Here is a 55,448-nt window from a genome sequence, read left to right on the forward strand (position 1 = left end):
GCGGCCGCTCCTCGCGGCCTTGGCTCACGCCGCATGAGCGGCGGCGCGCGGTCGCGCTTGCCTGACTGCAACGAGAGGGTCTCGTTGCAGTGAGGTTGGAAGGCGCTGGTCCTGGGGACTTGATGCCAGCCGGCAAAAGAGACGGGCGGGGCCGTGAAGGCTCCGCCCGTTTTCGTGTCCTGCCGGCGCCGGTCAGCTGGCCGCTCGCGGGGTGTGCTGGTAGAGCCAGGTTTCGGTGATCGGCCGGTCGTCGAGGGTCAGATAAAGGCGCAGTTCCACCGGTTCGGTGCCCGCCACGGTGAGGTCGAAGTGGGCTCGCCAGCGGCCGAACAGGCCCGGCACCGCCTCGACAAAGATATGCCCGACCTCCCCGCGCGAGGCGGTGATGACCGCTTCGGGGATGACGCCCGCCGGCAACTCGGGCAGCGGCCCGCCCGCGAACTCGACGATCACCTTGGTCACCCCGGCCGGGCGCGGCTTGCCCGGCTCGCCGCCACGGCCGACGCGGGTGGCGACGGAGCGCGCCAGGCCGGCCGGGAAGAACGGCTCGTCCGCCACCCAGTGCAGGCGGTAGTCGAAGGCCAGTTCCTGCCCCGGCGCGGCCGCCGCCTCGGGCACCCAGAAGGCGCCGATGTTGTCGTGGATTTCGTCGTCGGTGGGGATTTCCAGCAGCTGCACGGCGCCGCGCCCCCAGTCGCCCAGGGGCTCCACCCACAGGGTCGGGCGCAGTTCATAGCGCACGCCGTCGAGGTAGTTTTCCGGGTTGCGGTCGCGCTGGGCGAGGCCGAAGCCGCGCGGGCTGGCATCAAGGAAGCTGGAGACGGTGGTATGGGCCGGGTTCTTCAGCGGCCGCCACAGGTATTCGCCGCCGCCGGTCCACAGCACCAGGCCGTCGCTGTCGTGGACCTCCGGCCGCCAGTCCACCTGCAGCGGGCGGTCGCCCTCGCCGTACCAGTACATGGAGGTGAGCGGGGCGATGCCCAGGCGCTCCACCGCCTCGCGCAGGAACAGGCGGGCCTGCACGTCCATGATCACCGCCTCGTCGCGGCGGGCGAGGAAGCGGAAGGCGCCGGTGATGCTCGGCCCGTCCAGCAGGGCGTGGATCTCCACCGCCTCGCCGGCCGCCGCCGGGCCGATGTAGAACTCGGTGAAGTCGGGGAATTCCTCGTCGCGGTCGGGCACCGCCGCATCCACCAGCACGCCGCGCGCCGACAGGCCATACTGGTTCAGCGCCCCGATGGCGCGGAAGTAGGAGGCGCCGAGGAAGGCCAGCCAGTCGTGGGTCTTCCAGCGCTCTTGCTGCCGGCTTTCCTGCAGGCGGAAGCCGGCAAAGCCGGCATCGGGCGGCAGCTGCCGCGCCACGCTGTCGGCCGGCATGGCGAAGTAGTCGGGGCTGTAGCGGATCTCCTGCGCCTGGCCGTCGGTCACCCGGTGCATCTTCACGGCCTTCTGGAAGAACTGGCCGAGGTGGAAGAAGGTCGCCGGATAGTCCCCCGGCCCGTCGGCATAGAGCGCCAGGTCGGGCCGGTAGCGGATCTGGCCGTGGGCGGCGTAGTCGATGGCCGCCGTCACCTCCGGCCGCGGCCGGTAGGGGGCGGCATAAGGGCGGGCGGCGGCGTCGCGGGCGCGGGCGATCAGGTCTTCGAAGCGGAAGGCGAACGGCGCGCCGAGGTGCAGGCCGCCGGCCTCGGCACCGGCCCCGGCTCCGGCGGCAGGCGCCCCCTGCGCCAGCAGGCGGCCGGGCAGGGCGGCGGCGAAGGCCATGCCGAGCGAACCGGCAACGACCGAACGGCGCGAAAGACGCGACGACATGGGCGGATGCTCCTCCTGAGGCTGTGGACGCTGTTCGAACGCCCGACCACGGCGGCGGATGCGTCCATGATTGCAGTGTCACGGCTGAGTCACCGCCTGGCGTCGGCGGAGGCCCGATCCCACACGAAAGCTTATTTTTTCCAATGGCCTGAGCGTTTCCGGATTGTTACTCTTCTGCACCCCGGGGCGTGCCGGGGATTGCGAGATCGAGGAAACGACCATGAAACGACGGGACTTCCTGACCGGCGCTGCGGTGTCCGGCGTCACGGCGGCGGCGGCTGTCGGCGGGCTGGCGGCGCCGGCCATCGCCCAGGACAAGCAGGAATGGAAGATGGTCACCACCTGGCCGAAGAATGCGCCGGGGGTGGGCGTCAACGCGCAGCGCTTCGCCGACGCGGTGACCGAGATGAGCGGCGGCCGCCTGACCGTGCGCCTGTTCTCCGCCGGCGAGCTGGTGCCGCCGTTCGAGTGCCTCGATGCCGTGCAGTCCGACGTCGCCCAGATGGCGCACGCCACGCCCTACTACTGGGTCGGCAAGAACCCGGCGCTGAACTACTTCTCCACCATCCCCTTCGGCCTGATGGCGTGGGAACTGTCCGGCTGGATCTACTTCGGCGGCGGCCAGGAGCTGTGGGACGAGATCTACGCCCCCTTCGGCGTCAAGGGCCTCTATGCCGGCAACTCCGGCTCCCAGGCGGGTGGCTGGTTCAACAAGGAAATCAACTCGGTCGAGGACCTGAAGGGCCTCAAGATGCGCATCGCCGGCCTGGGCGGCGAGGTGATGCGCCGGCTGGGCGTCGCCGTCACCCTGACGCCGCCGGGCGAGATCATGCCGGCGCTGATGTCGGGCGCGGTGGATGCGGCGGAATGGGTCAGCCCGTGGCTCGACATCGCCTTCGGCCTGCAGAAGGCGGCCAAGTTCTACTACATGCCGGCCTTCCACGAGCCCGGCCCGGCGCTGGAAGTGATGATCAACAAGGCCCGCTGGGACAGCCTGGCGCCCGACCTGCAGGCCATCGTCCGCCGCGCCGCCCAGGCCTCGGCGCAGGAAAGCCTGGCCGACTTCACCTACCACAACATCGACGTGTTCTCGCAGATCAAGGAAAAGTGGCCGGACGTGCAGATCCGCACCTTCAACGACGAGATCCTGCAGGCCCTGGCCACCACCACCCGCCAGGTGGTGGAGGACGTCGCCGCCCGCGACCCGCTGGCGAAGAAGGTCCACGACAGCTACATGGCCTACAACGCCAAGGCCTTCGCCTACCAGAAGAACGCCGACCTGGCGGTGCTGCAGATGCGCAAGTGGTTCTTCGAAGGCGCCTGATCCAGTCGGGTTCCGACCGGTGATGCAAGGGCCGTCCCCACGCCGGGGGCGGCCCTTTCTCTTTCTCTTTCGCCTCCCGCACCTGCCGTGCCGTCATGAAAAAGGCCCCGGAGCGGATGCTCCGGGGCCGTTTCCGTCAGGCTGCGCGGACCGGGATCAGCGGCGCTCGCCGAACAAGCGCAGCAGCATGATGAACAGGTTGATGAAGTCGAGGTAGAGGGTCAGGGCGCCCATCACCGACTTCTTGGCGGCGACCTCGTGGTGGTCGTCCTCCAGGTACATGTCCTTGATCTTCTGCGTGTCGTAGGCGGTCAGGCCGGCGAAGATCAGCACGCCGGCGGCCGAGATCACGAAGTCGAGCATGCTGCTCGCCAGGAAGATGTTCACGACCATGGCGATCAGCAGGCCGATCAGGCCCATCACCAGGAACGAGCCGAAGCCGGTCAGGTCGCGCTTGGTGGTGTAGCCATAGAGGCTGAGACCGGCAAAGGCGGCGGCGGTGATGAAGAACACCCGCACGATCGACGCATCGGTGTAGGTGAGGAAGATGGTCGACAGCCACACGCCGTTCAGCGCCGCATAGGCCCAGAAGGTGCCCTGCGCCGCCGTGGCCGACATCTTGTTGATGCGGAAGGACAGGAAGAACACGATGCCAAGGGTGGCGAACATGCTGATCCACACCAGCATGGACGGCGCGATGGTGCCGTTGGCGCCCTGCACGTAGAACAGCGGCGCCAGCACGCCGAACGACGACGTCGGGCTGGACAGCAGGGCGATGATGCCCGTCAGCGCGATGCCCGAGGCCATGTAGTTGTAGACCTTGAGCATGTAGGCCCGCAGGCCCTGGTCGATCTCGGCCTGGGTGGCCACGCCGGTCTGCGCGCCAAACCTGCGTTCATAATCAAGCGCCATGGGTCGTCCCTCTACGCAAAGACACACTGAGTTACGTCGTATATGGCGCCCCGACGTACGGGATCAACCATAAGCCGCGTCGATTTTCGTGGTATTTTCGTGGCAGCGCAAGGCGAACCGGCCGCCGCCGGTCAGGGCAGGCGGCCGGTGAAGGGGCGGCCGGTCAGCAGGCTGACCACATGCGCCGACAGCGCCAGCACCGCCACCAGCGACAGGGCCAGCACCAGCTTGGCCGGAAACCGCCACGGCCGGCCCGGCTCGTAGGGGCGGCGGTCGAGCACGATGGCGAGGCCGCACAGGCCGCCCGCCACCGCCAGGGCCACCAGCGTGGCCGTCAGGTCCAAGGCGTGCCGCCGCGTCAGCTGCCGAGGGACTGCAGCCGCTGCTCCACCTCGGCGCGGTCGGCGGAGCCTTCCGGCAGCAGGTCGCGCAGGCGCAGCCACAGGGTGCGGGCGGTGTCGGCATTGCCGGCGGCGGCTTCCTGCTCGCCCACCAGCTTGAGGGCGGCGGGGTCGTTGGGGTCCACCGCCAGGATGCGGCGCAGGGTGTCGTAGAAGGCGGCCGGCGGCTGCGCCAGCCCCTGCTCCTTGGCGGTCAGCGCCTGGGCATTGGCGAGGTTGCGCAGCGCCTCCGGGTTTTCCGGCTGCAGGCGCACGGCGTTGCCGTAGGCCTCGGCGGCATCCAGCGGCCGCTGCAGCACGAGGTAGGACTGGCCGAGGCGCATCCAGCCGGCGTAGTCGTCGGGGCTCTCGCGCAGGCGTTCGGCCAGGCCGTCGACCATGGTCTGCACCATCTCCCGCTCCTCGGCGGTGAAGCCGCCGCCGCCGGCCTGGGCGCGGCCGGCATCGGCCTCCGCCGCCGCCAGATCGCCGGCCGAGGGCGCCTGCGCCTGCCCCTGCGGGCGGGCGGCACCGGCACCGGGGGCGGGCGCCAGTTCGGGCATGTCGAGCGGATGCGACGGCGTCACCGAGCCGGCATCGACGCCGGACAGCGACGCCACCTCGGCGATGGAGTCGCGCACCATGGGTAGCCACGGCGCATCGGCCGGGCTGGTGTCCTGCAGGTCGCGCCAGATGGCGATGGCGCCGCGCACGTCGTCCTGCTGGTAGCGGTAGAGGCCGAGATAATAGCGCGAGCGGGCATCGTCGCGGTTGCCGCGCAGGCTGTTGCGGAAGGCGGTGGCGGCCGGCCGGGTGACCTCGCCGCGGCCCATGGCCACATGCGCCTCGCCCAGGGCCGCCCAGGTGTCGGAGTCGCCCTGGCGGCGCACCGCCTGCTCGAAGGCCTTCACGGCATCGGCATAGCGGCCGAGCGCGCTCCACGACCGGCCGAGCATGGCCCAGCCCTCGGGATTGTCGGGGTCGGCCTCCAGGCGGGCGGCCAGCTGCTGCGCCAGCTGCACCATCTCTTCCTGCTGCGCCATGCGGTGCTGCTCCACCTCCTGACGGGCGGAGTAGGGCTGGTCGGGCAGGCCGGGGGTGCCGAGGCCGAGGTACATGACGATGCCGCCCACCGGCACCAGCACCACGCTCAGCAGCGCCGCCAGCCGCGCCGCGCCGCTGACCGGCTGGCCGATCTGGCTGGCGCCCTTGCCGGCCTTCGCGGACTTGCCCTTGCCCTTGGCGGCCGGCACATCGGGGGCCATGGCGAGGATGCGGCGCTCGATCTCCAGCCGCGCCGCCACGGCCTGATCGTCGGTGAGCAGGCCGCGCTCGCGGTCGCGCTCCACCTCCGACAGCTGGTCCTTGTAGACGGCCAGGTCGTAGGTGACCTGATCCACCGGGCCCTTCGGCCGCCGCAGCAGCGGCAGCACCAGCAGGAGCAGGACGGCTGCCGTCAGCAGCGCGAGGGCGATCCAGAAAGCCATGACGTCTCGCGATCACTCAAGAGAGGAACAGGTACTGCGGGGCGGGGTCAGCCCCTGTCGGCGTCGCGCAGCAGGGCCTCCAGGCGCTGCCGCTCCTCCGCCGTCAGCTCGGCCGGCTTGCCGGCCCCGGCCGCCGGACCGGCCGCCGCGGCCACCGGCCCGGCGGCGGCGCGGTTGCGGTAGAAGGCCCAGCCGGCGAGCGCCGCCAGCAGGACGAAGATCACCGGGCCGAACCACAGCGCGTAGGTGGAGGCCTTGAACGGCGGCTCCAGCAGCACGTAGTCGCCGTAGCGGTCGACCATGTAGTCGAGGATGGCGCCGTCGCTGTCGCCCTGCACCAGCCGGTCGCGCACCAGCAGGCGCATGTCACGGGCCAGCTCGGCGTTGGATTCGTCGATATTCTCGTTCTGGCAGACGACGCAGCGCAGCTGCTTGGAGATGTCGCGGGCGCGGTTTTCCAGCACCGGGTCGGCCAGCATCTCGTCCGGCTGCACCGCCGCGGCCGGCAGCGCCAGGCCGAGGGACAGCGCCAGGCCGGCGGCGACGAGCAGGGAACGGCAGCGGGACAGGCTCACTTGCGCAGCTCCTCGATCAGCGGCTTCAGGGTCTTTTCGAACACCTCGGGCGTGAGCGGGCCGATGTGCTTGTAGCGGATGACCCCCTGCTTATCGACCACGAAGGTCTCGGGTGCACCGGTGACACCGAAGGCGATGGCGATGCGCGAATCGGGGTCGAGGCCGACGCGGGTGTAGGGGTCGCCGTAGCGCTGCAGCCAGCGCAGGCCGTCCATGGGGTCCTTTTCCCGCCAGTCGATGCCGTGGATGGGCACGTAGCCGGAGGCCTGCAGCTTCATCAGGTAGGGGTGTTCCACCTGACAGGCGACGCACCACGACCCGAAGATGTTGACCAGCGACACCTCGCCCTTCAGGTCGTCGCTGCGCAGGGGCATGCCGCGGCCGGGCAGCGGGTCGAGGGCGAACTCGGGCACCGGCCGGTCGATCAGCACGCTCGGCAGCTCCGCCGGGTTCTCGCCCAGCTGCTTGAGGAAGAAGCCGATGAGCACCAGGAACACCAGCGTCGGCGCGATGAAGATCAGCCGGCGGCCCCAGGTCATGCCCTGGGAGGGGGCGGCGGGCGGCGTGGTCTCGGTCGAGGTCTCGGACATGGCTCGTTCTCTTTCCTCACGCCCCGGCCGGGCGGGCGGCGGCACCGGCGGCGGCCTTGCTGCGGCGGGTGGGGGCGCCGACGCGGTGGCGGCGGTCGGTCAGCGACACGATGCCGCCCAGGCCCATCAGAAGGGCGCCGTACCACAGGAAGGGCACCAGCGGCTCGAAGTAGATGCGGGTGACGTAGCCGGGGCCGTTGCCGGCCGGATCCCCCACCACGGCATAGAGGTCAGCCCAGCCGTTGGTGTGGATGGCGGCTTCGGTGGTCGGCATGGGCGGGCTGGTGTACTGGCGCTTTTCCGGCGTCAGCAGGGCGATCTGGCGGCCGTCGCGGGTGACCAGGAAGCGGCCCTCGATGGCGTCGTAGTTGGGGCCGGAAACCTCGCGCGCGCCCTGGAAGGTGAAGTCCCAGCCGGCGACGGTGATGGTCTGGCCGGGCACCATCACCTGCACCCGCTCTTCCTTCCAGTAGGACGAGACGGTGACGCCCGCCACCACCAGCGCCACGCCGGCATGGGCCAGCGTCATGCCGAAGGCGGCACGCGGCAGGTTGACGAAGCGGCGGCCGCTTTCGCCCAGGGAGACACGGAACAGGCGGATGCGCTCGGCCAGTTCCACCAGGGTACCGACCAGCAGCCACGCCGCGAGGCCAAGGCCGAAGGCCACCATCACAGTATCGAAGCCGCCGCCGCCCAGCACCCAGGTGCCGGCGAAGACCACCAGCGACAGCACCGCCGCCAGCCACAGCCGCGACAGCGCTCCCTTCAGGTCGCCGCGCTTCCACGACATCATCGGGCCGATGGCCATGGTGATGATCAGCGGCACCATCAGCGGCACGAACACGGCGTTGAAGAACGGCGGGCCGACGGTGACCTTGCCCAGGTTCAGCGCATCGGCGAACACCGGATAGAGGGTGCCGAGCAGCACGGTCGCGGTGGCGGTCGCCATCAGCAGGTTGTTGAGCAGCAGCGAGCCTTCCCGCGACACCGGCGAGAACAGGCCGCCGCCCTTCAGCTCCGGCGCCCGCACGGCATAGAGCATGAGCGAGCCGCCCACCGACACCGCCAGCAGCAGCAGCACGAAGATGCCGCGCGTCGGGTCGGCTGCGAAGGCATGGACGCTGGTGATGATGCCCGAGCGCACCAGGAAGGTGCCGAGCAGGCTGAGGCCGAAGGTGATGATGGCAAGCAGGATGGTCCAGCTCTTCAGCGCGTCGCGCTTCTCCACCACGATGGCGGAATGCAGCAGCGCGGTGCCGGCCAGCCACGGCAGGAACGAGGCGTTCTCCACCGGGTCCCAGTACCACCAGCCGCCCCAGCCGAGTTCGTAGTAGGCCCACCACGAGCCGAGCGCGATGCCGAGCGTCAGGAACATCCACGCCAGCAGCGTCCACGGCCGCACCCAGCGGGCCCAGGCGGCATCCACCTTGCCCTCGATCAGCGCCGCCACGGCGAAGCTGAAGGCCATGGAGAAGCCCACATAGCCGAGGTAGAGCATGGGCGGGTGGAAGGCGAGGCCGGGGTCCTGCAGCAGCGGGTTGAGGCCCTGGCCGTTGATCGGCGCCGGGTCGAGGCGCAGGAACGGGTTCGACGTATAGAGGATGAACAGCAGGAAGCCGCCGGTGATCATGCCCTGCACCGCCAGCGTGCGGGCGCGCAGCGTCGGCGGCAGGTTGCGGCCGAAGGTGGCCACCGCCAGGGCATAGGTCACCAGAATGGTGATCCACAGCAGCAGCGACCCCTCGTGGTTGCCCCACACGCCGGAGATCTTGTAGAGCATCGGCTTGTCGGTGTGGCTGTTCTCCGCCACGTTGACCACCGAGAAGTCGCTGACGACGTAGGAATAGGTCAGCGCCGCGAACGACACGCCGACCAGCAGGAACATGGCCATGGCGGCGGGCCGGGCCAGATCCATCATCACGGCATCACCGCGATGGGCGCCGATGAGCGGCACCGTCGACTGCACCAGCGCCACCATGAACGCCAGCACGAGGGCGTAATGGCCGATTTCGGCGATCATCGCTGCCTGCCTTGCCTTCGTTTCAGAAACAGTTCACGTCCTGTCCCGGCACCCCACGGGGGGCGCCGCCGGCCGTCGTCAGTTGGCCGAGGTCGTCGTCGCCTTCACCGGCTCCACCCCGTCCACCGACCGGCCGAGCTTCTGCTTCCACTCGGGGTCCTGGCGGGCGAGGGCGTCGGCCACTTCCGGCGGCATGTAGTTCTCGTCATGCTTGGCCAGCACTTCGGTGGCAATGAACACGCCGTCGGGGTTGAGGCGGCCTTCCGCCACCACGCCCTGGCCCTCGCGGAACAGGTCGGGCAGGAGGCCGGTGAAGCTGACCGGGGTGGAGGCGGCGTAGTCGGTGACCTTGAAGCGGATGGTGTCGCCGGCCTTCTCCACCGTGCCTTCCTCCACCATGCCGCCGAGGCGGAAGCGCTGGTCGGCGGCCAGCGTCTTTTCCTGCAGGTCGGACGGGCTGTAGAAGAACACCAGGTTGTCCTGGAAGGCGGTCATCACCAGGGCGGCGGCGGCAAACAGCATGGTCATGCCGGCACCGACGAAGTAAAGGCGACGCTTCTTGCGGGTCATCGGGTCTCTCCTGCGGCGCCGGCGGGGGTGCCGGCCGGCGCATCGCTGATATCGCCGGGCGCGGGGGCCATGGGGGCCTCGGCGCCGGCGGAAGCGCCGCGGTCACGGCGCGGACGGCGGCCGCGGGCCGCCTGCAACTGGGCCAGGCGCTGCTCGCTCGACTTCAGCAGCCGCCAGGTCGACGCGAACACCAGGCCGAGCACGATGGCCGCCACCCCGTAGGAGGGCCAGACGAAGCCGGCGTAGCCGCCCATGTCGAAGAAGTCCTGCATCGTTGCGTTTCCGTTTCGGGTCGTCGGAAGCGCGGCTTCCCGCCAGGGGGCGCCGCACCGGCCTGCCTTGTCAGCCCTGCACCTGGCTCATGGAGATGGCGCGCACCTTGGCCTCGGCGATCTCGCCGCGCATGCGCAGCAGCACGACGGTGATGTAGTAGGCCTTGAAGGCGAAGGCCATCAGCAGCAGCGGCAGCAGCATGGAGCCGTCGATGGAAGGCCCGTCCATGCGGATGACGCTGGCGGGCTGGTGCAGGGTGTTCCACCAGTCCACCGAGAACTTGATGATCGGCACGTTCACCACCCCCACCAGGGCCAGCACCGCCGCCGCCTTGAAGCCGCGCTGCGGGTCGTCGAAGGCGTTCATCAGCGCCATGTGGCCGAGGTAGAGGAAGAACAGGATCAGCATGCTGGTCAGGCGAGCGTCCCACACCCACCAGGTGCCCCACATGGGCTTGCCCCACAGGGCGCCGGTCGCCAGCGAGATGAAGGTGAAGGCCGCCCCCACCGGGCTTGACGCCTTGGCGAACAGATCGGCCAGCGGGTGCTTCCAGATCAGCGCCACGGCGCTCGCCACCGCCATGGAGGTGTAGCAGAACAGCGCCATCCACGCCGACGGCACATGCACGTACATGATGCGGACGGTGGCGCCCTGCTGATAGTCGTCGGGCGAGCCGATCAGCGAGAAGTACAGCCCCGCCGCCAGCAGGATCGCCGTCAGCCCGGCGGCCCACGGAAGGATCGCGTTGGCGAGCTTGAGGAAGCGGTTGGGATTGGCGAAGCGATGCATCCTGGTCTCTATCGACTCGCGCCGCACCGGGCGCGTGAACCGGACGGCGGCGCCGCCCGTTCGCTCTCCGCAGGCTGCCGGGGGAAGTCCCCAGCGGCCGTCGGGTTCCTTGCACAGACTTTTACGATGCGGGACTGAACGTCACCTTAACAATCGTCAAGAATCCGCCGTGCCCGACCGAAAGCCTCCTTATTCCACCGCCTGCCGCAGCGCCGCCGCCGTTGCCCACGGGCACAGCGCCGCCGCCCCCAGCAGGAAGCCGCCGAGGATCAGCAGCTGGGCGCGCACCGGCAGGTCCATCACCGCCGCATCCACCGCCGACACCCCGAACACCAGAATGGGGATATAGAGCGGCAGCACCAGCAGCGACAGCAGCACGCCGCCGCGCCTGGCGCCCAGCACCAGGCCGGCACCCACCGCGCCGATCAGGCTCAAGGTGGGAGTGCCCAGCAGGAACGCAAGCATCAGCACGCCGAAGCCGGCGGCGTTCATGTTCAGCAGCACCGCCAGCACCGGCGCCGCCACCAGCAGCGGCAGGCCGGTGGTCAGCCAGTGGGCCGTCACCTTGCCCAGCACCAGCATGGGCAGCGGCACCGGGCCGCGGGTCATGAGGTCGAGGCTGCCGTCCTCGTAATCCACCTGGAACAGGCGGTCGAGCGACAGCATGGAGGCGAGCAGCGCCGTCACCCACAGCACGCCGGCGGCGATGCGTTCCAGGATGCCCGGCTCCGGCCCGACGCCGAAGGGGAACAGCACCACCGTCAGCACGAAGAAGGTGACCACCATCATGCTGTCGGAGCCCTGGCGGAGCGCCAGCCGCAAGTCGCGGCCGACGATGGCGAGGAAGCCGGTCATGGCCGCACCCCCGCCGTCCACGGCTCGCCCTCGGCGGTGGCCATTTCGGCATCGAAACCGGACCAGTCCATGGGCACGGCGAAATCATCCATCTGCAGCACCCTGGCACCGGGCAGGGCGACATCCGTGTGGGTCGACAGCACCACCATGCCGCCGCGCGCCCGGTGGGCGTCGAGCAGCCGTTCCACCACCGCAACGGTGGCGCGGTCGAGCGCCGTCGTCGGCTCGTCCAGCAGCCACAGGGGGGCCGGCGCCGCCAGCAGGCGGGCGAGGTTGACGCGCCGCTTCTGCCCCGCCGACAGCCAGCGGCCGGGTACTTCCAGCAGGTGGGGGATGGTGAAGGCCTCCAGCGCGGCGCGCACCGTCGCCTCCGACCCGTCGCCGTTCCACAGCCGCGACCAGAAGGCGACGTTCTCGCGCACCGACAGCACCGGCTTGATGGCGTCGTGGTGGCCGATGTAGCGGCTGCGGCCGCCGTGCGCCTCGGGGTCGTCGGCGAGCGGCACCCCGCCCCAGGTCAGCGTGCCGGCGGTCGGCCGCAGCAGGCCGGCCATCAGCCGCAGCAGGCTCGACTTGCCGCTGCCGTTGGGGCCGAGCAGCAGGATGGCCTCGCCCGGCGCCAGGGAGAAGTCGAGGTCGGCGAAGACGATACGCTCGCCGCGGATGCACACGAGGCCGCTGCCTGCGAACTCCGCCGCGTCGGTGTAGGCTTGGTCGGTCATGGGGCGGGAGGATAGGAGAGCCGGCGGCCGATGTCGCGGGGAAAAGTGCGGCGTTTTCACCGCCATCACCGCCCCGCCGGTCACAGCGAGCGGCCGGCGCGGAGGGGGGATCGGGCGCGCCGGCCGCCAGGCTGCGGTCTGTGGCCGGTCATGGGGCAAACCGGCCATGGGGTCCGGGGGAGGACCTGAAGCCGACTCTCGCCCGCAAATGTGGCCTCAATAAGGAGACCCCGTGGCAGGAAGGGGGTATTTCCCTGAACTCGCCGTCATGTGGCGTCCATGGTGGGCAGCGTCAGGCGGAAAACCGTGCCGCCGGGGCCGCTGGCATCCAGCACCAGATCCCCACCCAGGGCCTGGGCGATCTCCCGCGCGATGGGCAGGCCGAGGCCGGTGCCGCCGACCCGGGCGGAGCCGGAGAACGGCTGGAACAGGTTGTCGCGCGCCCGCGGCGGCAGGCCGGGCCCGTCGTCGGCCACCGTCACCGCCACCAGACGCCCGGTGGCGGCCCCTGCGCCGCCGGGGGCGGGCGCGGCGGCGCTCACGGTGATGTGACCGGCGCCAGCCTCGGCGGCGTTGCGGATCAGGTTCTCGAACACCCGCGGCAGCTGGCAGGCATCGGCCAGCACCGTCAGCCCGTCGGGCACCGCCACCGTCACCGTCGCCGGACCGGCGGCGGCCGCCGCCTCCGCCGCCGCCGTCACCACCGCCGCCAGGGCCACCGGCTCGTGCCGCACGTCGGGCGGGCCTTCCTTGGCGAAGCTGAGGGTGCGGCTGCACAGGTGGACGGCGCGGTCGAGGGCGCGGGCGATGCCGGCGGTGACGTGCTTGATCTCCGGGTCGGCGGCAGTGGCCTCCAGCCGGTCGCTTTCCAGCAGCGCCGCCGACAGCACCCCCTTGAGGTCGTGGCTGATCTTGCTCACCGCCGTGCCCACCGCCGCCAGCCGCGCCTGCTGGGCGAGGGCGGCGCGCAGGTCGGTCTGCATAGCGGCCAAGGCCCGTTCCGCCACCCCCACCTCGTCGCGGCGCCGACTCGGCCGCAGCACCCGCGCCGGGTCTTCCGGCGCCCGGCGGAAGGCGGCCATGGTGGCCGCCAGCCGCAGGATCGGCCGCACCAGCCACAGGTGCAGGGTGACGTAGACCAGCGTCGCCGTGACCAGCGAGATGATGAGGCTGAGGATCAGGATGCGCTTGCCGTAGGCCAGCATCTCCCGCCGCATGGGCGCCTCGTCCAGCGACACCGCCAGCACCACCTCGGGGTCTTTCGGGCTTTCGCCGATGACGCCGATCAGCCGGTTGTCTGTGCGCACCAGCGCCGCCAGCCCGTCGCCCAGCAGGGTGAGGAAGCCGGCCCCCTGGAGGTCGAACAGGATGTCCAGCTGCGGCGGGTCTTCCCCCAGCATCAGCTGCGGCCGGTTGGGGCGCCAGGCAGTCATGCCGCGGGCGCCGGCGTGGTGCAGCAGGCGCATCTGCAGCCGCTCGTCGACCATGCCGTCGGCCGTTGCCTCCAGCGCCAGCAGGGCGAGGTGCGCCTGGGCCAGCCGCTCGTTGAGGTATTCGTGGCGATAGCGGCCGATGGAGGGGGCGAAGATCATCACCTCCGCCAGCATGACGAACAGCACGGTCAGCACCAGCAGCCGCGCCGACAGGCTGCGGTGGACGGGGGGCGGGGCGGAGGTTTCAGGCACGGGCGGGCTCCCTGGTCGCAGCGCCACACTACCCCAGCCGGGCCAGCAGGCGCACCAGCCGCCGCGTCGCCGGCCCGAACAGGGCAGGGGCCAGGAAGGCGCCGGCCGCGCGCTTGCCGGTTTCCGCCAGGGTGGGGTAGGGCAGCACCAGGTCGGCCACCGCCGTCACCCGCAGCCCCTGCGCCAGCGCCAGCACCCACGGCGCCAGCAGCTCGCCCGCCTGGGGCCCGACGATGCCGCAGCCGAGCACCCGGCCGCGGCGGTCGGTGACCAGCTTGAGCAGCCCCTCCGTCCGCCGCTCGGCGCGGGCACGGTCGTTGCCGGCGAAGGGCTCGACCAGGACGCGGATGCGGTCGCCGTGGCGGTCCCGCGCCGCCGCCTCGGTCAGGCCCACCTGCGCCAGTTCCGGGTCGCCGTAGGTCACCCACGGCATGCGGTCGTGGCGGGCGCGGGCCGGCAGGCGGAACAGGGCGTTGCGCAGCACGATGCCGGCGTCGTGGCCGGCGCGGTGGGTGAAGTAGGGCGGCCCGGCGCAGTCGCCGACCGCATAAACCCGCCGGTTGGAGGTGCGCAGGCGGGCGTCGGTGGCGATGCCGCGGCGCGGGTCGTGGTCGATGCCGGCGGCGTCGAGGCCGAGCCCCGCCACCGTCGGCGACCGCCCCGCCGCCACCAGCAGGTGCGAGCCGGCCAGCCGGCGGCCGTCCTCCAGCACCAGCACCGGGCCGGGCTCCACCGCCACCGCGCGGGCGTGCTCGTGCAGGTCGAGGCCGTCGGCCACCAGGGCGGCCCGCACCACCGCCCGCAGGTCGGGATCATCCTTGGGCAGGATGGCGCCGCCGGTGGCCAGCGACACCGGTACCCCGAGGCCGAGGAAGGCCGATGCCATCTCCACCCCGATGGGACCGCCGCCGAGGATCACCAGCCGCTCCGGCGCCTCGCGCAGGGTGAACAGCGACTCGTTGGTCAGCACCGGCACCGCCGCCAGCCCCGGCAGGTCGGGCAGGGTGGGGCGGGAGCCGGTGGCGAGCACCGTGCGGCGCGGCCGCACCACCGTCTCGCCCACCTGCAGCCGGCGGGCGTCGAGGAAACGGGCCGGCGCCCGCAGCACGGTGCAGCCCAGCGACTCGAAGCGGGCCTGGCTGTCGTGCGGCGCGATGGCGGCGATCACGGCCTGCACATGCGCCATCACCGCCGGAAAATCCACCGCCACCGAGGTGCGCAGGCCGAAGCCGCCGGCCTGCCGCGCCGCCCGCGCCGCCCCGGCGGCGGCCAGCAGCGCCTTGGACGGCACGCAGCCGGCGTTGAGGCAGTCGCCGCCCATCTCGCCGCGCTCCACCAGCACGACGGAGGCGCCCATCTGCACCGCCCCGGCCGCCACCGACAGGCCGCCCGAGCCGGCACCGATGACGCAGAGGTCGGGGCAGAGGTCGGGGGTGAGCGGGCTGTCAGCGGTCATGGCGTGTCCTCCAGCGGCGCCACGCCACCGGCACCAGGGCCAGCAGCGCGAGGCCGAGCAGCGGCAGCAGGATCTCCGGCCGGCTCAGCAGCGACAGGTCCGGCCGGCCGCCGGCGGCGAACACGGCATCCAGGCCGTTGCCGACGCCGGCATAGACCACCGCCCCCGGAATGATGCCAAGAACGGTCGCCAGCACATAGGGCCGCAGCGGCACGCCCAGCAGCGCCGGCACCAGGTTCACCAGCCAGAACGGAAACAGCGGCACCAGCCGCAGCACCAGCAGGTAGGAAAAGGCATCGCGGCGGAAGCCGTCCTCCATGCAGGCGAGGGCAGGGCCGGCGCGGCGGCGCCACGGCTCGCGCAGCAGGCTGCCGGCCAGCAGGAAGACGACCACGGCGCCGGCGGTGGCGCCGGCCACTGCCAGGGCGGCGCCGGCCACGGTGCCGAACAGGAAGCCGCCGGCCAGGGTCAGCCACACGGCGCCGGGCAGCGAGGCGGCGACGGCGGCGGCATAGGCGAGCACGAACAGCGCCGCCGCCAGCCCCCGCCGCGCCGCCACCCACTGCTGCAGGGCGTCGCGGTGCTCCCGCAGGGTCTCGAACGACAGCAGATCGGCCGCCCCGCCCAGCCACAGCGCCCCCACCACGGCCACCGCGACGGCAGCCAGCAGCAGCCGGCGGCGGCGGGCGCGGCGGCGGCGGCGGGGCGACTCCGCAACGGGGGGCACGGCCGGCGGGGGGTCGCGGGGGCTGGTGGTCATGGTCCTTCCGGCCTATCATCCGGGCCGGGCGCCGTCCACTGACGTTGCCGTGAAGGCAGCGGCGGGCGCTTTCCGCCGCCTGCCGCACGCGCCGGGCCGCGCGGCTGTTGACTTCCGCTGGCGGATAAGGGTATACGGCCCCCTTCCTCGCGGAGACTCGCCGGTGCGGCCCGTGGAGGACCCAGTTCCGAGACGATGTCCAGGCGCCGCCCGCCCGTGAGGCCGCGCGCCGCCCGTAGATGGAGAGTAACCGTGAAGCGCACGTACCAGCCGAGCCGCCTTGTCCGCAAGCGCCGTCATGGCTTCCGGTCCCGCATGGCCACCGTGGGCGGCCGTCGCGTGATCAATTCCCGCCGTGCCAAGGGCCGCAAGCGCCTCAGCGCCTGAGTGCGGCGCGGGTAGTCCCGTGGGGGGCGCTCCCGCGCGGCTGAAGACCAGACGCGATTTCCTGCGCGTCGCCGGCACCCGCCGCAAGTGGGTGACGCCGGGCTTCATCCTGCAGATCGCGCCCCAGCCCGCCGCACCACAGGAAGCCGCTGGTCCGGCTTCCGCCCGCGACAGCGACACCGCCGGCCTGCGCGTCGGCTTCACCACCAGCCGCAAGGTCGGCAACGCGGTGAAGCGGAACCGGGCGCGGCGGCGTTTGCGCGCCGTCGCCGACCAGATCCTGCCGCAGTACGCCCAGCCCGGCTTCGACTACGTGCTGATCGGTCGCGCCGATGCGACGGTTTCGTTGCCGTTCGATCAGATGTTGCATGATCTGCGGTGGGCGCTTAAACGTCTGGGGGCCCTGCGCGGCCACGACGGCAACGGGAACAAGGTCGATGCCCCATGACCATCGCTAGCGGCATCCTGCGCGGACTGGTGCGCGGCTACCAGCTCGTGCTGTCCCCCCTGTTTCCGCCCGCCTGCAAGCATTCGCCCACCTGCTCCCACTACGCCATGGAGGCGCTGTCGGTGCATGGGCCGGTGAAGGGTACCGCCCTTGCCGTGTGGCGGGTGCTGCGCTGCAATCCCTTCTCCGCCGGCGGCTACGATCCGGTGCCGGGCACCGACCCGGAGCACGACGCCCGCCGCCGCACCGGCACCAGGACCGGCACCGCCCGCAGCGGCGGCTGCGGTTGCGGTGACGCTTCCCACCACCATCCTGTTCCCTGACCTACACGCCGGACGCGGACGCTTCGGTCGAACGGAAGAAACGGACCCATGCCTGAACAGCGCAACCTGATCCTGGCCATTGCCCTTTCGCTGGCGATCCTGCTGGGGTTCGAGTTCCTTTGGCCCAAGGCCGAGGTGCCGCCCGAACAGCAGCAGACGGCGCAGCAGGGCCAGCAGGCGCCGGGCCAGTCCGACGCGCCGCTGGCGCCCGAGACGCCGGCGCCGGGCGGGGTCGCTCCGTCCGTTCCGGGCGGCCCGGCCGACCGCTCCGCCGTGCTGGCGAGCGACGCCGGCCGCATCCGCATCGACACCCCGGCGCTGCGCGGCTCCATCAACCTGCAGGGCGGCCGCATTGACGACCTGACGCTGAAGAACTACGGCGTCTCCCCCGACGACAACAGCCCGCGCATCGATCTGCTGTCGCCGGCCGGCGCCGCCAACCCCTACTACGCCGAGTTCGGCTGGGTCGCCGCCGCCGGCGCCACCGCCCCCACCGGCCAGACCGTGTGGACCGCCGACACCGACGTGCTGCGCCCGAACCAGCCGGTCACCCTGACGTGGGAGAACGAGCAGGGCCTGCGCTTCACCCGCATCATCCGGGTGGACGAGCACTACATGTTCACGGTGGAGCAGTCGGTCACCAACGGCAGCGAGCAGCCGGTGACCCTGTTCCCCTACGGCCTGATCTCGCGCTCCGGCACGCCGGCGACGGAAGGCTTCTTCATCCTGCACGAAGGTCCGCTCGGCGTCTTCGGCGGCACCCTGAAGGAAGTCGACTACAAGGACCTGCGCGACGAGCAGACCATCGAGCGCACCACCACCGGCGGCTGGATCGGCATCACCGACAAGTACTGGCTGACGGCGCTCGCCTTCCAGCCCGACCTGGAGACCAAGGCCCGCTTCGCCTACCGCGGCCAGGGCGGCGAGCGCTATCAGGTGGACTACCTGGAGCCGGGCATGACCGTGGCGCCGGGTGAAAGCTCCACCGTCACCAACCACTTCTTCGCCGGCGCCAAGCAGGTGGACCTGCTCGACCGCTACGCTGAAGAGTTCAACATCACCAACTTCGACCTGGCCATCGACTTCGGCTGGTTCTACTTCCTGACCAAGCCGTTCTTCTACGTGCTGAACTGGCTGTACGCCCTGGTCGGCAACTTCGGCCTCGCCATCCTGGCCTTCACGGTCATCATCAAGGCGATCATGTTCCCGCTGGCCAACAAGTCCTACCGGGCCATGAGCAAGATGAAGAAGCTGCAGCCGGAAATGAAGAAGCTGCAGGAACGCTTCGCCGACGACCGCGTGCGCCTGAACCAGGAGATGATGGCCCTCTACAAGCGCGAGAAGGCCAACCCGGTCTCCGGCTGCCTGCCGATCCTGATCCAGGTACCGGTGTTCTTCGCGCTGTACAAGGTGCTGTTCGTCACCATCGAAATGCGCCACGCGCCGTTCTATGGCTGGATCCAGGATCTGTCGGCGCCCGACCCGACCACCATCTTCAACCTGTTCGGCCTCATCCCGTGGACGCCGCCCAGCTTCCTGATGATCGGCGTGCTGCCGCTCATCATGGGCATCACCATGTGGCTGCAGATGAAGCTCAACCCGGCGCCGCCGGACCCGATCCAGGCCAAGATCATGTCCTTCCTGCCGGTGATCTTCACCTTCATGCTGGCTGCCTTCCCGGCCGGTCTGGTGCTCTACTGGGCGTGGAACAACGTGCTGTCCATCGGCCAGCAGTGGATCATCATGAAACGCGCCGACGCCGTATGAGCAGGAAAGATCAGACCCCCGCCTTCACCGGCGAGGCCATGAGCGAAGAAGAGCGCGCCGCCTGGCTGGAAGCCGGGCGGTTGCTCTTCGCCCGCGAGGCCACCTTCATGCTCGGCGTGGCGGGGCTTGCCCAGCTGCCTGACACCGACCTGCCGGAAGTATGCTTCGCCGGCCGGTCCAACGTCGGCAAGTCGAGCCTCATCAACGCCCTCACCGGCCGCAACACGCTGGCCCGCACCTCGGTGACGCCGGGGCGGACGCAGGAACTGAACTTCTTCAACCTGGCCGACCGCCTCATCCTCGCCGACCTGCCGGGCTACGGCTTCGCCCAGGCGCCGAAGGACAAGGTGCAGGCCTGGACCCGCCTGACCATGGCATACCTGCGCGGCCGGCCGCAGCTGCGCCGGGTGCTGGTGCTGGTGGACAGCCGCCACGGCCTGAAGGACGTCGACCACGACGTCATGAAGATGCTCGATCAGGCGGCGGTGAACTATCAGGTCGTTCTGACCAAGATCGACAAGCTGAAGAAGGGCGAGGCGGAGCAGCGCCTGACCCAGGTGCAGGGCGAGCTGGCACGCCACGTCGCCGCCCACCCGGAAGTGATCCTCACCAGTTCGGAAAAGGGCATCGGCATCCCCGAACTGCGCGCCACCCTGGCCGCCCTCGGCCTGCCGCTCTGACCCCGGCGGGCCGGACGCCCACCCCCACGGCTCAGCCGAACCTCAGCCCCTACCAAGCTGCAATGAGGCCCCCTCATTGCAGCTTGGCAAGCGCGAACGCGCGCCGCCGCTTATGCGGCGAGAGCCAAGGCCGCGAGAAGCGGCCGCCCGGCGCCTGAGGGGTCCCCCACCAAGCTGCAATGAGGCCCCCTCATTGCAGCTTGGCAAGCGCGACCGCGCGCCGCCGCTTATGCGGCGTGAGCCAAGGCCGCGGTCAGCGGCCGCCCGGCGCTTGAGGGGCCTCACGCGATAATATAGCCGTCGGCCTCCTCGGCGGCGGCGGTGGCGAAGCCGAAATCGGCCGGGCGGCAGGCGTGGATGCGATAGAGCGGCTCGCCCTTGCTCACCCGGTCGCCGGGCTTGCGGAACAGGTCGATGCCCGAGCCCTTGTCGAAGGGGCAGCCGGCCAGACGGGCGATGGTGTTGATGCGGGCGCAGTCGATGGCGGCGACGGTGCCGTCGGCCGGCGCCTCCACCACCCTCACCAGATCACCCGGCACCACCAGCGCCGGGGCCGGCCCCTGGGCGGCCATGATGGCCTCCATCTTGGCCAGCGCCGCGCCGCTGTCGAGCAGCTCCCGCGCCCGGGCCTCGCCGCCGCCGCCGCGCACGCCGCCGTCGAACTCCAGCACCCGCCCGGCCAGCCGCAGCGACTTTTCCCGCAGGTCGGCGGGGGCGTCGGGGTCGTTGCGCAGCACCGCCATGACGTCGCGCGCCTCCAGCACCGGCCCGATGCCGCGGCCGATGGGCGCCCGGCCGTCGGTCAGCATGACGTCGATGACGAGGCCGAGGGCATCGCCGACGTATTCGAACATCTTGCGCAGGCGCACCGCCTCGGCATGGCTGCGCACCTTGGCCGAGGGGCCGGTGGGGATGTCGATGAGCAGGTGGGTGGACCCCGCCGCCGCCTTCTTCGACAGGATGGAGGCGACCATCTGTTCCTGGGTGTCGATGCCGAGCGGCCGCTCCACCGAAATGAGAATGTCGTCGGCCGGCGACAGGTTCATGTGGCCGCCCCACACCAGGCAGCCGCGTTCCGCCTCCACCACCGCCCGCATCTCGTCCAGCGACAGGTCGACGCGGGCCAGCACCTCCATGGTGTCGGCGGTGCCGGAGGGCGAGGTGATGGCGCGCGAGCTGGTCTTCGGCATGGGCAGGCCGTGGGCGGCGACGATGGGCACCACCAGCATGGTGGTGCGGTTGCCGGGAATGCCGCCGATGCAGTGCTTGTCCACCACCGTGTCGTAGGGCCACGCCAGCCGGTTGCCGGCATCGACCATGGCGCGGGTCAGGGCCAGCACTTCCTCCGTCGTCATGAAGCCGGCGGCGGCGACCAGGAAGGCGGCCAGTTCCATGCGGCTGTAGCGGTGGGCGGAAATGTCGTCGATGATGGCGCGGTACTGCTCCTCGCCCAGGATGCGGCCCTCGATCTTGCGCCGCACGGCGTCCAGGCTGCGCGGCGGGCCGGCGAACTCGATCTGCACGTCGGTGCCCTCGGGCAGGCCCATGCGCTCGAAGGCTTCCACCGACAGGCCCAGCTCGTCGGGCTGCACCAGGGCGCAACCGCCATCGGCCTCCACCACGTTGACGGTGGCGAGGATGCGCCGCCGGCCGCCGTGGACCTCGATCTTGGCCAGCGCCCGCAGGCCCTCCACCCGGGTGAGGGTGCAGGCGGCGCTGACGAAGGCGACGTTTTCCGAGCGGGTGTCCACCGGGACGCGGCGAAGCTTGAGCATTCGGCAAGGACTTTCAACGGGTTGATCCCGTTGATCATAGCACGGACGGCATACCCCGGATGATCATATCCGCCAGTTACCGCACCGACATCCCCGCCTTCTACGGCGACTGGTTCAGCCGCCGCCTGCAGGCCGGCAGCGTCCAGGTGCAGAACCCCTACAACGCCCGCCAGGTCTCCACCCTGGCGCTGACGCCCGAGGCGGTGGACGGCTTCGTGTTCTGGACCCGCAACGTGCAGCCCTTCCTGCCGGTGCTGGAGGAGGTGGCGGCGCGCGGCTTTCCCTTCATCGTGCAGCACACCGTGCTCGGCTATCCGCGCAGCCTCGACCGGGCGGTGGTGGCGCCGGAGCGGGCGGTGGCGGCGCTGCACCGGGTGGCGGAGCGGTTCGGCCCGGCGACGGTAGTGTGGCGCTACGACCCGGTGCTGTTCTCCGACCTGACGCCGCCGGCCTGGCACCAGGACGCTTTCGGCCGGCTGGCCGAGTCCCTGCGCGGCGCCACCGACGAGGCGGTGGTCAGCTTCACCCAGGTCTACCGCAAGACCGCCCGCAACATGGCGGCGGCGGCGGAGCGCCACGGCTTCGCCTGGACCGATCCCGACGACGACGCCAAGCGGGCGCTGCTGACCGCCCTGGCCGCGCAGGCGGAGGCGGCGGGCCTGCGCCTCGCCCTCTGCGGACAGCCGCACCTGCTGGTGCCGGCGGTGGCGGAAGCGGCCTGCGTCGATGCCGGCCGCCTCGCCCGCGTCGCCGGCCGGCCGCTGCGGGCCGCCGCCCGGCCGCACCGCAAGACCTGCGCCTGCGCCGAAAGCCGCGACATCGGCGCCTACGACAGTTGCCCGCACGGCTGCGCCTATTGCTATGCCGTCCGCGACCCGGAGGCCGCCCGCCGGCGCCACCGCGGCCACGACCCGGCGGCGCCCCTGCTGTAGGCCGGAAAAGCGTGAGGGGGAGGCCGATCTGTGTCGGCTCTCCCCCTCGACCGAAGCCCCATGTTCTACTTGCCTCAGCACCTCCGGGCCGCACGCCCGACAGGTTGCCGCACTGGCAGGGATATGGAAGCAAGCGCGATGCCAGATGCCGAAGCCGCGGAACGCCTGGATCGCACCCGGCGGCCGGGGGCGATGCTGCCGCATCCGTGGGCGCGGCAACGCCCATGTTTTAATCACGAACCATCGTCCGCCTTCTTTATGAGCAACGCGGGGCCTGCTGCAACCCTTTCGCAGCCGGCGCGTTGTGTCGGGTCCGGCGGCGGAACCGCGCGGGCGGCTTCGGCGTTCGTGGAGACGCAGGGGTGAACGGAGCCGGTCGCGGCCGGCCGTCGTCGCACCCGCCCCATCCCGCGCCGCCACGACGGAACCGATCTTGCCGCACACCGCGCCGCCGCAGACGCTGCCCGATCTCCCCGACCTGCTGGGTCAGGAGGGCGTGGCCTGGCGCGTGGAGCGCGCCGGCCGCGCCGCCTGCCTGATCGACGCCGCCGCCTACTACGGCACCCTGCGCCGGGCGCTGCTGTCGGCGCGGCGGCAGGTGCTCATCCTCGGCTGGGACGTGGACGGCCGCACCCGCCTGACCGGCGAGGACGAGCCGGAGGACGACGCCCCCCGCACCCTGCGCGACTTCCTGGCGTGGCTGGTGCAGCAGCGGCCGGACCTGCACATCCACATCCTGCTGTGGGACTACACCCTGCTCTACAGCCTGGACCGCGAGCCGCTGCCCAAGGTGTCGCTGGGCTGGACGACGCCCGACCGGGTCCACCTGCACCTGGACAACCGCATCCCCATCGCCGCCAGCCACCACGAGAAGATCGTCGTCATCGACGATGCGCTGGCCTTCTGCGGCGGCATGGACCTGTCGGTGCGGCGGTGGGACACGCCGGAGCACCGGCCCGACGACCCGCGCCGGCGTGATCCCGGCGGCTCCGCCTACGCGCCGGTGCACGACGTGCAGATGATGGTCACCGGCCCGGCCGCCGCCGCCCTGGGCGACCTCTGCCGCGAACGCTGGCGGCGGGCGCGGCGGCGGCGGCTGGCGGCGCCGGAGCCGGGGCCGGGACCGCTGTGGCCGGCGGGGTACGAGGCCGCCTTCCGCGACGGCCGCATCGCCGTCAGCCGCACCCGGCCGCATCGCCGGCAGCGGCGGCCGGTGTGCGAGATCCGCACGCTCTATCAGGCTGCCATTGCGCACGCGGAACGGTTTATCGTCATCGAGAACCAGTACCTCACCGCCGATGCCATCGCCGAGGCTCTGGCCGACCGCCTGCGCCGCAACCCGCGGCTGGAGGTGCTGCTGATCGGCCCGCGCACCGCCATGGACTGGCTGGAGGAAACCACCATGGGCGTCGGACGCGCCGCCTTCATGGCGCGGCTGGCCGCCAGCGGCGCCGGCGACCGGGTGCGGCTGCTGGCGCCGGTGGTGCGCGACGGCGACGGCCGCGACCACGACGTCAAGGTCCACAGCAAGCTGATGGTGGTCGACGACCGCCTGCTGACGGTGGGCAGCGCCAACCTCGCCAACCGCTCCATGGGGCTGGACAGCGAGACCAACCTGACCCTGACGGCCGACCGGCCCGACCATGCCGCCGCCATCACCACCCTGCGCCGCCGCCTGCTGGCGGAGCACGCCGGGGTGACGGTGGAAGACGTCGCCGCCGCCGAATCGGCCTCCGGCGGCCGCCTGTTCGCCGCCGTCGACCGGCTGGTGCGGCGCGATCCCTGCCGCGACCTGGTGCCGGTGGCGGCCGAGGCGGTGGAGGCCGACGGCAGCGTGGTGCTGCTGAACCGACTCGGCGATCCCGAGGAACCCCTGGATCTGGAGCGCGTCTTGGCCGAACAGGTGCCGCCGCCGCCCGACCACCCGCGGCGCCGCCGCCTGCGTCACCTGTGGACCGGCCTGGTGCTGGTGGCGGTGCTGGCGGCCGGCGTCGCCCTGTGGACCTTCACCCCCCTGCGCGAGGGCCTCAACCCCGATGTCTTCCTGCAATGGGCGGAACGCATGCGCGGCACGCCATGGACACCGCTGGCGGTGCTGGCGGCCTATGTGGTGCTGGGGCTGATCGCCTTTCCCATCACCGTGCTGATCACCGTCACCGCCATGGTGTTCGGGCCGTGGCTCGGGTTCCTCTATGCCGGCATCGGCGCCATCACGGCGGCGGTGGTCACCTTCTGGGTCGGCCATGTGCTGGGGCGCAAGCTGGTGCAGCGCTACGCCGGCCGTGGCGTCAACCGCATGAGCAAGGCGCTGGGCGACCGCGGCATCGTCGCCGTGGTGTTCCTGCGGGTGGCGCCTGTCGCCCCTTTCGTGCTCATCAACCTGGTGGCCGGGGCGAGCCATGTGCGCTTCCGCGACTACCTGACCGGCACCGTCATCGGCATGCTGCCCGGCATCGCCGTCATGACCCTGCTGGGGTCGAGCATCATGGACCTCATCCATTCGCCGTCGCCGGGGCGCATCGCGCTGCTGGTCGGCTGCCTCGCCCTGTGGCTGGCGGTCAGCATCGGCCTGCAGCGGCTGGTGGCGCGGCGGCGGCAGGCGTCGGGCGACGCCGACGGGGACGACGAGAGCTGATCCGCGCCATGCCGCTGCGCTTCGCCACCTACAACATCCATTCCTGCATCGGCAACGACCGCGCCTATGATCCCGCCCGCATCGTCGGCGTGCTGGCGGAGATCGACGCCGACGTGGTCGGCCTGCAGGAAGTGGCGGCGCGGCCGGAAATCGCCGGCATCCCCGACCAGTTCGCCTATCTGGCGGAACAGACCGGCATGACGGCGGTGGCCGGGCCCAACATCGTGCTGAAGGATTCCCGCTTCGGCAACGTGCTGCTGACCCGCCGGCCGCTGCTCGACAGCCATCTGGTCGACCTGTCGGTGGCACCTTACGAGCCGCGCGGCGCCGTGGTCGCCGACCTGGATGCCGGCGACGGCGACGGCAGCGGCGGCCGGCGCACCGTGCGGGTGGTGGTGGCGCACCTCGGCCTGCGGGTGTGGGAACGGGCGCGGCAGCATGCGCGGCTCGGAGAAATTGTCTCCGCACGGGGGGATGTTCCCGTGGTAATAATGGGCGACTTCAACAGTTGGTGGCCGGACCTGTCGGCCATGCGGCACCTGGGGCCGCCGCTCGGCTGGCGCCGCAGCCCGGCAAGTTTCCCCGCCCATCTGCCCTTTCTGGCCCTGGACCGGATCTGGGCAGTGCCGGATACCATCGTCGGCCGCGTGCGCGCCCACGCCAGCCGGCTCGCCCGCCAGGCCTCCGACCATCTGCCGGTGGTGGCCGACATCATGCTGCGGTCCGAGGCCGCCGCCGTGAGCAAGGAGACGACGCCATACCGCCCCCGCCAGAGGATGATCCGGTCATGACCGACCGCGACCACGCCTCCCCCGTCCTCGACCCGCAGCCGGCGTCCTCGGGCGCTGGCGATGACGCCGCCGCTGCGCGCGGCCGCCTGAAGGTGTTCCTCGGCGTCGCGCCCGGCGCCGCCACGGTGGCGACCGTGCTGGCGGCGCAGATGGACACCCTGCACCGGCTGCGCCGCGACGGCGCCCCCGACAGCCGGCGCCCGGTCATCGGCCTGCTCATCCCCGACGACGTCGCCGCCCTGCCGCCGGAGGTGGAGGACAGCGACATCGTGCTGGTGCGCTCGTCGCAGGCCGAAGACCTCATGCGCCTGACGCCGGACGTGGTGGTGGTGAAGGGCCTGCGCGGCAGCAACCGCCAGATCGCCCGGCTGGCGACGGGCGATTCGCAGCTGGACGACATCCTCGACCGCGGCATCGACGTCTATGCCGCCGTTTCCGCCGCCCACCTGGAAAGCGCCCGCGACCGCATCAGCGTGCTCGCCCTCATCCCGCCCGAGGACGTGCTGCCGGAAGCCTTCCTGGGCGAGGCCGACCAGATCGAGCTGATCGACGCCACCCCCCAGGACCTGGCCGACCGCTTCGAGGCCCACCAGCTGATGCTGGGGCCGGACGATTACGACACCCTGGCGCCGCTCTACGGCGTCGAATGCCTGTCGGTGCTGCGCGAGGTGGCCATCGGCGTCACCGCCCGCTACGTCCACCGCCAGTCGCTGGAACAGTGGTCGGAAAGCGTCGGCGGCACCGTCGAATCCATCCCCGGCGAGCCGGTTCTGCCGCCGCGCATCCTGGTGTTGCTGTCCGATGTCGGCCGCCCCGACCGGCTGGTCCACGACGGCCACCGCCTTGCCGACCGCAACGGCGCGGCGTGGTATGTCGGCTATGTCGATACCGCCTGGAACCACCGCCTGCCGCGCGCCCTGCAGCGGGAGGTGACCGAAGCCCTGCACCTGGCCGACCACCTGGGGGCGGAGGTGGTGTCGCTGACCGGCCCCGACCTGCTGGAGGAAGTGAGCGACTTCATCCGCACCCAGGGCATCACCGAGGTGGTGGTGGCCCGGCCGCCGGTGCGCGGGTTGCGGCGGCTGTGGCGGCGGCCCTTCGCCGACCAGCTGATGGAGCGCTTCCGCGCCCTTGGCGTCCACATCGTGCCGGGGCCGGACGTCAGCGTTGACGCCTTCGCCCTGCCGTGGCGCATCGACGAGGGGCGGCCGTGGTTCCACGAGTACCTGGCCGGCGCCGTCGCCGCCTGCATGGCGGCCGGGCTCATCAAGGTGCTCGACCCCCTGCTGCCGTCGGAAAGCCTGTCGATCATCATGCTGATGGCAGTGGTCTATGCCGCCACCGCCTACGGCTTCGCCTCCGCCCTGTTCACCTCGGTGCTGGGGCTGGCGATGTTCAACATGTTCTTCGTCGAGCCCAAGTTCGCCGTCACCCCCGACCAGCCGGAGCAGATCTTCCAGCTGGCCATCTTCCTGGTGCTGGCGGCCATCACCTCCAACCTGGCCGGGCGGCTGCACGATCAGGCCCAGGCGGCGCGGCGGCGGGAGCGGCACACCGGCGCCCTCTACCACCTGTCGCGCGAGGTCGCCGCCACCTCCGACCCGCATCAGGTGCTGGACGCCATCGCCCGCCAGCTGCGCGACCTGCTCTACGTCGAGGTGCAGATCCTGCTGCCGCGGCGCATGGTGGCCGATGCCGACCCCGGCCCGGCCGGATCGGACGCCGAGGCGGACGAGCTGTGCGTCGCCTGGCCGGAGGGCGGGGCCCTCGCCGATGCCGACTGGAAGATCGCCGCCTGGGTGCGCCGCTACGGCGAGGCCGCCGGCCGCGGCACCGCCGTGCACAGCAACGCCGGCCGCATGTTCCAGCCGCTGCGCACCGGCTCGACCATCATCGGCGTGCTGGTGGTGGCGGCCGACGATCCCGCCTCGCTCCGCAGCCCCACCTTCCGCCGCCAGCTGGAAAGCCTGGCCGGCTTCTCCGCCCTGGCGCTGGAACGCATGCAGCTGAACCGCGAGGTGGAGAACGTGCGGGTGGTGGCGGAAACCGAAAGCCTGCGCTCCGCCCTGCTGTCGTCGCTCAGCCACGACCTGCGCACGCCGCTGGCCTCCATCATCGGCTCCACCACCTCGCTGCTGGCCTACGGCCGCTCCTACAGCGAGGAGGTTCAGCGCGACCTGCTGACCACCATCCTGGAGGAGGCGGAACGCCTCAACCGCTTCGTCGGCAACCTGCTGCAGATGACCAAGCTGGAAGCCGGCGCCACCGTGCCCAAGCCGCAGTGGGTGGACCTGGACGATCTGGTCGGCACCACTCTGGAACGCATGGAAAGCCGCCTGGAAAAGGTGACGGTGGAGGTGGACATAGCCCCCATGATGCCGCTGTTCCAGGTGGATTTCGTGCTGATGGAACACGTGCTGATGAACCTGCTGGACAATGCGGTGAAGTATTCGCCGGTCGGCTCCACCATCACCATCCGCGGCCGCCACGAGGCCAGCTGGATCGTGATCGAGGTGCAGGACCAGGGCATCGGCATTCCGCAGGAACACTGCCAGCGCATCTTCGACAAGTTCTTCCGCGTCTACGCCCGCGACCGGGTGGTGGCCGGCACCGGCCTCGGCCTTGCCATCTGCAAGGGCATCGTCGAAGGTCATGGCGGCACCATCGAGGCGGAAAGCGACGGCCAGAACCAGGGCAGCGTGTTCCGCGTCCGCCTGCCCGTGCGGGTGCCGGCCGGCCGGCTGCCCGATGATTTCGACGACGACGCGACCGTGCCCTGAGAGAGACCCCCGCCATGCCCAACGACGCCACCGGCAATGCCAAGATCCTGATCGTCGACGACGAGCCGCAGATCCGCCGGTTCCTCAAGGCCAGCCTCAACGCCCACGGCTACACGGTGGTGGAGGCCGAGGACGCCAATGCCGCCATCCGGGCGGCGACGGTCGACAAGCCGGACCTGATGGTGCTCGACCTCGGCCTGCCCGACCTGGACGGCATGGAGGTGATCGCCCGCGTGCGCGAATGGTCGACCATGCCGATCATCGTGCTGTCAGTGCGGTCCGACGAAGGCGACAAGGTGGAGGCGCTGGACCGCGGCGCCAACGACTACATCACCAAGCCCTTCGGCATGGGCGAGCTGATGGCCCGCATGCGCGCCGCCCTGCGCCAGGTCGGCCCGGCCGGCAGCGACGAGCCGGTGCTGCGCACCGACCGCATCGAGATCGACCTCGCCAAGCGGCTGGTGACGGTGGAAGGGCAGGCGGTGCGCCTGTCGCGCAAGGAATACGACCTGCTGCGGGCGCTGGCCGCCCACCCCGGCAAGGTCATCACCCACCAGCAGCTGCTGCGCGACATCTGGGGCGAGGCCTATGTCGAGGAAACGCAGTACCTGCGCGTCTACGTCGGCCAGCTGCGCCAGAAGCTGGAAGCCGATCCGTCGCGGCCGCGGCTGATCGTCACGGAACCGGGCGTCGGCTACCGCCTGCAGGTCTCCGGCTGACCCAGGCCGGCCGAGGGCGGCGGGGCCTCAGCCGTCGCCGTCCTGCCGCGCCCGCATGTAGGTGCGCAGGACAGCGTTGATGCGGCTCTGGTAGCCCGGCCCCTGGTCCTTGAAGAAATCGACCACATCGGCGTCGAGCCGGATGCTCACCGGCACCTTGCGGCGAAACACCACCAGATCGGCGTCCTTCCACCACTCGGGCGGATGCAGGGGCGCCGCATCGGGGTCTTCCGCCACCTGACGGGCGATGTCGTCGTCGTCCGGCTCCGGCTGCGCCTGCAGGCGACGCAGCATCTCGCGATCAAGCTCCAGATCGTCCGGCGAGTGCTTCACGATACGCCTCTCGTTCTTCACGGCTTGCTCTCCTTGCCGAGATGATGCGGCAGATCTCCACCGGGCGCACGGTGTAGACGACGGTCAAAGTGACGCCCTCGATGGCACCGGTAGCGATCCACCGGGCTTCGCCATAGTCCCGCCTGTCATCGGCCCGCAGCAACACGGGGCCCGAAAAGATGAAGCTGGCGAACACGAAATCAAAGCCGCGTACATCCAGCGTCCAGCCGTTCTTCGCCTCGTCCCACTCGAAGCCCAGCCACTCCAGTTCCATCAGCAGCATGATCCCCCGCCCGCGCTGCCCTGACACTGTGTATATACAGCCGCCGGCGGCAGTCCGCAACGGGCAGAGGAAAGGCCCGCAGCGGGGGAAGCTGCGGGCCTTGGGGCCGGACCACCGCCCCGGTGGGGGGAGGGGAGGGGTCAGGGGGTGGTCCGGGCAGTGGTGGAGGGGTTACTGCATGGTGGTGGTGGTGCCGGTGGTGCCGCCCATCGGCTGCACCGACGACGACTGCATGCCGCCGGCGCCAGCGCCGCCCATGCCCGTGCCGCCCATGCCGGAGCCGCCGGTGCCGGCCATGGTCTGGCCGAGGGCGCCTTCGATGATCACGCGGCGGTTCTCCGGCTCGCGCACGCCGTCGTCGGTCGGCACCCGCGGCTCGCTCTCGCCGCGCCATTCCACGTTCAGGCGATCGCGGGAAATGCCGCGGCCCTGCAGGGCATTGGCGACGTTCTCGGCGCGGCGCTGCGACAGGCCGACGTTGTAGTCGGCCGGGCCGGAGCGGTCGGCGTGGCCGACGACGTCAAGCTGCATGCCGGGGTTATCCTGGGCGAGGCCGGCCACCGCATCCAGCATGGCGCCGGCTTCCGACGGCACTTCGGCGACGTCCCAGTCGAAGAAGATGAGCACCGGCGGCGGGCCTTCCACCTGGGTCACCACCGGGTCGCCGCCGCGCTGCTGCATGGCCGACAGGAAGCCTTCGCGGCACTTGGCGATGTGGTCGTACTGCCAGCCTTCCTCGGCCTGCTCGACCCAGCAGTCGTAGTTGGCCTGGGCCGAGGCGGCCACTTCCGGCATGTCCTCGCGGAAGCCGTCGCGGTAGGCGCCGACCAGCTCGGCGCGGGCGGCGTGCAGCTCGTTGCGCCAGTCCTCGCGCCTGATGGACCAGTCGTCGGGGTTTTCCGGCGCCACGCGCTGGCCTTCGGCGGCCGCCAGGGCCTTGCCGGCGAAGTGGCTGGCCGACGGCCAGTCGTACATCTCGTCGGCTTCGAAGCGGGTGTAGTCGCTGTAGTTCTGCGCCAGCTTCTGGGTGAAGGGGGTGCCGCCGGTCGGCGTCATGGTCTTGGCGGATTCAATGGCCGCCGGGTTGGCGCAGGCCGCCAGAGCCAGGACGGCAGAGGCGGGCAGGGCAATCTTCATAAAGGTATGCATGGGAACAGGCCTCCTCGAATTGCTCGCTATGCGGAGGGTCGCGTGCGGTTTGTCTTCCCAACGCGCATAGCGCAACCGAGGTTCGAACTGTCGGGGCGTTCTTCGCCGTCACCGAGTCGCAAGAGGTAGAACGCCGAGTCGCGGCCGCAAAGAAGAACGCCGCCGACCCGGACCAGGGGGCGGCGGCGCGAAAAAATCGTCACGGAGAGAGAAAAAAGCGGGGCGAGAGAGGCCCCCGGCAGAGAGATCAGGCGGCGTCGCCTTCGGCCATCTGCAGGATGGTGCGCAGGTTGGCACGGCCGCGCGACAGGCGGGACTTCATGGTGCCGACCGGCAGGGCGGTTTCGGTGGCCGCTTCCTGGTGCGACCGTTCTTCCATGCCCAGCATGCGGACGGCGGCGCGTTCCTGCTCCGACAGCGCATCCATGGCCGCCACCGCTTCGTTCAGGAACACCGAGTGCACCTGGTTCGGGCGGGCCACCATGCTGTCGTCGTGCACGGTGGTCTGCATGTAGCGGTAGGCCACCGCGTCGCGCCGCTTCTGGCTGATGAAGACGTTGCGCATCATGGTGAACAGCCACGACCGAAGGTTGGTGCCGGGCTTGTAAAGGTCCCACTTGCGAATGGCACGCTCAACGCAGTCCTGGACCAGATCGTTGGCATCGTCCTCGCTGCGCGCCAGAGAGCGGGCATAGCGCTTCAGGTCGGGGATCAGTTCCGCGATCTGGGTGTTGGCCGTGCTCATCGCAATCTCCTCGGTCATTCTTGTGTCGTGTCCGGCGGGGGCTGCCGCCGTTCCCGCTTTCCATGCTCCGAGGATGCGCCGAGGGGCCGTAAAGCCTCCATGTGGCCTTGGACGGCGAGGCGTAAATTCGTTATCAGCGTGCCGGTGCTTTTTACAGTCCGCGACTCCGGCCGGGCAGGAGGCCCGCAAACCGCCCGATCCGGCGGTATTTCGCTTTCTCCGGCAAGGCGGCAGCAGCAGCAGGCAGGGGTCGCACGGGTATAAAGGGGGCGTAAAGGCATCAGCGCCGCATAAAGCGGCGCCGTTTCCGCCCTGGGGCGGAAATGTGAGCTGGATCAGCAGCTTGTGACTGTTCTGTGGCAGCCCGGAGGCGCCGGTGACGCAAGCGGCGCCAAGGCGCCGGGACGCAAGCGGCCCAAGGCGCCGGCGGCACAGCCTCAGCGGTCGGTGCCGCTGCCGCTGCGCTGGGCGGCCGGGCGCGACCGCCGGCGGCTGCCATCCCACGACCCGCGTTCCGAGGCGGACAGGCCGGCCATCAGGCTGCGGTCGTCGCCGCGCCCCTCGACGGTGTCGCCGGAGGCGGCGCGCAGGCTGCTGCGGCGCAGGACCAGGGCAATGGCGGTGACCATGAAGCCGGCGCCGAACACCACCGCCAGCAGACGGGCAAGCGCGGCGGTGCTGGGTTCCGGCCCGCCCTCCACCGGAGTGAAGCCGAACAGCCCAGACATCACCGCCAGAATGAAGAAGACCATAGCGGCATACGTCATGTGGCTAACCTGGCATCCCTCTTTCGTTCCAACCCGTCCGACGCAGGACCGGCTGCTCGTTCGTCGTGGCACCGCCGGCATCGGCCCGCAGAGCCCTGCACGGCCGCGGGAGCTGCGCCCGTGGCCGAGGACATTCACCCTTCAAACGCCAGATCGGGCCAAGGGTTGCGCCAATGTGAACATTCTCAGCCGACGTTGTTGCAGCGCAATAACCGGGGCCCGGACCGCGCCAGCCGCGGAATTCCGCCGATGCGGGCGCGGCCCGCGAAAAATGCAGGCTTCGCTGCACTGCAGCAACGGCAAAATTAAGCGATAGCGGCGCGGCCTGCACGATGCAGTGCAGCGGCGGGGGAGCCGGCTCCTCCATGCGGAGTCGGCCGCCTCCCCGGCGGGCGCAGGCGCGGGGCCGAAAGATCGGGGTCAGGCGTCGGGGTCGGCGGCGGCCGCGTCCAGCTCCGCCAGAACCGCCAGGAAGGCCTCCACCACGCGCGGATCGAACTGCCGGCCTTCCTGGTCCCGCAGGTAGCTGATGGCATCCTCGCGCGGCCACGGCTTCTTGTACGGCCGGGCGCTGGTCAGGGCGTCGTAGACGTCCACCACCGCCACGATGCGGGCGGCCAGCGGGATCGCCTCGCCGCTCAGGCCGCGGGGGTAGCCGCCGCCGTCCCAGCGTTCGTGGTGGCCGCTGGCGATGTCGGCCCCGAGCGACAGGTAGCTCGACCCGTCCACCAGCCGCGCCGCCCGGTGCAGGATGGTGCCGCCGGCGGCGGCGTGCTCGCGCATCACCAGCCATTCCTCGTCGGTGAGCTTGCCCGGCTTCTGCAGGATGGCATCGGGGACGGAGACCTTGCCGACGTCGTGCAGGATGGACGCCATGCCCACCTGTTCCAGGAAGATGTCGTCGATCTGGTCGGCGTAGTGGCCGTCCGCCCGCAGGCGGCGGGCCACCGCTTCGGTCATGCGCTCCACCCGCAGCACGTGTTCGCCGGTGTCGGTGTCCTTGTGCTCGGCCAGGTCGGCCAGGGCCACCACCGTCGCCTGATGGGCGCGCTTCAACTGTTCATAGAGGTAGAGGTTGTCGAAGCCGACCGACACCTTGCCGCAGAACACCTCCACCAGCTGCTCGTCCAGCGCCGTCAGCGGCCGGCCGGTCTGCAGGTAGGCGACCACCTCGCGCCCGTTGGGGGTGGGGATGTAGAGCACCATGTGGTCGGCGGCATAGAGGTTGGCCTGCGCCGCCAGCGCCTCGGCAATGGCGGTCACCACCGGATCGGCGGCATGATCGGCCAGCGGCCGGTCGGCCGCGCCTTCGTAGATGCCGGCGCCGGCCAGGATAAACACCTCCCGCGCCGCCGGGCCGCGGCTGCCGGGCCGGCCGCGCTGGGCGCAGACGATGCCCGACACCGGCGTCCCCAGCACCGCCGACAGCTGCGTCAGCACGCCGCTGGCGAACAGGCTCATGCTGCGGGCCTGGAACAGGCTGGCGGAGGCGTCGATGATCTTGCGCAGGCCCTGGCGGCTGGTCTCCAGCGCCAGGATGTCTTCATAGCTGCGCAGCGCCGCCACCAGGGTGGTGAACAGCTTCTGCGAGGTCAGCTCGGTCTTCGCCTTGTAGTCGTTGATGTCGTAGGCGAGGATCACGTCCCGTTCCGGCGCCTGCCCCGGCTGGCCGGTGCGCAGGATGATGCGCACCGCCCGGTTGCCGAGGTCGTGGCGGATGTGGCGCACCAGCTGCAGGCCGGCATCGTCGGTTTCCATCACCACGTCCAGCAGCACCACGGCGATGTCGCGCCGCGCCGCCAGCACCGTCCGCGCCTCGGCGGCGGAGCGGGCCGACAGCAGCGTCACCGGCCGGTCCTTGAAGCGCACGTCCGACAGCACCATGGCGGTGACGGCATGCACCTCCGGCTCGTCGTCGACCACCAGCACCACCCAGGCATCGCCGGCGCAGGGCTGCACCCGCGGCGCCGGCACCGCCGCCCCCCTGGCGCCGACGGCGGCCGGCCCGGCGGCCGCCACGGGGGCGGCATCGTCATCGACCAGGAAGTCGTCGTCGTCGAACAGCATGTCGTCGTCGGTCATGTGCGCCTCTCCTGCATCCCCGCCCTGCCCGCCGGTCGCCATGGGTCACGCCTCCAGGGGGAAGCGCAGGGTGAAGGTGGTGCCTTCCCCCGGCCGGCTGTCGACATCCACCGTCCCCTTCAGTGTCTGCCGCACGATGTTGAACACGATGTTGAGCCCGAGACCGGAGCCGCCGCTGCCCCGCCGGGTGGTGAAGAACGGCTCGAACACCCGCCCCAGGTGATCGGCCGGAATGCCGCGTCCGTTGTCCTGATAGACCAGCACCACCTGCGCCCCCTCCTGCCACGCCCGCACCGACATGGTGCCGGCGGTGGTGGCGTCTTCCGGCCAGGCGTGCATCAGCGAGTTCATGACGAAGTTGGTCAGCACCTGCGACAGCGGCCCCGGATAGCTGTCGACGATGATGCCCGCCGGCACCTCCGTCGTCACCCGGTGCGGCGTGCGCTTCAGCCGCGGCCCGAGGGACAGCAGCACCTCCTCCACATAGGGGCCGAGGTCGAAGCGGCGGCGTTCCTCGCTGGTCTGGTCGACCGCCACCTGCTTGAAGCTCTGGATCAGGTTGGCGGCGCGGGTGGACGACCCGAGGATGAGGTCGGCCGCCTGCCCCGCCACCGCGAGGTAGCTCTCGAAGTCCGACCGCCGCACCTTGCCGCCTTCGAAGATGCGCTGGATGTCGCGGGTCTTTTCCTGCAGGTGGGTGGCGGTGGTGACGGTGATGCCGACGGGGGTGTTGATCTCGTGCGCCACCCCGGCCACCAGCCCGCCGAGGGAAGCCATCTTCTCCGCCTCCACCAGGCTTTTCTGGGTCGCCTGCAGGTCGGCCAGGGCCTGTTCGGCGCGTTCCTTGGCGGCCTTCAGTTCGGCGTCCATGCGGCGGCGTTCGGTGATGTCGGCGGCGGTCACCAGCATGGCGTCGCGGCCCTGGTAGGTGAAGGCATGGGCCGACAGCAGCACCCAGCGGCGGTCGCGGGTGCCGATGGTGGTCCATTCCACCTCGAACCCGGCCACCACCCGGTCGCGCCGCACCCGTTCCACCAGCTGCCGGCGGTCTTCCGGGTTGACGTAGAGTTCGATGGCATTGCCGCCCACCGGCGCCCCGACGCACAGGCCGTAGTCTTCCTGGGCGTGGGTGTTGACGTAGAAAATGGTGCTGTCCTCGGTGGAGGACACAATGATGGGCAGCGGGATCGCCTCCAGGATGTCGGAGATGGCCCGTTCCTGCTTCCGCCGCGCCGTCACGTCGGTGAAGGTGCGGATGTAGCCGCCGTCGGGCAGGGCGGTGGTGCGCGCCTCCAGGATCATGCCGCCGGGCCGCCGGGTTTCGTAGACGTGGCCGTGGCGGCGGCTGTGGGGGCTGAGGCTGCGGGCCTTCACCTGATCCCACGGCATGTCGAGGTCGCCGCGCTCGAACAGGAAGCGCAGCACCGACTCGACCGTATAACCCGGCTGGCAGGCATGGTCCGGCAGGTCGTACATGGCGCGGAAGCGGCGGTTGAAGGCGACCACGCAGCCATCGGCATCGGCCATGTAGAGGCCCTGCTCCATGTGCTCGATGGTGGCGGCCAGGATCTGCCGCTCGCGCTCGATGCGGGCTTCCGCCGCCTTCATCTCGCTGATGTCGCCGACCGAGCCGGTCAGGCGGATGGCGCGCCCCTCCCGCCGCAGGGCGATGCCGTGCTGGCGCACCCACTTCCACCCGGCATCGCCGGCGCGGAAGCGGTATTCGCAGACGAAGCGCTCCGTCTCGCCGCGCAGGTGCTGCACATGGGCGGCGCGGTAGGCGGGATAGTCGTCGGGATGGATGCGCGCCGCCCAGCCGTGGGGCGACATCTCGTCGGAGGCGAGACCGAAGATCTCCCGCGCCCGCTGGGAAAAGAAGATGCGGTCGGTCTCGATGTCCCAGTCGTAGATGCCGTCGTTGGTGGAGCGCAGGGCAAGGGCATAGCGCTCCAGGCTCGCCCGCGCCGCCGCATAGCCGGCGGAGCCGCTGTCGCGGCGGTCGGACAGCACCACGGTCGCCAGACCGTCGACCACCTGCACCGCCACCGTCAGCGGCACCAGGTCGCCGGCCGGGCCGTAGCCGGTGGCAGCGGCACCGGCGCCGGCAGCGCAGCGGCTCAGCCAGTCGGCGGCGTCGCGATCGGCCGCCTCCACCAGCAGGTCGGCCAGCGGCGCCCCGTCCACCGGGCGGCCGAACAGGGCGGCGGCGGCGGTATTGCTCCAGGTCACCACCGCCTGCGGCAGGGCCACCGCCAGCACCGGCTGGGTCAGGGCCGAGCCGAGCAGATCCATGGCCAGCGAAGGCGGCGGCGAGGACGGCGCAGCGGCGGCCGATTCGGCGCGAACGACAGGCGGCACCGGCGCCGGCTCGACGGGCGCGGCGGGCTCCGCCGGACGCGCGCGCGGCTCCTCCGCGAGCGTCGGGTGCGGCATGATGACGTAGTTCCTCCCTGCGTCGGATGACGGCACGCTTCTTTGGACGTACTCGCCACTGCCTCTTAGCATAGAGAACGGCCGCGTCAGGTGCCAACCGTATATTTCGTCATAGGCTGAATTACCGACATCTTCGGCAAGGCTGCATCGGGATGGAGGAATAACCTTTACCCGCAGGCAGTTTTGTCCGATCCTGAACCTGCGGGGGAGGGGAGGTTCAGGTGCGCTGCTGGTACAGGCGGATCCTCATGGCCGGCCGCGGGTGGGCGGTCATCGTTATCGCGGCCATCGCACTGGCAGGCGCCGCGCCGTCGGCGCGGGCCTCCGACATGGTCCTGTCCACCACCCCCTGGCCGCCCTACGTCGGCCCGACGCTGCCGGAGCACGGCGCCACCGGCGCGGTGGTGGCGGCGGCCCTGCGGGCGGCCGGCCGCACCCTCAGCCCGCTCTATCGCGGGGCGGTCCCCGTCGAGGACGGAGTCGCCGCCGACGACGAAGTCGACGGCATCTTCCCGGTCTATGCCACCCGCGCCCGCGAACGCGCCTGCCTGATGAGCAGCCAGATCGGCTCCAGCCCGCTCGGCCTGGCGGAACGGGCGGACGCGCCGCTGGCGTGGTCGCGGCTGGAGGATCTGTCGGCCTATACCGTCGGCGTCGTGCGCTACTACGCCAACTCCGACTCCTTCGACCGGCTGGTGAACCGCGGCGTCATCAAGGTGGTGCGGGCGGAGACGGACACCGAGAACCTGGCCAACCTGATCGCCGGCACCGTCGATGCCGCCATCATCGACCGCAACGTCCTGGAATGGCTGCTGACGCGGGACCCGGCCCTGCGCGAGGACGCCGCCCTGGTGCGTTTCCACCCGCGGCCGGTGGCGGAGCGGCCGCTGTACATCTGCTTCCGCACCGACGACCGCGGCCGCCGCGCCCGCGACGCGCTGGAGGCCGGCCTCGGCCGCATCGACGCCCCGCTCATCACCGCCGAGTGGTTCCGCCGCCATATGGCGAGCTACTGAGGCGCCGCCTCAGTCCTCGCCTTCATCGCCTTCATCGCCTTCATCGTCGTCGTCCGCCGACGGCCCGGCCTGCACCAGGGCCAGCAGGCGGCGGGTGGCGGTGGCGTCGGCGGGGTCGAGCGCCACCACCTGGGCCAGCACCTCCGCCCCGGCCGCCGCATCGCCGGCCCGCGCCAGCATGTAGCCGTAGGCCTTGAGGGCGAACAGGAAGAAGCGCGGTTCCGCCTCCAGCTCGTCGAAGCGGGCGTCCCCCGGCCGCACCGCCCGCCAGTCGGGCGGCAGGTTGAGGGCGCGGGCGGCATCGCGCACGCAGGCCAGCGCCCAAGGCGCCGCCGCCGCCGGCTGACAGCGATAGAAATGATACTTGTAGCGCGCCAGCAGCACCGCCCGATGACCGGGCGCCAGGGCCGCGGCCTCGTCCAGCGCGGCCTCGGCGGCGGCGGGATCGTGCCAGCTGGCGGCGGCCACGTGCAGCGCCCGTTCCGCCTCCGGCGGCAGGTCGCCGCCATAGTAGCGGCGGTCGAGCCACGACTCGTCGAGGATGGCGTTCATCGTCCCTCTCCCCCACCCCGCCTGGGACCAGTCCCAGAAAGTTCAGCCCTAAGACTCGCCCCCGGTCCCCAATAACGACTTCAGTCCCGGACAGAGGTATAATCTGACGCGCACCGAAGGTTCCAAATACCGCTCTTGTTGCATCTTTTTACAAAACAGACCTGGAATCGTGGGGAGTCGGTTCCTACTCTGATCAGGAAGAGGGAGGAACTCGTCGAACGGCTGACGCGCAGACCCCCAAATTTCCGTTGCGGCGAGCCAAGGAGTCTCCGGTGTCCCCGAGACGGCGGCTTCCGCCTCCCTCTCTTTTTCTCTCTCCGCCCCCGCCGCCGGTCAGACCGGCCGCCGCGCCGTCAGCGCCGCCAGCAGGGTGCCGTCGTCCAGGTAGTCCAGTTCGCCGCCCACCGGCACGCCCTGCGCCAGACCGGAGACGGTGACGTCGCAGTCGGCCAGGGTGTCGGCGATGTAATGGGCGGTGGTCTGGCCGTCGACGGTGGCCGGCAGCGCCAGGATGACCTCCGTCACCTCCGGCGACCGGGCCCGTTCCACCAGCCGGCCGATGGCGAGATCCTCCGGCCCCACCCCGTCCAGCGCCGACAGCAGCCCGCCCAGCACCTGATAGCGGCCACGGAAGGCGGCCATGCGCTCCAGCGCCCACAGGTCGGACACGTCCTGCACGACGCAGATCATGCTGCCGTCGCGGCGCGGATCGCGGCAGACGGCGCAGGGCTCCTGGGTGTCGTAGTTGCCGCACTGGGGGCAGGCGCGCACGCTGGCAGCCACCGTCGACAGCGCCTCGGCCAGCGGCAGCAGCAGGCCGTCGCGCTTCTTCACCAGCATGAGCGCGGCCCGCCGCGCCGACCGCGGCCCCAGGCCGGGCAGGCGGGCGAGCAGCTGGATCAGGCGCTCGATCTCGGGTCCGACCACGGGCGGCGGATCAGAACGGCAGCTTCATGCCGGGCGGCAGCTGCAGGCCGCCGGTGACCTTCTGCATTTCTTCCTGCAGGGTGGTCTCCACCTTGGCCTTGGCGTCGTTGTGCGCCGCGACGATCAGGTCTTCCAGCATTTCCAGGTCGTTGGGGTCGACGATGGACTTGTCGAGGGAGATCTTCTTCATCTCGCCCTTGCCGGTCAGGGTCACCGTGACCATGCCGCCGCCGGCCGCGCCGCTGACCTCGATGCCGGCGAGCTTGTCCTGCATCTCCGCCATCTTGCTCTGCATCTGCTGGGCCTGCTTCATCAACTGGCCGAGGTTTTTCATGCGTCGTCGTCTCCGCTCATCATCATGTCGGGAAGGGCGTCTTCCAGGGCGGGGGCGTCGTCGTCGTCGGCCTCCGCCTCCGTCTTCTTCTTCGGCCGCACCATGCCGATGCGGGCCTCGGGGAAGGCGCGCAGCAGCGCCTGCACCAGCGGCGCCGCCGAGACGGTGCCGCGGGTCTGTTCGTTCAGCGTCGGCTCGCCCTGCTCGGTCAGGTTGACGGTGACCATCCAGCGGCTGCCGGTCTGATCGAGCAGGAACTTGGCGATGCGCTGGGCAAGGTCCGGCGGCACCCCCTGCTGCGGCCGGAACTCCAGCCGCGGCGGCGAGGCGGCAGCGTCGTAGCGCACCAGATGCACGCCCGCCTCAAGGTAGCCGGCCAGCACGCTCTCGCGCCGGTCCTTCAGCAGCGTCACCACCTCAAGGAAGCTCTGCGGCAGGGGCGGGGCGGGCGGCGGCGGCTCCAGGTGGCCGGCCGGCGGGGCATAGGGATGGGGATCGTGGTGGACGGCCAGGCTGGCGGTCGGCGCTCCCACCGGGGCGCCGGGGCCATGCACCACCGGCACCCGGCCTCCAGCGCCGCCGCGGCCGGGCATGTAGCCGCCACCACCACCGCCACCGCCCCCACCGGGAGCCGGCGGCGGCGCCGCGCTGCCGCCGTCGCGGGCCAGCTTCTCCACCACCTCGGCCGGACTCGGCAGGTGGGCGGCGTAGGCGAGGCGGATCACCGCCATTTCCACCGCCTGCAGGGGCGACGGGGCGGAGCGCGCCTCGGTCAGGCCCTTCAGGATCATCTGCCAGGTGCGGGTCAGCACCGCCATATGCAGGCGGGCCGCCATCTCCTTGCCGCGCACCCGTTCGGACTCGCCGGCCATGGGGTCGTCGGCGCCGTCCGGCGCCACCTTCAGGCGGGTGAGCCAGTGGGTCAGTTCCAGCATGTCCTGCAGGATCACCGTCGGGTCGGCGCCGGCGGCATACTGGTCGGCAATCAGCGCCAGCGCCCTGGAGACATCGCCGGACATGGCGGCGTCGAACAGGTCGAACACCACCGCCCGGTCGGCCAGGCCCAGCATGTCGCGCACCTGCGCCGCGCTGACCGTGCCACCGCCATGGGCGATGGCCTGATCGAGCAGCGACAGGCCGTCGCGCACCGAGCCGTCGGCGGCGCGGGCGATCATCGACAGCGCCGCCGGCTCGATCTGCGCCCCTTCCTGCTCGGCGATGCGGGCGAAGTGGCCGGCCAGCGCCTCGCCCTCCACCCGCCGCAGGTCGAAGCGCTGGCAGCGCGATAGCACCGTCACCGGCACCTTGCGGATCTCGGTGGTGGCGAAGATGAACTTCACATGCTCCGGCGGTTCCTCCAGCGTCTTCAACAGGGCGTTGAAGGCGGCGGTGGACAGCATGTGGACTTCGTCGATGATGTAGATCTTGTAGCGGGCGCTGGTCGGCCGGTAACGCACGCCGTCGAGGATCTCGCGGATGTCGTTGACGCCGGTGCGGCTGGCGGCGTCCATCTCCAGCACGTCGACGTGCCGGTCCTCGGAAATGGCGGTGCAGTGCTGGCAGACGCCGCAGGGGGTGACGGTCGGCCCGCCGTTGCCGTCGGCGCCGATGCAGTTGAGCGCGCGGGCGATGATGCGGGCGGTGGTCGTCTTGCCCACCCCGCGCACGCCGGTCAGCACATAGGCCTGGGCCAGCCGGCCCGACGCGATGGCGTTGGACAGGGTGCGCACCAGCGCCTCCTGCCCGATCAGGGTGGAGAAGTCGCGCGGCCGGTATTTGCGGGCGAGGACGCGGTAGGCCGCCGGGGCGGGATTGGTCTCTGGCAGAGAAGTGTCTGTCATCGCCGCCGGCCGGAACCGCAGGGAAAGGGGTGGAAGACTGGACGGCGACCCGGACCGAAACTCGTTACGGCTGCTTCCTTCCGGACCTGACCGGGTTGGCGAGGAGCCCGTCCACCGCCAGCCTTCCGACGCGGTTATATCAGGAGAGCGGGGGACGAATGCAAGACCTTAAGAATTTCTCGTAAAAGAAGCCGGGCGAACAGTACCCGGGGCTTGCAACTTCCGGTAGGATGCGGCGTTCTGCAAGGAGGGCCTTCGCCCGCCGCCGACTGTCCTGCCGCCGGTTTTGCCATGACCACGACCCGGGTGATCCTGGCGCTTGCCGCCCTGTTCATCGCCGCCCTGCTGGCGGCCTGGGGCGTGTTCGTGGTCACCGACCGGACCCGCAGCCTCGATTCGGCGCAGAGCGAGCTGCTGGTGATGGCCGAACTGCTGGAGGAACATGCCCATCGCACCCTGGAGGCCGCCGACCTGCTGCTGCTGCGCCTGAAGACCGAGGTGGAAGGCCGCGGCCTCGACCTGCAACGGGACGATGCCGCCAGCTTCGCCCATCTGGCCTCCATCGCCGCCACCCTGCCGCAGGTGGCCTCGCTGTGGGTGCTGGGGGCGGAGGGCGAGGTGCTGGCCAATTCCCTCAGCCCGACACGGGAAGGCGCCTCGCTGGCCGACCGCGAGTACTTCACCGCCCTGCGCGACGGGGCGGAGGAGCCCTTTGTCGGCGGCCTGATGGACCCGCGCAGCCGGCTGCCGTCGTTCTTCAGCCTCAGCCGACCGATCACCGCCGCCGACGGCAGCTTCGGCGGCGTGGTGGTGGCGGCCCTGCACCTGGACTACTTCCGCCGCTTCTACCGCGACCTGCACCTGCCGGCCGGCTCCACCCTGCTGCTGCTGCGCCAGGACGGCACCCTGCTGCTGCGCGAACCGGAGGTGGACGGCCTGCCCGGCGCCCGCTTCCCCGCCGGCATCGACGCCCTCACCGACGCCCGGCCGCAGATGGTCACCACCGAGCCGTCGCCGGTGGACCGCCTGGACCGGCTGGTGGTGCGCCAGCTGGTGGCCGGCTTCCCGGTGGTGGTGATGGCCTCCCGCCCGCTCGACACCATCCTGCTGCACTGGCAGGAACGGCTGATCTACACCGGCGTGCTGGTGGCGGTGCTGCTGCTGGCGGTGGCGCTGCTGGCGCCGGTGGGCCTGCGGGCGGTGCGCACCGAGGACCGCCTGCGCCAGGCCCTGGACGCCGCCAACGTCGGGCTGGAGCGCAACGTCGCCCTGCGCACCGCCGAGCTGGAAGCCGCCCTGCACGACAAGAACGTGCTGCTGAGCGAGGTCTACCACCGGGTGAAGAACAACCTTCAGCTGGTGGAGGCGCTGCTGGCCATGCAGTCGGCCCGGCTGGCCGATCCCGACGCGCGGGAGGCCTTCGCCGCCACCCGCCGGCGCATCCACACCCTCGGCCTGGTGCATCAGCAGTTGCTGCGCGGCGGCGACTTCGCCACGCTCGACCTGCGGCGCTTCCTCACCGACCTGTGCGATACCATCGCCATCGGCTTCGCGGCGGAGGAACGGGGCATCGCCGTGGCCGTTTCGGCCGACCGGGTGGCGCTTGACCTCGACCGCGCCATCCCCCTCGGCCTGCTGGTGAACGAGCTGGTATCCAACGCCTTCAAGCACGCGTTTCCGGAAGGGGAGGGCGGCACCGTGGCGGTCACCGCCAGCCGGCGCGGCAGCGGCGGCCTGATCCTGGACGTGCGCGACAGCGGCGTCGGGTGGGCCCCGGCCGAGGACGGCGGCGGCGGCGGCAGTGGCAGCGACGCGGTGCGCTCCAGCGGCGACCGCATCATCCGGGCGCTGGTGGCGCAGCTGGGGGCGTCGGTGCGCATCACCCGCGACCACGGCACCGACGTTCGCATAGACATTCCAGGGGTGGAGGATGACGATGGCCGATAAGGATGGCGTGACACGGCCCGACGGCACGCAGCCGACCGTTCTCATCGTCGACGACGATTTCCTCATCGCCGAGTACCTGCGCGAGGTGGTGGAGGAAGCCGGCTGCCGCGTCTGCGCCACCGCCTCCACCGCCGAGGACGCGGTGGCCGAGGCCCTGCGCCACAAGCCCGACGTGGTGCTGATGGACGTGCGCCTGCGCGGCGCCGGCGACGGCGTCGATGCCGCCATCCGCATTCATGCCCGCCTGGGGGCGCCGGTGGTGTTCATCACCGGCTCCAACGAACCCGAGACCCTGCGCCGCATCCACGCCGACCATCCGCGCGGCATCCTGGTCAAGCCGATCCTGCCGGAACAGCTGGTCGCCTCCCTGCGCGACGTCATCGAGGGGTGATGCCCCTGGCGGCGACGGCGGCGGCGGGCTAGAACGGCAGCCCATGGGTCCGCAACCGCCGCAAGGGTTCCGCCGGCATGACCAGCCCCGACGCCATCGCCGCCGCCTTCCGCGACCACGGCGGCAACCTCGCCGCCGCCGCCGCCGCCTTCGGGCGGCCGCGCGACCAGTGGCTGGACCTGTCCACCGGCATCACCCCGCGCCCCTATCCCGTGCCGCCGCTGCCCGCCGAGGCCTGGACCCGCCTGCCGGAGCCGGCCGACCTCGCCCGCCTGCTTGATGCCGCCCGCAGCGGCTATGCCGTCGCCGATACCGCCGCCGTGGTCGCCGCCCCCGGCACCCAGGCGCTGATCCAGTGGCTGCCGCGGCTGCGCCGGCCGGGGCGGGTGGCGGTGGTCGGCCCCACCTACGGCGAGCACGCCCGCGCCTGGGCCGCCGTCGGCCACACAGTGCGCGACCCGCTGCCGCTGGAGACGGTGGAGGCCGAGGCCGCCGCCGGACGGCTGGAGGTGGCGGTGGTGGTCAACCCCAACAACCCCGACGGCCGCCGCCTCGACCCCGACCGCCTGCTCGCCCTGGCCGCCCGCCTGGCCGGCGGCGGCGGCTGGCTGGTGGTGGACGAGGCCTTTGCCGACGTCACGCCGGAGCTGTCGCTGTGCCCGCGCGCCGGCGGGGCGGGGCTGGTGATCCTGCGCTCGCCGGGCAAGTTCCACGGCCTCGCCGGCCTGCGTCTCGGCCTGTGCGCCGGCGATGCGGCGGTGGCGGAGGCCCTGACCAGCGCCCTCGGCCCCTGGGCGGTGAGCGGCCCGGCGCTGGCGGTGGGCACGGCGGCGCTTGCCGACCTCGCCTGGGCGGCGGCGGCGCGGCACTGGCTGGAGCGGCAGGCGGCCGCCCTGGATTCGGTGCTGACGGCGGCGGGGCTGCCGGTGGCCGGCGGCACCAGCCTGTTCCGGCTGGTGGCGACGCCGCAGGCCGAGGCGGTGTTCGCCCGCCTGTGCCGCGCCGGCATCCTCACCCGCCCCTTCGCCTACGCCCCCACCTGGCTCCGCCTCGGCCTGCCGGGCGACGACGCCGGCCTGAGCCGCCTGGCGGCGGCGCTGGGGACGGGGGAGTGATCGGCCACGCTCAGGTAAGCGCCCTCGCGACGTCTTCGGGGATGCGGCGGATCACCTGAAGATAGGCTCGGCTGCCGGCATCAGGCAGGCGCCGGCCCTGTTCCCAGTCGCGGACGGTGGCAAGCGGCAGGTTATAGCGTTCGGCAAATGCGACCTGACTGAGCCCCGTGGCCTCTCGCGCCTGCCGCGCCAGCATGGCGGCCCGCCCGCGCGCGAACTCGTCGTCGGTCAGCGGGACGTCGGCCTCTCCCTCAGGGTCATCGTCCGGCAGCGAAGTAGCGTTGAACCTCTCGCTCATTGGCTTTCCTCACCGAGATGATGCGCGTTGCCTGGCCGCGAAGCGTATAGACACAGACATAAATCACCAGCGACACCATGCCGTAGCAAATGTACCGGTCTTCTCCGTAGTCGCGTCGCGTGTCCAGGATGTCGAGGCGCCGCCGGTCTTTAAGGATCTCGGCCCCGAAGGACAGCGGAAGCGCGTGCTTCTGGCGGTTCAGTCTGTCCTTCTCGGAATCGAACTCGACACGCATTGCCCCGCTCTACACGGTCCGCCCTCATCAATGTACGGCATTGCCGTACATTCGGCAAGTTTGTTGATTTCGTCGCGATCACTCGTCCGCCAGTCCGAGGACATCGAGCATGGAGTAGAGGCCGGGCGGGCGGCCGTGGCACCACAGGGCGGCGCGCACCGCGCCCTTGGCGAAGACGCCGCGGTTGGACGCCTTGTGGGTCAGTTCCAGCCGCTCGCCATCGGCGGCGAAGACCACCGTGTGATCGCCCACCACGTCACCGCCGCGCAGGGTGGCGAAGCCGATGGCGCCGGCCGGGCGGGGGCCGGTGTGGCCTTCGCGGGCCCACACCGCCGCCTCGTCCAGCGCCACGCCGCGACCGGCGGCAGCGGCGCGGCCAAGGCCGAGCGCCGTGCCCGAGGGCGCATCCACCTTGTGGCGGTGGTGCATCTCGACGATTTCGATGTCGTAATCAATCCCCAGGGTGGCCGCCACCCGGCGGGTGAGGGCGAACAGCAGGTTGACGCCGACGCTCATGTTGGGGGCGAGCACGATGGCGGCGCGGTCGGCGAGGGCGCGCACCTCCGCCTCGTGCGCCGCCGTCATGCCGGTGGTGCCGATGACCAGGGCGGTGCCGTGCTCGGCCGCGAGGCGGGCGTGGGCGAGGGAGGCCGCCGGGGTGGTGAAGTCGATCACCGCGTCGGCGGCGGCGAACAGCGCCGACGGATCATCGCCGATGAGGGCGCCGGCCGGCTCGCTGCCCACCAGCAGGCCGATGTCCTGGCCCAGGTGCGGGGCGCCCGCCGGTTCGGTGCCGCCGGCCAGGGCGGCGCCCTCGGTCTTCAGCACTTCCTGCACCAGCATGCGGCCCATGCGGCCGGCACAGCCGACGATTCCGATCTTCATGGCGGGCGTCCTGTCGTGTGGAGGGTCGTGCTGCGCTTATACCACGCACACGCGACACCACAACCGCGCCATGGCCATAGGGTGCCGGCCGCCGGATCAGCGGTCGCGGCTGAGGCCGCGGGCCGCCAGCTCGGCCTCGTAGGCGGCCATCAGCTCGCTCTGGCGGAGGGCGATGTCGTGCAGGTACTGCCAGGTGTAGATGCCGGTGGAGTGGCCGTCGTCGAAGACGATGCGCACGGCGTAGTTGCCCACCGGCTCCAGGTCGGTGATGCCGACGCCGCGCTTGCCCGCCACCGTCTGCTTCTGCGACGGGCTGTGGCCCTGCACTTCCGCCGACGGGCTGTGGACGCGGAGAAATTCCGCCGGCAGAACGAACCGTTCGCCGGTGTCGAAGGCGATGGTGAGGGTGCGGTCGGCGCGGTCGACGCCAACCTCCTCCGGCCATACCGCCGTCATGCCTGCGGCTCGTCGTCCAGGGGCCGCGCCTCGTCGATCAGCATGATGGGGATGCCGTCGCGGATGGGGTAGGCGAGGCCGCCCTTGTCGGAGATCAGCTCGTTGGCCTCGCGGTCGTAGCGCAGCGGCCCCTTGGTGAGCGGGCAGACGAGGATTTCCAGCAGCTTGGGGTCAAGCGCGGCGGCGGAGTCGGTCATCGGTCGGTCCTTACGAGGGTGAAACGGTATCGCACCGTCCTACTGCGGCCCGCCCGAAGGCATGCCGCCGCGGTCGAAGGCGCCCATCTCCAGCAGCGTCACCAGCGTGTCGGCGCGCTGCTGCGGCGTATCGGCCTCCAGCAGGGCCTGGCGCTCCACCGGCGAGAACGGGCACAGCATGGCGAGGCTGGTGACCAGGTTCAAGGGCGTCAGGGCGGCGACGATCTGCGGGTCGATCTGCATGCGGTGGCGCAGGGCGAAGGCCTTCAGGGCATCCATCAGCCGCGGCCGGTCGAGCGCGATGTCCGACGGCAGGGCGAGATCCTGCGCGAAGTCGTCCCACTGCGGCTGCACCCGGCGATAGCCCCGGTGCAGCGGCAGTTCCTTGCCGACGGCGAAGCGGCAGACCCCGGTGAGGGTGATGAGCAGCCGGCCGTCGTCGGTTTCGGAAAACGACGAGATGCGCCCGGCGCAGCCGACCGAAAACACCGCCGGCCGATCCTGGCCGACCGCCGGCGGTCCGTTGTCCAGCGGCAGCACCATGCCGATCATGCGGCCGGCGCCGAGGGCGTCGAGCGTCATCGCCAGGTAGCGCGGCTCGAAGATGTTCAGCGGCAGGCGGCCGCCCGGCAGCAGCAGCACCTCTCCCAGCGGAAAGATGGGAAGGACGTCGGGCAGGTCTTCACGGCGGGGGTGGAAAGGCCCTGGCAAGGTCACGACGTCGGTCTCCCCGTTGCTGGCGCGGCGGACTTACGAAAACATGAGCAGGGACAGCTTCTTGCGGCCGTGGATGGTGGCCGGATCGGCGGGGCCGAACGCCTCGAAGAACTTGACCAGCTGCTTGCGTGCCATGTCGTCGTTCCAGGTGCGGTCGCGCTTGAAGATGTCAAGCAGGTGGTCCACCGCCTCCTGCCGCTTGTTGGCAGCGTAGCAGGCGTTGGCCAGTTCGAAGCGGGCATCCAGATCGGCCGGGGCGGCGGCGACGCGGGCTTCCAGCTCGCTGATCTCGTCGGCGTACTTGCCGGCCTCGGCGGCGAGGTCGAGCGCCGTCTTCACGCTCTGCACCTCGGCATGGGCCAGGATGTCGGCCGGCAGCTGGCCCAGCACCTCGCGGGCGGCATCGGCCTCGCCCATGGCCATGTAGCAGCGCATGATGCCGGCCAGGGCCAGCGGATTGGCCGGGTCCTCGCCGAGGATCTGCTCGTAGAGCGCCGCCGCCTCGTCGGCCTGACCGGCTTCCAGCAGCTCCTTCGCCTGGGCCAGGGCGTCGTCGATGACGTTGGCGCCGCCGCCGGCCAGGCGTTCGATGAACTGCTTCAGCTGGCTTTCCGGCAGCGCGCCCTGGAACCCGTCCACCGGGCGGCCGTCCTTGAAGGCGTAGACGGTGGGGATCGACTGGATGCGGAACTGCGCCGCCAGCTGCTGGTCCTCGTCGACGTTGATCTTGACCATCTTCACCCGCCCGCCGGACTGGCGCACCAGCTTCTCCAGCGCCGGGCCGAGGGTCTTGCAGGGGCCGCACCACGGCGCCCAGAAGTCGACGATGACCGGCACCGTCTGCGACTGCTCGATGACGTCGGCCATGAAGGTGGCGGCGGTGGTGTCCTTGACGGCATCGCCGGCGCCGCCGGCGGCCTGCTGCGGCTTGCCCATGCCGTCGTCGAGAATGAAGCTCATGTCGCTCGCGTCCCCGCAGATGCTGGTGCGGCGCGCGGCGCCCGCCTGAGGAAGGGCAGGGCGCCCGCCGCACGTGTGGGTGAAGGTCCGAATTCGCCTACGTAAATGGCGCGACGGCGGCGCGCTGGCAAGGGCGAAACGCGCCGCCCCGGCCGGCGGCTCCGGCGCCGGAGAAGGGCCGCCGCAAGCGCGACGGTTTTTTGAAAAAAGCTCTTGCATCGCATCGCGCGATGAGTATATTCCCCTCCACGCCGCGACGCCGGCCCCGTGGAATTTCTGAAGCGGGTCAAGGTGTTAGGGCAGTACCTCACGATGCGGGCGTAGCTCAGGGGTAGAGCACAACCTTGCCAAGGTTGGGGTCGAGGGTTCGAATCCCTTCGCCCGCTCCAGTTTCGCAAAGGCCGGTCCGGCGACGGAACGGCCTTTTGCATTTTATGTCGGACCCCGCGCAGGGGCCGGCGCCCGGTCCGCCAGCGGCGGGGAAGGGGCTTGCATCCGCTGCGGCGGTGTATATAGTGCCCTCCACGCCGCCCACCCCGGCGGATCGTCTTCGATGCGGGCGTAGCTCAGGGGTAGAGCACAACCTTGCCAAGGTTGGGGTCGAGGGTTCGAATCCCTTCGCCCGCTCCAGTTTCAGAAAGGCCGGTTCCCGACGGGACCGGCCTTTCTGCTTGTCCGGGCCTCCATCCCCCCATCAGGCGCGGAATTCGGCGGCGAGCATGGCGAGGAACTGGCTGACCGCCTCCTCCGCCACGCCGGCCGCCCGGAAGACTTCCGCCGCGAAGGTGGCAGGCGCCGTGCCGGGGGCGGTGATGATGCGGCCGTCGCGGACGGCGGCGGGGCTGTCGACATAGTGGTCGCCGCCGCGATAGCCGGGGGCATGGGCGGTCAGGAAGCCGGGGTCGTTGCTGGTGTGGCGGCAGCTGTCGAGCAACCCCGCCCGCGCCAGCGCCAGGGTACCGGCGCAGATGCCGGCCACCGACCCGCCGGCCTCCAGCACCTGCCGGGCGACCGGGCCGACATCGGTCGCCGCCGGCTGCTGCCAGTGGAGGCCGCCGCAGATCAACAGCACGTCCCCGGCGGCGGCATAGAACGTCGCCAGCGCCCCGTCCGGCACCACCGTCACGCCGCCCTGAGAGGCCACCGGACCGCCGTCCGGCGACAGGATGCGGGTGCCGATGCCGTAGAAGGGGCGGCCGATGCCGGTCACATAGGCGCTCTCCCAGTCGGCGAAACGATCGGTCAGCAGGATGGCGACGGTTCCCATGGGGTCTCCTGTCCACGAGCGGCGGGGCACGGGGCGGGCGGGCCATGGGCGATGCCGGCGGGCGGATCTGCCGGCCGGACTTGGTCACCATCCGGTTGACGGTCCGCCCGCCATGGGCGATGAAAGTCGGACGGTTCCATGATCGTGGTGGAACGGATCGAGGGGGCAGGGATCATGACCAGGCGGTTGGCGGCAGCGATGCTGGCGGGGCTCGTGCTCGGCGTGGCGGCGGCAGGGGTGCCGGCTCCGGCGGCGGCGCAGCAGATGCCCATGCTGACCGACGACCCTTCGGCCGAGTCGCTGACCTTCGCCGTCCACCTCGGCTCCTACAAGCTGCCGGGCAGTGCCCCCAAGGACTGGCACCGGATGGCAGATTTCTGGCCCGGCGTGCTGTACTTCCGCACCATGACGCGGGAGGTCGACATTCCCGGCAAGGGGCGGTTCATGCGGCTGTATCTGGTCGGCGACCCGTCGCTGTCGCCGATCCTCTGCCGGGAACTGACGAAGCGCGGCAAGTACTGCCAGATCCACGACCTGCGGGCCGGTTCCGCCACCACCCTGCACGACGGCGAGAGCGGCTGACCGCCGACCACCACCCGGCCGGCGACTCGCGTCTCCCCTCCCCTCCCCCGAGCGATCAGCCCAGCGGCAGGTCGCGGGCCAGGAACATGCCGGTCAGCACCAGCGCATAGAGCAGCGCCGCCACCGCCGCCAGGAAGGCCAGGTTGCCGAGGGTGTGCAGCGGATGGCGCAGGCGGTCGTCGCGCCGGCGCTCGGCGCCGCGCCGCTCCGCCCCCGCCACCACCGCCAGATAAACGCCGCGGCCGAACAGCGGCAGCGTGAAGCGCAGGTCGACCGGATGGCGCTTCCACGGCTGCCCCGGCAGGGCGCGGCGCAGCATGCGGCGCTGGTCGGCGGTCAGCGTCTGCACGAAGTCGGCCGGCAGGCGCGCCAGCAGGGCCGCCTCCTCCGCCGCCGCCACAGCCGGCGGCAGCTCGGCCGCCCAACGGGCCTGCGGCGCCTGTTCCAGACTGTCGTCCATGGTCCGCTCCGCCATTTCTCTCCCACCCTCCCCCAGGTCATGCGACGAAAGTGTCGCGAGAGTCCCTTGCAGCGTCAAGGTTGATCCACGTGTTCCATCGCGGTTTCGCAACGGCGGGTGGCCGGCGCGCGTCGGCGTGCGAAAAAGTCGGGCATGTCGGGTGCTGCAACCTGTTGAAAGAAAATTCCAACGGCGCGAAGCTGTCCCCGGAAGCCCGAGCAAAACCCAAAGAAACGAACTTCCCTGGAGGAAAACAAATGTCCCAGCGAGCGGTATCGCTCAAGGCGGAGCTGATCGACCGGGTGGTCGCCCTCATCTCCGACCGGCTGGAGCCCGAGGCGGCCGAGACGGCCGGCCGGTTCGTGCGGCACATGTTCCGGCATGTCCCGCCCGACGACATCCTCGACAAGGATCCCGAGGCCCTGTACGGCGCGGCCATGGGCCTGTGGCAGTTCGCCCGCTCGCGGCGACCCGGCCAGCCCAAGGTGCGCGTCTACAATCCCAACTTCGAGGAACACGGCTGGACCTCCGACCACACCATCGTGGAACTGGTGAACGACGACATGCCGTTCCTGGTCGACTCGGTGACGGCGGAGCTTCACCGGCTCGATCTGGTGGTCCACCTGGTGATCCACCCCATCGTCCACCTGCGCCGCGACGACAGCGGCCGGGTAAGCGAGCTGCTGGAGTCGGGCGAGGACGAGTCGGCCCACCCCGAGTCCATCATGCTGATCGAGATCACCGAGCAGGGCGACGCCGCCGTGCTGGCGGCCATCGCCGCCCAGCTGGAGCAGGTGCTGCATCAGGTGCGCGCGGCGGTCACCGACTGGGCGGCCATGAACGAGCGCATGCAGGCGGTGATGGCCGAATTGCCGGCCGCCCCCGCCGGCCTGACGGCGGAAGACCACTCCGAGGTCTGCGATTTCCTCAAGTGGCTGACGGAGAACCACTTCACCTTCCTCGGCTACCGCGACCACAGCTTCGCCGACGCCCCCGGCGGCGGCACCGCCGTGCAGGCCGACGGCGACACCGCGCTCGGCATCCTGCGCGATGCCGGCGAACTGGTGTTCGAGGAACTGGGCGATGGCGCCCAGCTGCCCGGCGACGTGCAGGGCTTCCTCATGCGGCCGACCTATCTGGTCATCGCCAAGACCAACAAGAGGGCGCGCGTTCATCGGCCGGTGCAGATGGACGTCATCGGCGTCAAGCGGCTGGACGCGGGTGGCCGGGTGGTCGGCATGCACCTGTTCGTCGGCCTGTTCACCTCCAACGTCTACACCAACAGCCCGCTGTTCGTGCCGGTGCTGCGGCGGAAGATCGACCGCATCCTGCGCAACGCCAACTTCCGGCCGCGCAGCCACGACGGCAAGAAGCTGATGAACATCCTGGAGAACCTGCCGCGCGACGAGCTGTTCCAGTCGTCGGACGAGCAGCTTCTTGAAACCGCGCTCGGCATCCTGCACCTGCAGGAACGCCAGCGGGTGGCCCTGTTCGCGCGGGTGGACGAGTTCGAACGCTTCGTCTCCTGCCTGGTGTTCGTGCCGCGCGACCGTTACGACACCCAGCTGCGCCTGACCGCCCAGGACATCCTGGAAAAGGCCTTCGGCGGCACCATGACCGCCTACTACACCCAGGTGGTGGACAGCCCGCTCGCCCGCCTGCACTTCATCATCCGCACCACGCCGTTCCAGATCCCGGCGGTGGACCTGCGGGAGGTGGAGGCGCGGCTGGCCGATGCCGCCCGCCAGTGGTCCGACCACCTGGAAAACGCCCTCTACGCCGCCCGCGGCGAGGAACAGGGGGCGCGCCTGTTCCGCCGCTACGGCCAGGCCTTCCCCGGCTTCTACCGCGAGCGCTACACGGTGCAGGCGGGGGTGGCCGACGTCGACCGCATCGAGACCATGCTGGCGGAGAACCGGCCGCTCGGCATGAACCTCTACCGCCCGGTGGAAGTGGCGGAAGACCAGGTGCGGTTCAAGATCTACCGCGCCGAGCGGGCGCTGTCGCTGTCCGACATCCTGCCCATGCTGGAAAACATGGGCTTCCGGGTGATGGGCGAGGTGCCCTTTGAAATCCGCATCCGCGAGGAGGCGCTCGGCAATGGCAACGGCGGCGGCGGCGGCCGTCGCAGCGTGTGGGTGCACGACTTCGAGATGATGGCCGCCGACGGCTCCACCATCGACGTCGGCAGCGCCCGCGAACGCTTCCAGGAGGCGTTCGAGCGGGTCTGGCAGGGCGAGGCCGAGAACGACGGCTTCAACCGCCTGGTCATCGGCGCCGGCCTGTCGTGGCGCGAGGTGACCATGCTGCGCGCCTATGCCAAGTACCTGCGCCAGGCCGCCTTCACCTTCAGCCAGAGCTACATCGAGCAGGCGCTGGCGTCGCACCCGGAAATCACCCGCCGGCTGGTGCTGCTGTTCCATGCCCAGTTCGACCCGCGCGGCGAAGGCGCCAATGCCGGTGCCCTGGTGCTGGAAATCCAGCAGCTGCTGGACGACGTCGCCAACCCGGACGAGGACCGCATCCTGCGGCGTTACCTCAACCTCATCCGGTCCACCCTGCGCACCAACTTCTACCAGACCGCCGCCGACGGCCGGCCGAAGGGCTATGTCTCGTTCAAGCTCAACAGCCGCGAGGTGGAAGACCTGCCCCTGCCCCGCCCGTGGGTGGAGGTGTGGGTCTACAGCCCGCGGGTGGAGGCCATCCACCTGCGCGGCGGCAAGGTCGCCCGCGGCGGCCTGCGCTGGTCCGACCGGCGCGAGGATTTCCGCACCGAGATCCTCGGCCTGCTGAAGGCGCAGATGGTGAAGAACGCCGTCATCGTGCCGGTGGGCTCCAAGGGCGGCTTCGTGGTCAAGCAGCCGCCGGCGGAAGGCGGCCGCGACGCCCAGCTGGCGGAAGGCATCGCCTGCTACCAGACCTTCATGCGCGGGTTGCTCGACATCACCGACAACCTGAAGGGCGACACCGTGGTGCCGCCGCCCGACGTGGTCCGCCGCGACGACGACGACCCCTATCTGGTGGTCGCCGCCGACAAGGGCACGGCCACCTTCTCCGACATCGCCAACGGCATCTCGCTCGACTACGGCTTCTGGCTCGGCGACGCCTTCGCCTCCGGCGGCTCCAAGGGCTATGACCACAAGGCCATGGGCATCACCGCCCGCGGCGCCTGGGAAGCGGTGAAGCGGCACTTCCGCGAGGTCGGCCACGACACCCAGAGCCAGGACTTCACCTGCGTCGGCATCGGCGACATGTCGGGCGACGTGTTCGGCAACGGCATGCTGCTGTCGAAGCACATCCGCCTGATCGGCGCCTTCAACCACCAGCACATCTTCGTCGACCCCAACCCGGACGCCGAAGCCAGCTGGCACGAGCGCAAGCGCCTGTTCGAAACGCCGCGCTCCACCTGGGCCGACTACAACCCGGCGGCGCTGTCGCAGGGCGGCATGATCTATGAACGCCGCGCCAAGACGGTGCAGCTGACGCCGGAAATCCGCCAGGCGCTCGGCCTCGACAAGGAGGTGGTGACGCCCAACGAGCTGATGAAGGCGCTGCTGACCGCGCAGGTGGACCTGCTGTGGTTCGGCGGCATCGGCACCTACATCAAGGCCTCGACCGAAAACAATGCCGAGGTGGGCGACCGCGCCAACGACGCCATCCGCATCAACGGCCGCGACGTGCGCGCCCGCGTGGTGGGCGAAGGCGCCAACCTTGGCTGCACCCAGCGCGGCCGCATCGAGGCGGCGCTGGCCGGCGTGCGCCTCAACACCGACGCCATCGACAACTCGGCCGGCGTCGACACCTCCGACCACGAGGTGAACATCAAGATCCTGCTCAACGGCGTCGTCGCCGACGGCGACATGACCGAAAAGCAGCGCAACCAGATCCTCGCCGACATGACCGAGGAAGTGGGCGATCTGGTCCTGCGCGACAACTACCTGCAGACCGCCGCCATTTCGCTGGCGGAGGCGCGCGGGGTCGACATCCTGGACCACCACCAGCGCCTGATGAAGATGCTGGAACGGGCCG

General features: G+C 70.9%; 53 protein-coding genes, 2 tRNA genes and 1 other RNA gene (1 of these 56 running past the window's edge). 19 read left to right on the forward strand and 37 right to left on the reverse strand.

Features of this window, described 5'->3' with window-relative positions; all coding sequences use genetic code 11:
• Positions 1 to 192 precede the first annotated feature (192 nt).
• A complete protein-coding gene (locus tag ABD056_RS12700; RefSeq protein WP_343867137.1) occupies positions 193 to 1,812 on the reverse strand; it encodes an OpgD/OpgG family glucan biosynthesis protein in 1,620 nt (539 codons plus the stop codon).
• A 220-nt stretch (positions 1,813 to 2,032) separates the two neighbouring features.
• On the opposite strand from ABD056_RS12700, the gene ABD056_RS12705 reads away from it, so the two are divergent.
• Positions 2,033 to 3,136 carry a TRAP transporter substrate-binding protein gene (locus ABD056_RS12705; protein WP_343867139.1) on the forward strand — a complete coding sequence of 368 codons (1,104 nt, stop codon included), beginning with the start codon at positions 2,033 to 2,035 and terminating at the stop codon, positions 3,134 to 3,136.
• Between the two features lie 156 nt (positions 3,137 to 3,292).
• Here ABD056_RS12705 and ABD056_RS12710 read toward each other — a convergent pair whose 3' ends face one another.
• From ABD056_RS12710 to ABD056_RS12775, 14 genes are all read right to left on the reverse strand, one after another.
• Complete coding sequence (locus ABD056_RS12710; RefSeq protein ID WP_343867141.1) at positions 3,293 to 4,048, reverse strand: Bax inhibitor-1/YccA family protein; 756 nt, start codon at positions 4,046 to 4,048, stop codon at positions 3,293 to 3,295.
• Positions 4,049 to 4,179: 131 nt separating this feature from the next.
• Positions 4,180 to 4,392 carry a hypothetical protein gene (locus tag ABD056_RS12715; protein WP_343867143.1) on the reverse strand — a complete coding sequence of 71 codons (213 nt, stop codon included), beginning with the start codon at positions 4,390 to 4,392 and terminating at the stop codon, positions 4,180 to 4,182.
• Positions 4,393 to 4,406: 14 nt separating this feature from the next.
• Positions 4,407 to 5,915, reverse strand: coding sequence for a c-type cytochrome biogenesis protein CcmI (ccmI, locus tag ABD056_RS12720; protein ID WP_343867144.1), 1,509 nt, complete (start codon positions 5,913 to 5,915; stop codon positions 4,407 to 4,409).
• A 47-nt stretch (positions 5,916 to 5,962) separates the two neighbouring features.
• Positions 5,963 to 6,490, reverse strand: coding sequence for a cytochrome c-type biogenesis protein (locus ABD056_RS12725; protein WP_343867145.1), 528 nt, complete (start codon positions 6,488 to 6,490; stop codon positions 5,963 to 5,965).
• Entirely contained in the window at positions 6,487 to 7,080 is a 594-nt protein-coding gene (locus tag ABD056_RS12730; RefSeq protein WP_343867147.1) for a DsbE family thiol:disulfide interchange protein, read from the reverse strand. The genes ABD056_RS12725 and ABD056_RS12730 overlap by 4 nt, the downstream gene beginning before the upstream one ends.
• 16 nt (positions 7,081 to 7,096) lie before the next feature.
• The gene (locus tag ABD056_RS12735) at positions 7,097 to 9,100 is read right to left on the reverse strand and encodes a heme lyase CcmF/NrfE family subunit (RefSeq protein ID WP_343867149.1); all 2,004 of its coding nucleotides are present in this window, start codon (positions 9,098 to 9,100) and stop codon (positions 7,097 to 7,099) included.
• A 78-nt stretch (positions 9,101 to 9,178) separates the two neighbouring features.
• Complete coding sequence (ccmE, locus tag ABD056_RS12740; protein WP_343867151.1) at positions 9,179 to 9,670, reverse strand: cytochrome c maturation protein CcmE; 492 nt, start codon at positions 9,668 to 9,670, stop codon at positions 9,179 to 9,181.
• Complete coding sequence (gene ccmD / locus ABD056_RS12745; RefSeq protein ID WP_343867152.1) at positions 9,667 to 9,942, reverse strand: heme exporter protein CcmD; 276 nt, start codon at positions 9,940 to 9,942, stop codon at positions 9,667 to 9,669. Before ccmD ends, ccmE begins: the two co-directional genes overlap by 4 nt.
• A 70-nt stretch (positions 9,943 to 10,012) precedes the next feature.
• Positions 10,013 to 10,732, reverse strand: a complete 720-nt coding sequence (locus tag ABD056_RS12750) for a heme ABC transporter permease (protein WP_343867154.1) — start codon at positions 10,730 to 10,732, stop codon at positions 10,013 to 10,015.
• A gap of 189 nt (positions 10,733 to 10,921) precedes the next feature.
• The gene (gene ccmB, locus ABD056_RS12755; protein WP_343867155.1) at positions 10,922 to 11,587 is read right to left on the reverse strand and encodes a heme exporter protein CcmB; all 666 of its coding nucleotides are present in this window, start codon (positions 11,585 to 11,587) and stop codon (positions 10,922 to 10,924) included.
• Complete coding sequence (gene ccmA / locus ABD056_RS12760; RefSeq protein ID WP_343867156.1) at positions 11,584 to 12,309, reverse strand: heme ABC exporter ATP-binding protein CcmA; 726 nt, start codon at positions 12,307 to 12,309, stop codon at positions 11,584 to 11,586. Before ccmA ends, ccmB begins: the two co-directional genes overlap by 4 nt.
• Positions 12,310 to 12,575: 266 nt before the next feature.
• Complete coding sequence (locus ABD056_RS12765) at positions 12,576 to 13,994, reverse strand: sensor histidine kinase (RefSeq protein WP_343867158.1); 1,419 nt, start codon at positions 13,992 to 13,994, stop codon at positions 12,576 to 12,578.
• A gap of 28 nt (positions 13,995 to 14,022) precedes the next feature.
• A complete protein-coding gene (locus ABD056_RS12770) occupies positions 14,023 to 15,450 on the reverse strand; it encodes a dihydrolipoyl dehydrogenase family protein (RefSeq protein WP_343867159.1) in 1,428 nt (475 codons plus the stop codon).
• Complete coding sequence (locus tag ABD056_RS12775) at positions 15,440 to 16,210, reverse strand: TVP38/TMEM64 family protein (RefSeq protein ID WP_343867160.1); 771 nt, start codon at positions 16,208 to 16,210, stop codon at positions 15,440 to 15,442. Before ABD056_RS12775 ends, ABD056_RS12770 begins: the two co-directional genes overlap by 11 nt.
• Before the next feature lie 252 nt (positions 16,211 to 16,462).
• Between ABD056_RS12775 and rpmH the strand changes: the two genes are divergently transcribed.
• The 5 genes from rpmH to yihA are packed head-to-tail and all read left to right on the forward strand — an operon-like array spanning position 16,463 to position 19,815.
• The gene (gene rpmH, locus ABD056_RS12780) at positions 16,463 to 16,597 is read left to right on the forward strand and encodes a 50S ribosomal protein L34 (RefSeq protein WP_343867161.1); all 135 of its coding nucleotides are present in this window, start codon (positions 16,463 to 16,465) and stop codon (positions 16,595 to 16,597) included.
• A gap of 19 nt (positions 16,598 to 16,616) precedes the next feature.
• The gene (rnpA, locus tag ABD056_RS12785) at positions 16,617 to 17,045 is read left to right on the forward strand and encodes a ribonuclease P protein component (RefSeq protein ID WP_343867163.1); all 429 of its coding nucleotides are present in this window, start codon (positions 16,617 to 16,619) and stop codon (positions 17,043 to 17,045) included.
• A complete protein-coding gene (gene yidD / locus ABD056_RS12790) occupies positions 17,042 to 17,368 on the forward strand; it encodes a membrane protein insertion efficiency factor YidD (RefSeq protein WP_343867165.1) in 327 nt (108 codons plus the stop codon). Before rnpA ends, yidD begins: the two co-directional genes overlap by 4 nt.
• A gap of 48 nt (positions 17,369 to 17,416) precedes the next feature.
• Positions 17,417 to 19,135, forward strand: coding sequence for a membrane protein insertase YidC (gene yidC, locus ABD056_RS12795; protein ID WP_343867167.1), 1,719 nt, complete (start codon positions 17,417 to 17,419; stop codon positions 19,133 to 19,135).
• Positions 19,132 to 19,815: a ribosome biogenesis GTP-binding protein YihA/YsxC gene (gene yihA / locus ABD056_RS12800; protein WP_343867168.1), complete on the forward strand. Its 684-nt coding sequence runs from the start codon at positions 19,132 to 19,134 to the stop codon at positions 19,813 to 19,815. Before yidC ends, yihA begins: the two co-directional genes overlap by 4 nt.
• A 281-nt stretch (positions 19,816 to 20,096) precedes the next feature.
• Here the strand turns inward: yihA and ABD056_RS12805 are convergent, their stop codons facing one another.
• Positions 20,097 to 21,590, reverse strand: a complete 1,494-nt coding sequence (locus ABD056_RS12805; RefSeq protein ID WP_343867170.1) for a thymidine phosphorylase family protein — start codon at positions 21,588 to 21,590, stop codon at positions 20,097 to 20,099.
• 59 nt (positions 21,591 to 21,649) lie between these two features.
• Here ABD056_RS12805 and ABD056_RS12810 point away from each other — a divergent pair, with 59 nt between their 5' ends.
• From ABD056_RS12810 to ABD056_RS12830, 5 genes are all read left to right on the forward strand, one after another.
• A complete protein-coding gene (locus ABD056_RS12810) occupies positions 21,650 to 22,522 on the forward strand; it encodes a DUF1848 domain-containing protein (RefSeq protein WP_343867172.1) in 873 nt (290 codons plus the stop codon).
• 433 nt (positions 22,523 to 22,955) lie between these two features.
• Entirely contained in the window at positions 22,956 to 25,157 is a 2,202-nt protein-coding gene (locus ABD056_RS12815) for a VTT domain-containing protein (RefSeq protein ID WP_343867174.1), read from the forward strand.
• 8 nt (positions 25,158 to 25,165) lie between these two features.
• On the forward strand, positions 25,166 to 25,948 hold the full coding sequence (locus ABD056_RS12820; protein WP_343867176.1) for an endonuclease/exonuclease/phosphatase family protein: 783 nt from the start codon (positions 25,166 to 25,168) through the stop codon (positions 25,946 to 25,948).
• Positions 25,945 to 28,728, forward strand: coding sequence for an ATP-binding protein (locus ABD056_RS12825; protein WP_343867177.1), 2,784 nt, complete (start codon positions 25,945 to 25,947; stop codon positions 28,726 to 28,728). Before ABD056_RS12820 ends, ABD056_RS12825 begins: the two co-directional genes overlap by 4 nt.
• 14 nt (positions 28,729 to 28,742) lie before the next feature.
• The gene (locus tag ABD056_RS12830; RefSeq protein WP_343867179.1) at positions 28,743 to 29,447 is read left to right on the forward strand and encodes a response regulator; all 705 of its coding nucleotides are present in this window, start codon (positions 28,743 to 28,745) and stop codon (positions 29,445 to 29,447) included.
• A gap of 27 nt (positions 29,448 to 29,474) precedes the next feature.
• On the opposite strand, the gene ABD056_RS12835 is transcribed toward ABD056_RS12830, so the two are convergent.
• The 7 genes from ABD056_RS12835 to ABD056_RS12865 all read right to left on the reverse strand — a co-directional run bounded on the left by ABD056_RS12835 (position 29,475) and on the right by ABD056_RS12865 (position 37,239).
• Positions 29,475 to 29,780, reverse strand: a complete 306-nt coding sequence (locus ABD056_RS12835) for a BrnA antitoxin family protein (protein WP_343867181.1) — start codon at positions 29,778 to 29,780, stop codon at positions 29,475 to 29,477.
• Entirely contained in the window at positions 29,749 to 30,063 is a 315-nt protein-coding gene (locus ABD056_RS12840) for a BrnT family toxin (protein WP_343867183.1), read from the reverse strand. Before ABD056_RS12840 ends, ABD056_RS12835 begins: the two co-directional genes overlap by 32 nt.
• 171 nt (positions 30,064 to 30,234) lie before the next feature.
• Entirely contained in the window at positions 30,235 to 31,212 is a 978-nt protein-coding gene (locus ABD056_RS12845) for an OmpA family protein (protein ID WP_343867185.1), read from the reverse strand.
• Positions 31,213 to 31,459: 247 nt separating this feature from the next.
• A complete protein-coding gene (locus ABD056_RS12850; protein WP_343867186.1) occupies positions 31,460 to 31,957 on the reverse strand; it encodes a sigma-70 family RNA polymerase sigma factor in 498 nt (165 codons plus the stop codon).
• Positions 31,958 to 32,394: 437 nt separating this feature from the next.
• Positions 32,395 to 32,724 carry a DUF1328 domain-containing protein gene (locus ABD056_RS12855; protein WP_343867188.1) on the reverse strand — a complete coding sequence of 110 codons (330 nt, stop codon included), beginning with the start codon at positions 32,722 to 32,724 and terminating at the stop codon, positions 32,395 to 32,397.
• Positions 32,725 to 33,144: 420 nt separating this feature from the next.
• Positions 33,145 to 34,806: a DUF3369 domain-containing protein gene (locus tag ABD056_RS12860; RefSeq protein ID WP_343867190.1), complete on the reverse strand. Its 1,662-nt coding sequence runs from the start codon at positions 34,804 to 34,806 to the stop codon at positions 33,145 to 33,147.
• A 45-nt stretch (positions 34,807 to 34,851) separates the two neighbouring features.
• Complete coding sequence (locus tag ABD056_RS12865) at positions 34,852 to 37,239, reverse strand: PAS-domain containing protein (protein WP_343867192.1); 2,388 nt, start codon at positions 37,237 to 37,239, stop codon at positions 34,852 to 34,854.
• Between the two features lie 329 nt (positions 37,240 to 37,568).
• On the opposite strand from ABD056_RS12865, the gene ABD056_RS12870 reads away from it, so the two are divergent.
• A complete protein-coding gene (locus ABD056_RS12870) occupies positions 37,569 to 38,255 on the forward strand; it encodes a substrate-binding periplasmic protein (RefSeq protein ID WP_343867194.1) in 687 nt (228 codons plus the stop codon).
• A 9-nt stretch (positions 38,256 to 38,264) separates the two neighbouring features.
• Here the strand turns inward: ABD056_RS12870 and ABD056_RS12875 are convergent, their stop codons facing one another.
• The 5 genes from ABD056_RS12875 to ffs form a co-directional block, all read right to left on the reverse strand.
• On the reverse strand, positions 38,265 to 38,807 hold the full coding sequence (locus tag ABD056_RS12875; protein ID WP_343867196.1) for a hypothetical protein: 543 nt from the start codon (positions 38,805 to 38,807) through the stop codon (positions 38,265 to 38,267).
• Between the two features lie 333 nt (positions 38,808 to 39,140).
• On the reverse strand, positions 39,141 to 39,734 hold the full coding sequence (gene recR, locus ABD056_RS12880) for a recombination mediator RecR (RefSeq protein WP_343867198.1): 594 nt from the start codon (positions 39,732 to 39,734) through the stop codon (positions 39,141 to 39,143).
• A 10-nt stretch (positions 39,735 to 39,744) separates the two neighbouring features.
• Positions 39,745 to 40,068, reverse strand: a complete 324-nt coding sequence (locus tag ABD056_RS12885; protein WP_343867200.1) for a YbaB/EbfC family nucleoid-associated protein — start codon at positions 40,066 to 40,068, stop codon at positions 39,745 to 39,747.
• Positions 40,065 to 41,909, reverse strand: coding sequence for a DNA polymerase III subunit gamma/tau (locus ABD056_RS12890; protein WP_343867202.1), 1,845 nt, complete (start codon positions 41,907 to 41,909; stop codon positions 40,065 to 40,067). The genes ABD056_RS12885 and ABD056_RS12890 overlap by 4 nt, the downstream gene beginning before the upstream one ends.
• Before the next feature lie 29 nt (positions 41,910 to 41,938).
• An RNA gene (ffs, locus tag ABD056_RS12895) (signal recognition particle sRNA small type) lies at positions 41,939 to 42,035 on the reverse strand.
• A 165-nt stretch (positions 42,036 to 42,200) separates the two neighbouring features.
• On the opposite strand from ffs, the gene ABD056_RS12900 reads away from it, so the two are divergent.
• The 3 genes from ABD056_RS12900 to cobD all read left to right on the forward strand — a co-directional run bounded on the left by ABD056_RS12900 (position 42,201) and on the right by cobD (position 45,362).
• Complete coding sequence (locus tag ABD056_RS12900; protein ID WP_343867204.1) at positions 42,201 to 43,856, forward strand: sensor histidine kinase; 1,656 nt, start codon at positions 42,201 to 42,203, stop codon at positions 43,854 to 43,856.
• The gene (locus ABD056_RS12905) at positions 43,846 to 44,247 is read left to right on the forward strand and encodes a response regulator (protein WP_343867206.1); all 402 of its coding nucleotides are present in this window, start codon (positions 43,846 to 43,848) and stop codon (positions 44,245 to 44,247) included. The genes ABD056_RS12900 and ABD056_RS12905 overlap by 11 nt, the downstream gene beginning before the upstream one ends.
• Positions 44,248 to 44,324: 77 nt before the next feature.
• Entirely contained in the window at positions 44,325 to 45,362 is a 1,038-nt protein-coding gene (gene cobD / locus ABD056_RS12910; RefSeq protein ID WP_343867208.1) for a threonine-phosphate decarboxylase CobD, read from the forward strand.
• A gap of 10 nt (positions 45,363 to 45,372) precedes the next feature.
• On the opposite strand, the gene ABD056_RS12915 is transcribed toward cobD, so the two are convergent.
• From ABD056_RS12915 to trxA, 7 genes are all read right to left on the reverse strand, one after another.
• Positions 45,373 to 45,660 carry a helix-turn-helix domain-containing protein gene (locus ABD056_RS12915; RefSeq protein WP_343867210.1) on the reverse strand — a complete coding sequence of 96 codons (288 nt, stop codon included), beginning with the start codon at positions 45,658 to 45,660 and terminating at the stop codon, positions 45,373 to 45,375.
• A complete protein-coding gene (locus ABD056_RS12920; RefSeq protein WP_343867212.1) occupies positions 45,620 to 45,895 on the reverse strand; it encodes a BrnT family toxin in 276 nt (91 codons plus the stop codon). The genes ABD056_RS12915 and ABD056_RS12920 overlap by 41 nt, the downstream gene beginning before the upstream one ends.
• Positions 45,896 to 45,973: 78 nt before the next feature.
• The gene (gene dapB, locus ABD056_RS12925; protein ID WP_343867213.1) at positions 45,974 to 46,780 is read right to left on the reverse strand and encodes a 4-hydroxy-tetrahydrodipicolinate reductase; all 807 of its coding nucleotides are present in this window, start codon (positions 46,778 to 46,780) and stop codon (positions 45,974 to 45,976) included.
• 96 nt (positions 46,781 to 46,876) lie between these two features.
• Entirely contained in the window at positions 46,877 to 47,236 is a 360-nt protein-coding gene (locus tag ABD056_RS12930) for a gamma-butyrobetaine hydroxylase family protein (RefSeq protein ID WP_343867215.1), read from the reverse strand.
• Positions 47,233 to 47,433, reverse strand: a complete 201-nt coding sequence (locus ABD056_RS12935; protein WP_343867217.1) for a Trm112 family protein — start codon at positions 47,431 to 47,433, stop codon at positions 47,233 to 47,235. The genes ABD056_RS12930 and ABD056_RS12935 overlap by 4 nt, the downstream gene beginning before the upstream one ends.
• A 39-nt stretch (positions 47,434 to 47,472) precedes the next feature.
• Positions 47,473 to 48,150 (reverse strand): LON peptidase substrate-binding domain-containing protein, encoded by a 678-nt coding sequence (locus ABD056_RS12940; RefSeq protein WP_343867219.1) that lies wholly within the window; start codon positions 48,148 to 48,150, stop codon positions 47,473 to 47,475.
• Between the two features lie 33 nt (positions 48,151 to 48,183).
• Entirely contained in the window at positions 48,184 to 49,110 is a 927-nt protein-coding gene (gene trxA / locus ABD056_RS12945; RefSeq protein WP_343867221.1) for a thioredoxin, read from the reverse strand.
• A gap of 314 nt (positions 49,111 to 49,424) precedes the next feature.
• Between trxA and ABD056_RS12950 the strand changes: the two genes are divergently transcribed.
• Both ABD056_RS12950 and ABD056_RS12955 read left to right on the forward strand, forming a co-directional pair.
• A tRNA-Gly gene (locus tag ABD056_RS12950) sits at positions 49,425 to 49,499 on the forward strand.
• A 166-nt stretch (positions 49,500 to 49,665) separates the two neighbouring features.
• Positions 49,666 to 49,740, forward strand: a tRNA-Gly gene (locus ABD056_RS12955).
• Between the two features lie 64 nt (positions 49,741 to 49,804).
• Here ABD056_RS12955 and ABD056_RS12960 read toward each other — a convergent pair.
• Complete coding sequence (locus ABD056_RS12960) at positions 49,805 to 50,377, reverse strand: DJ-1/PfpI family protein (RefSeq protein ID WP_343867222.1); 573 nt, start codon at positions 50,375 to 50,377, stop codon at positions 49,805 to 49,807.
• A 174-nt stretch (positions 50,378 to 50,551) separates the two neighbouring features.
• On the opposite strand from ABD056_RS12960, the gene ABD056_RS12965 reads away from it, so the two are divergent.
• On the forward strand, positions 50,552 to 50,959 hold the full coding sequence (locus ABD056_RS12965) for a hypothetical protein (protein ID WP_343867223.1): 408 nt from the start codon (positions 50,552 to 50,554) through the stop codon (positions 50,957 to 50,959).
• A gap of 55 nt (positions 50,960 to 51,014) precedes the next feature.
• On the opposite strand, the gene ABD056_RS12970 is transcribed toward ABD056_RS12965, so the two are convergent.
• Entirely contained in the window at positions 51,015 to 51,419 is a 405-nt protein-coding gene (locus ABD056_RS12970) for a hypothetical protein (RefSeq protein ID WP_343867225.1), read from the reverse strand.
• Between the two features lie 257 nt (positions 51,420 to 51,676).
• Here ABD056_RS12970 and ABD056_RS12975 point away from each other — a divergent pair, with 257 nt between their 5' ends.
• Positions 51,677 to 55,448: the 5' portion of an NAD-glutamate dehydrogenase gene (locus ABD056_RS12975; protein ID WP_343867227.1), read on the forward strand. 1,100 nt of this gene lie beyond the right edge of the window; only the first 3,772 of its 4,872 coding nucleotides appear in the window; the start codon lies at positions 51,677 to 51,679; the stop codon falls past the right edge of the window.

Source organism: Caenispirillum bisanense (assembly GCF_039523075.1).
GTDB lineage: Bacteria > Pseudomonadota > Alphaproteobacteria > Rhodospirillales > Rhodospirillaceae > Caenispirillum > Caenispirillum bisanense.

What these genes read in the sequence shown, in the direction of transcription:
- ABD056_RS12705 (WP_343867139.1), top strand. Translation starts at nt 2,033, where the DNA reads ATGAAACGACGGGACTTCCTGACCGGCGCTGCGGTGTCCGGCGTCACG.
- ABD056_RS12730 (WP_343867147.1), bottom strand. Translation starts at nt 7,080, where the DNA reads ATGTCCGAGACCTCGACCGAGACCACGCCGCCCGCCGCCCCCTCCCAG.
- ccmE (WP_343867151.1), bottom strand. Translation starts at nt 9,670, where the DNA reads ATGACCCGCAAGAAGCGTCGCCTTTACTTCGTCGGTGCCGGCATGACC.
- yidC (WP_343867167.1), top strand. Translation starts at nt 17,417, where the DNA reads ATGCCTGAACAGCGCAACCTGATCCTGGCCATTGCCCTTTCGCTGGCG.
- ABD056_RS12710 (WP_343867141.1), bottom strand. Translation starts at nt 4,048, where the DNA reads ATGGCGCTTGATTATGAACGCAGGTTTGGCGCGCAGACCGGCGTGGCC.
- ABD056_RS12810 (WP_343867172.1), top strand. Translation starts at nt 21,650, where the DNA reads ATGATCATATCCGCCAGTTACCGCACCGACATCCCCGCCTTCTACGGC.
- ABD056_RS12840 (WP_343867183.1), bottom strand. Translation starts at nt 30,063, where the DNA reads ATGCTGCTGATGGAACTGGAGTGGCTGGGCTTCGAGTGGGACGAGGCG.
- ABD056_RS12870 (WP_343867194.1), top strand. Translation starts at nt 37,569, where the DNA reads ATGGTCCTGTCCACCACCCCCTGGCCGCCCTACGTCGGCCCGACGCTG.
- ABD056_RS12920 (WP_343867212.1), bottom strand. Translation starts at nt 45,895, where the DNA reads ATGCGTGTCGAGTTCGATTCCGAGAAGGACAGACTGAACCGCCAGAAG.
- ABD056_RS12750 (WP_343867154.1), bottom strand. Translation starts at nt 10,732, where the DNA reads ATGCATCGCTTCGCCAATCCCAACCGCTTCCTCAAGCTCGCCAACGCG.
- ccmB (WP_343867155.1), bottom strand. Translation starts at nt 11,587, where the DNA reads ATGACCGGCTTCCTCGCCATCGTCGGCCGCGACTTGCGGCTGGCGCTC.
- cobD (WP_343867208.1), top strand. Translation starts at nt 44,325, where the DNA reads ATGACCAGCCCCGACGCCATCGCCGCCGCCTTCCGCGACCACGGCGGC.
- yihA (WP_343867168.1), top strand. Translation starts at nt 19,132, where the DNA reads ATGAGCAGGAAAGATCAGACCCCCGCCTTCACCGGCGAGGCCATGAGC.
- ABD056_RS12855 (WP_343867188.1), bottom strand. Translation starts at nt 32,724, where the DNA reads ATGACGTATGCCGCTATGGTCTTCTTCATTCTGGCGGTGATGTCTGGG.
- ABD056_RS12860 (WP_343867190.1), bottom strand. Translation starts at nt 34,806, where the DNA reads ATGACCGACGACGACATGCTGTTCGACGACGACGACTTCCTGGTCGAT.
- ABD056_RS12905 (WP_343867206.1), top strand. Translation starts at nt 43,846, where the DNA reads ATGGCCGATAAGGATGGCGTGACACGGCCCGACGGCACGCAGCCGACC.
- ABD056_RS12845 (WP_343867185.1), bottom strand. Translation starts at nt 31,212, where the DNA reads ATGCATACCTTTATGAAGATTGCCCTGCCCGCCTCTGCCGTCCTGGCT.
- ABD056_RS12900 (WP_343867204.1), top strand. Translation starts at nt 42,201, where the DNA reads ATGACCACGACCCGGGTGATCCTGGCGCTTGCCGCCCTGTTCATCGCC.
- ABD056_RS12805 (WP_343867170.1), bottom strand. Translation starts at nt 21,590, where the DNA reads ATGCTCAAGCTTCGCCGCGTCCCGGTGGACACCCGCTCGGAAAACGTC.
- ABD056_RS12830 (WP_343867179.1), top strand. Translation starts at nt 28,743, where the DNA reads ATGCCCAACGACGCCACCGGCAATGCCAAGATCCTGATCGTCGACGAC.
- ABD056_RS12770 (WP_343867159.1), bottom strand. Translation starts at nt 15,450, where the DNA reads ATGACCGCTGACAGCCCGCTCACCCCCGACCTCTGCCCCGACCTCTGC.
- ABD056_RS12960 (WP_343867222.1), bottom strand. Translation starts at nt 50,377, where the DNA reads ATGGGAACCGTCGCCATCCTGCTGACCGATCGTTTCGCCGACTGGGAG.
- ABD056_RS12735 (WP_343867149.1), bottom strand. Translation starts at nt 9,100, where the DNA reads ATGATCGCCGAAATCGGCCATTACGCCCTCGTGCTGGCGTTCATGGTG.
- ABD056_RS12825 (WP_343867177.1), top strand. Translation starts at nt 25,945, where the DNA reads ATGACCGACCGCGACCACGCCTCCCCCGTCCTCGACCCGCAGCCGGCG.
- ccmI (WP_343867144.1), bottom strand. Translation starts at nt 5,915, where the DNA reads ATGGCTTTCTGGATCGCCCTCGCGCTGCTGACGGCAGCCGTCCTGCTC.
- ABD056_RS12915 (WP_343867210.1), bottom strand. Translation starts at nt 45,660, where the DNA reads ATGAGCGAGAGGTTCAACGCTACTTCGCTGCCGGACGATGACCCTGAG.
- ABD056_RS12885 (WP_343867200.1), bottom strand. Translation starts at nt 40,068, where the DNA reads ATGAAAAACCTCGGCCAGTTGATGAAGCAGGCCCAGCAGATGCAGAGC.
- ABD056_RS12700 (WP_343867137.1), bottom strand. Translation starts at nt 1,812, where the DNA reads ATGTCGTCGCGTCTTTCGCGCCGTTCGGTCGTTGCCGGTTCGCTCGGC.
- ABD056_RS12850 (WP_343867186.1), bottom strand. Translation starts at nt 31,957, where the DNA reads ATGAGCACGGCCAACACCCAGATCGCGGAACTGATCCCCGACCTGAAG.
- yidD (WP_343867165.1), top strand. Translation starts at nt 17,042, where the DNA reads ATGACCATCGCTAGCGGCATCCTGCGCGGACTGGTGCGCGGCTACCAG.
- ABD056_RS12820 (WP_343867176.1), top strand. Translation starts at nt 25,166, where the DNA reads ATGCCGCTGCGCTTCGCCACCTACAACATCCATTCCTGCATCGGCAAC.
- ABD056_RS12970 (WP_343867225.1), bottom strand. Translation starts at nt 51,419, where the DNA reads ATGGACGACAGTCTGGAACAGGCGCCGCAGGCCCGTTGGGCGGCCGAG.
- ABD056_RS12865 (WP_343867192.1), bottom strand. Translation starts at nt 37,239, where the DNA reads ATGCCGCACCCGACGCTCGCGGAGGAGCCGCGCGCGCGTCCGGCGGAG.
- trxA (WP_343867221.1), bottom strand. Translation starts at nt 49,110, where the DNA reads ATGAGCTTCATTCTCGACGACGGCATGGGCAAGCCGCAGCAGGCCGCC.
- ccmA (WP_343867156.1), bottom strand. Translation starts at nt 12,309, where the DNA reads ATGACCGACCAAGCCTACACCGACGCGGCGGAGTTCGCAGGCAGCGGC.
- ABD056_RS12875 (WP_343867196.1), bottom strand. Translation starts at nt 38,807, where the DNA reads ATGAACGCCATCCTCGACGAGTCGTGGCTCGACCGCCGCTACTATGGC.
- ccmD (WP_343867152.1), bottom strand. Translation starts at nt 9,942, where the DNA reads ATGCAGGACTTCTTCGACATGGGCGGCTACGCCGGCTTCGTCTGGCCC.
- ABD056_RS12890 (WP_343867202.1), bottom strand. Translation starts at nt 41,909, where the DNA reads ATGACAGACACTTCTCTGCCAGAGACCAATCCCGCCCCGGCGGCCTAC.
- ABD056_RS12965 (WP_343867223.1), top strand. Translation starts at nt 50,552, where the DNA reads ATGACCAGGCGGTTGGCGGCAGCGATGCTGGCGGGGCTCGTGCTCGGC.
- ABD056_RS12775 (WP_343867160.1), bottom strand. Translation starts at nt 16,210, where the DNA reads ATGACCACCAGCCCCCGCGACCCCCCGCCGGCCGTGCCCCCCGTTGCG.
- ABD056_RS12935 (WP_343867217.1), bottom strand. Translation starts at nt 47,433, where the DNA reads ATGACCGACTCCGCCGCCGCGCTTGACCCCAAGCTGCTGGAAATCCTC.
- dapB (WP_343867213.1), bottom strand. Translation starts at nt 46,780, where the DNA reads ATGAAGATCGGAATCGTCGGCTGTGCCGGCCGCATGGGCCGCATGCTG.
- ABD056_RS12930 (WP_343867215.1), bottom strand. Translation starts at nt 47,236, where the DNA reads ATGACGGCGGTATGGCCGGAGGAGGTTGGCGTCGACCGCGCCGACCGC.